The organism is Burkholderia sp. IT-111MI5 (genome assembly GCF_949752865.1).
Taxonomy (GTDB): Bacteria; Pseudomonadota; Gammaproteobacteria; order Burkholderiales; family Burkholderiaceae; genus Burkholderia; species Burkholderia pyrrocinia_C.
On the sequence record NZ_CATKIF010000055.1, the window covers coordinates 225,367 to 279,711 of the forward strand.

General features: G+C 68.3%; 56 protein-coding genes (2 of these 56 cut by a window edge). 21 read left to right on the forward strand and 35 right to left on the reverse strand.

Annotated elements, in window-relative coordinates; translation table 11 throughout:
* Positions 1-762 carry the 5' portion of a kynureninase gene (gene kynU, locus ACM6JT_RS28205; RefSeq protein WP_414857712.1) on the reverse strand. It extends 492 nt beyond the left edge of the window, so the window shows 762 of its 1,254 coding nt (coding positions 1-762); it begins with the start codon at positions 760-762; the stop codon falls past the left edge of the window.
* Between the two features lie 25 nt (positions 763-787).
* Entirely contained in the window at positions 788-1,429 is a 642-nt protein-coding gene (gene kynB / locus ACM6JT_RS28210) for an arylformamidase (protein WP_175919191.1), read from the reverse strand.
* A gap of 130 nt (positions 1,430-1,559) precedes the next feature.
* Here kynB and ACM6JT_RS28215 point away from each other — a divergent pair, with 130 nt between their 5' ends.
* Complete coding sequence (locus tag ACM6JT_RS28215; RefSeq protein WP_006477992.1) at positions 1,560-2,060, forward strand: Lrp/AsnC family transcriptional regulator; 501 nt, start codon at positions 1,560-1,562, stop codon at positions 2,058-2,060.
* Here the strand turns inward: ACM6JT_RS28215 and ACM6JT_RS28220 are convergent.
* The 4 genes from ACM6JT_RS28220 to ACM6JT_RS28235 form a co-directional block, all read right to left on the reverse strand.
* Positions 2,047-2,556: a flavin reductase family protein gene (locus tag ACM6JT_RS28220; RefSeq protein WP_034178871.1), complete on the reverse strand. Its 510-nt coding sequence runs from the start codon at positions 2,554-2,556 to the stop codon at positions 2,047-2,049. The genes ACM6JT_RS28215 and ACM6JT_RS28220 overlap by 14 nt on opposite strands.
* Positions 2,557-2,858: 302 nt before the next feature.
* On the reverse strand, positions 2,859-3,524 hold the full coding sequence (locus tag ACM6JT_RS28225) for a hypothetical protein (RefSeq protein ID WP_034178870.1): 666 nt from the start codon (positions 3,522-3,524) through the stop codon (positions 2,859-2,861).
* Complete coding sequence (locus tag ACM6JT_RS28230; RefSeq protein ID WP_414857713.1) at positions 3,521-4,927, reverse strand: selenium-binding protein SBP56-related protein; 1,407 nt, start codon at positions 4,925-4,927, stop codon at positions 3,521-3,523. Before ACM6JT_RS28230 ends, ACM6JT_RS28225 begins: the two co-directional genes overlap by 4 nt.
* Positions 4,928-5,320: 393 nt before the next feature.
* Positions 5,321-5,491 (reverse strand): hypothetical protein, encoded by a 171-nt coding sequence (locus ACM6JT_RS28235; RefSeq protein ID WP_161785043.1) that lies wholly within the window; start codon positions 5,489-5,491, stop codon positions 5,321-5,323.
* Between the two features lie 15 nt (positions 5,492-5,506).
* Between ACM6JT_RS28235 and msrA the strand changes: the two genes are divergently transcribed.
* Positions 5,507-6,067 carry a peptide-methionine (S)-S-oxide reductase MsrA gene (gene msrA / locus ACM6JT_RS28240; RefSeq protein ID WP_034178868.1) on the forward strand — a complete coding sequence of 187 codons (561 nt, stop codon included), beginning with the start codon at positions 5,507-5,509 and terminating at the stop codon, positions 6,065-6,067.
* Positions 6,068-6,100: 33 nt separating this feature from the next.
* Here the strand turns inward: msrA and ACM6JT_RS28245 are convergent, their stop codons facing one another.
* From ACM6JT_RS28245 to pdxH, 3 genes are all read right to left on the reverse strand, one after another.
* Positions 6,101-7,402 carry a DUF72 domain-containing protein gene (locus ACM6JT_RS28245; RefSeq protein WP_034178867.1) on the reverse strand — a complete coding sequence of 434 codons (1,302 nt, stop codon included), beginning with the start codon at positions 7,400-7,402 and terminating at the stop codon, positions 6,101-6,103.
* A 23-nt stretch (positions 7,403-7,425) separates the two neighbouring features.
* A complete protein-coding gene (locus tag ACM6JT_RS28250; RefSeq protein ID WP_034178866.1) occupies positions 7,426-8,646 on the reverse strand; it encodes an SAM-dependent methyltransferase in 1,221 nt (406 codons plus the stop codon).
* Positions 8,647-8,766: 120 nt separating this feature from the next.
* Positions 8,767-9,411 carry a pyridoxamine 5'-phosphate oxidase gene (pdxH, locus tag ACM6JT_RS28255; protein WP_034178865.1) on the reverse strand — a complete coding sequence of 215 codons (645 nt, stop codon included), beginning with the start codon at positions 9,409-9,411 and terminating at the stop codon, positions 8,767-8,769.
* A gap of 128 nt (positions 9,412-9,539) precedes the next feature.
* On the opposite strand from pdxH, the gene tcdA reads away from it, so the two are divergent.
* On the forward strand, positions 9,540-10,397 hold the full coding sequence (gene tcdA / locus ACM6JT_RS28260; RefSeq protein ID WP_034178864.1) for a tRNA cyclic N6-threonylcarbamoyladenosine(37) synthase TcdA: 858 nt from the start codon (positions 9,540-9,542) through the stop codon (positions 10,395-10,397).
* A gap of 107 nt (positions 10,398-10,504) precedes the next feature.
* Here the strand turns inward: tcdA and trxA are convergent, their stop codons facing one another.
* Together trxA and ACM6JT_RS28270 are read right to left on the reverse strand one after the other, a co-directional pair.
* Positions 10,505-11,353 (reverse strand): thioredoxin, encoded by an 849-nt coding sequence (gene trxA, locus ACM6JT_RS28265; RefSeq protein WP_034178863.1) that lies wholly within the window; start codon positions 11,351-11,353, stop codon positions 10,505-10,507.
* 52 nt (positions 11,354-11,405) lie between these two features.
* Positions 11,406-12,287, reverse strand: coding sequence for a pirin family protein (locus tag ACM6JT_RS28270; protein ID WP_414857714.1), 882 nt, complete (start codon positions 12,285-12,287; stop codon positions 11,406-11,408).
* A 232-nt stretch (positions 12,288-12,519) separates the two neighbouring features.
* Between ACM6JT_RS28270 and ACM6JT_RS28275 the strand changes: the two genes are divergently transcribed.
* Positions 12,520-13,398 carry an EamA family transporter gene (locus tag ACM6JT_RS28275; protein ID WP_175749070.1) on the forward strand — a complete coding sequence of 293 codons (879 nt, stop codon included), beginning with the start codon at positions 12,520-12,522 and terminating at the stop codon, positions 13,396-13,398.
* Positions 13,399-13,452: 54 nt separating this feature from the next.
* Here the strand turns inward: ACM6JT_RS28275 and ACM6JT_RS28280 are convergent, their stop codons facing one another.
* Together ACM6JT_RS28280 and tsaE are read right to left on the reverse strand one after the other, a co-directional pair.
* Positions 13,453-14,979 (reverse strand): N-acetylmuramoyl-L-alanine amidase, encoded by a 1,527-nt coding sequence (locus tag ACM6JT_RS28280; protein WP_105390063.1) that lies wholly within the window; start codon positions 14,977-14,979, stop codon positions 13,453-13,455.
* Positions 14,961-15,512, reverse strand: a complete 552-nt coding sequence (gene tsaE, locus ACM6JT_RS28285) for a tRNA (adenosine(37)-N6)-threonylcarbamoyltransferase complex ATPase subunit type 1 TsaE (RefSeq protein ID WP_034178860.1) — start codon at positions 15,510-15,512, stop codon at positions 14,961-14,963. Before tsaE ends, ACM6JT_RS28280 begins: the two co-directional genes overlap by 19 nt.
* 17 nt (positions 15,513-15,529) lie before the next feature.
* On the opposite strand from tsaE, the gene queG reads away from it, so the two are divergent.
* The 3 genes from queG to xerD all read left to right on the forward strand — a co-directional run bounded on the left by queG (position 15,530) and on the right by xerD (position 18,246).
* Complete coding sequence (queG, locus tag ACM6JT_RS28290) at positions 15,530-16,765, forward strand: tRNA epoxyqueuosine(34) reductase QueG (protein ID WP_217590012.1); 1,236 nt, start codon at positions 15,530-15,532, stop codon at positions 16,763-16,765.
* Positions 16,766-16,828: 63 nt separating this feature from the next.
* Positions 16,829-17,296: a methylated-DNA--[protein]-cysteine S-methyltransferase gene (locus tag ACM6JT_RS28295; RefSeq protein WP_111016246.1), complete on the forward strand. Its 468-nt coding sequence runs from the start codon at positions 16,829-16,831 to the stop codon at positions 17,294-17,296.
* Positions 17,296-18,246, forward strand: a complete 951-nt coding sequence (gene xerD / locus ACM6JT_RS28300) for a site-specific tyrosine recombinase XerD (RefSeq protein WP_034178857.1) — start codon at positions 17,296-17,298, stop codon at positions 18,244-18,246. Before ACM6JT_RS28295 ends, xerD begins: the two co-directional genes overlap by 1 nt.
* A 66-nt stretch (positions 18,247-18,312) precedes the next feature.
* Here xerD and ACM6JT_RS28305 read toward each other — a convergent pair whose 3' ends face one another.
* Positions 18,313-19,875, reverse strand: coding sequence for a class I adenylate-forming enzyme family protein (locus ACM6JT_RS28305; protein ID WP_217590013.1), 1,563 nt, complete (start codon positions 19,873-19,875; stop codon positions 18,313-18,315).
* A gap of 238 nt (positions 19,876-20,113) precedes the next feature.
* Between ACM6JT_RS28305 and ybaK the strand changes: the two genes are divergently transcribed.
* Together ybaK and plsY are read left to right on the forward strand one after the other, a co-directional pair.
* Positions 20,114-20,605, forward strand: coding sequence for a Cys-tRNA(Pro) deacylase (gene ybaK / locus ACM6JT_RS28310; protein ID WP_012329097.1), 492 nt, complete (start codon positions 20,114-20,116; stop codon positions 20,603-20,605).
* A 110-nt stretch (positions 20,606-20,715) separates the two neighbouring features.
* On the forward strand, positions 20,716-21,354 hold the full coding sequence (gene plsY / locus ACM6JT_RS28315) for a glycerol-3-phosphate 1-O-acyltransferase PlsY (protein WP_034178855.1): 639 nt from the start codon (positions 20,716-20,718) through the stop codon (positions 21,352-21,354).
* A gap of 77 nt (positions 21,355-21,431) precedes the next feature.
* On the opposite strand, the gene ACM6JT_RS28320 is transcribed toward plsY, so the two are convergent.
* The gene (locus ACM6JT_RS28320; protein WP_011885818.1) at positions 21,432-21,917 is read right to left on the reverse strand and encodes a YajQ family cyclic di-GMP-binding protein; all 486 of its coding nucleotides are present in this window, start codon (positions 21,915-21,917) and stop codon (positions 21,432-21,434) included.
* A gap of 137 nt (positions 21,918-22,054) precedes the next feature.
* On the opposite strand from ACM6JT_RS28320, the gene murB reads away from it, so the two are divergent.
* On the forward strand, positions 22,055-23,104 hold the full coding sequence (gene murB / locus ACM6JT_RS28325) for a UDP-N-acetylmuramate dehydrogenase (RefSeq protein ID WP_175748900.1): 1,050 nt from the start codon (positions 22,055-22,057) through the stop codon (positions 23,102-23,104).
* Between the two features lie 92 nt (positions 23,105-23,196).
* On the opposite strand, the gene argF is transcribed toward murB, so the two are convergent.
* On the reverse strand, positions 23,197-24,126 hold the full coding sequence (gene argF, locus ACM6JT_RS28330; RefSeq protein ID WP_034178853.1) for an ornithine carbamoyltransferase: 930 nt from the start codon (positions 24,124-24,126) through the stop codon (positions 23,197-23,199).
* 412 nt (positions 24,127-24,538) lie between these two features.
* On the opposite strand from argF, the gene ACM6JT_RS28335 reads away from it, so the two are divergent.
* Positions 24,539-24,859 (forward strand): DUF3579 domain-containing protein, encoded by a 321-nt coding sequence (locus tag ACM6JT_RS28335; protein WP_034178852.1) that lies wholly within the window; start codon positions 24,539-24,541, stop codon positions 24,857-24,859.
* A 170-nt stretch (positions 24,860-25,029) separates the two neighbouring features.
* Here the strand turns inward: ACM6JT_RS28335 and rpsT are convergent, their stop codons facing one another.
* On the reverse strand, positions 25,030-25,302 hold the full coding sequence (rpsT, locus tag ACM6JT_RS28340) for a 30S ribosomal protein S20 (RefSeq protein ID WP_006482211.1): 273 nt from the start codon (positions 25,300-25,302) through the stop codon (positions 25,030-25,032).
* A 304-nt stretch (positions 25,303-25,606) separates the two neighbouring features.
* Here rpsT and murJ point away from each other — a divergent pair, with 304 nt between their 5' ends.
* Complete coding sequence (gene murJ, locus ACM6JT_RS28345) at positions 25,607-27,157, forward strand: murein biosynthesis integral membrane protein MurJ (protein WP_034178851.1); 1,551 nt, start codon at positions 25,607-25,609, stop codon at positions 27,155-27,157.
* Positions 27,158-27,165: 8 nt separating this feature from the next.
* Positions 27,166-28,008: a SirB1 family protein gene (locus ACM6JT_RS28350; RefSeq protein ID WP_034178850.1), complete on the forward strand. Its 843-nt coding sequence runs from the start codon at positions 27,166-27,168 to the stop codon at positions 28,006-28,008.
* 67 nt (positions 28,009-28,075) lie between these two features.
* On the opposite strand, the gene ACM6JT_RS28355 is transcribed toward ACM6JT_RS28350, so the two are convergent.
* From ACM6JT_RS28355 to lpxK, 5 genes are all read right to left on the reverse strand, one after another.
* Positions 28,076-28,834, reverse strand: coding sequence for an SDR family NAD(P)-dependent oxidoreductase (locus tag ACM6JT_RS28355; protein ID WP_407970810.1), 759 nt, complete (start codon positions 28,832-28,834; stop codon positions 28,076-28,078).
* A gap of 293 nt (positions 28,835-29,127) precedes the next feature.
* A complete protein-coding gene (gene adk, locus ACM6JT_RS28360; protein ID WP_034178848.1) occupies positions 29,128-29,790 on the reverse strand; it encodes an adenylate kinase in 663 nt (220 codons plus the stop codon).
* 208 nt (positions 29,791-29,998) lie between these two features.
* Entirely contained in the window at positions 29,999-30,790 is a 792-nt protein-coding gene (gene kdsB / locus ACM6JT_RS28365; protein ID WP_175748895.1) for a 3-deoxy-manno-octulosonate cytidylyltransferase, read from the reverse strand.
* Positions 30,791-30,914: 124 nt separating this feature from the next.
* Positions 30,915-31,109, reverse strand: coding sequence for a Trm112 family protein (locus tag ACM6JT_RS28370; RefSeq protein WP_010090898.1), 195 nt, complete (start codon positions 31,107-31,109; stop codon positions 30,915-30,917).
* Positions 31,090-32,118: a tetraacyldisaccharide 4'-kinase gene (gene lpxK / locus ACM6JT_RS28375; RefSeq protein ID WP_414857715.1), complete on the reverse strand. Its 1,029-nt coding sequence runs from the start codon at positions 32,116-32,118 to the stop codon at positions 31,090-31,092. Before lpxK ends, ACM6JT_RS28370 begins: the two co-directional genes overlap by 20 nt.
* 450 nt (positions 32,119-32,568) lie before the next feature.
* Here lpxK and xseA point away from each other — a divergent pair, with 450 nt between their 5' ends.
* Positions 32,569-33,951: an exodeoxyribonuclease VII large subunit gene (xseA, locus tag ACM6JT_RS28380; protein WP_034178845.1), complete on the forward strand. Its 1,383-nt coding sequence runs from the start codon at positions 32,569-32,571 to the stop codon at positions 33,949-33,951.
* A 226-nt stretch (positions 33,952-34,177) separates the two neighbouring features.
* On the forward strand, positions 34,178-34,756 hold the full coding sequence (gene sodB, locus ACM6JT_RS28385; protein WP_011352986.1) for a superoxide dismutase [Fe]: 579 nt from the start codon (positions 34,178-34,180) through the stop codon (positions 34,754-34,756).
* Between the two features lie 106 nt (positions 34,757-34,862).
* Here the strand turns inward: sodB and chrA are convergent, their stop codons facing one another.
* Both chrA and ACM6JT_RS28395 read right to left on the reverse strand, forming a co-directional pair.
* Positions 34,863-36,074, reverse strand: a complete 1,212-nt coding sequence (chrA, locus tag ACM6JT_RS28390; RefSeq protein WP_414857716.1) for a chromate efflux transporter — start codon at positions 36,072-36,074, stop codon at positions 34,863-34,865.
* Between the two features lie 87 nt (positions 36,075-36,161).
* Positions 36,162-36,869 (reverse strand): Crp/Fnr family transcriptional regulator, encoded by a 708-nt coding sequence (locus ACM6JT_RS28395; RefSeq protein WP_034178843.1) that lies wholly within the window; start codon positions 36,867-36,869, stop codon positions 36,162-36,164.
* Between the two features lie 81 nt (positions 36,870-36,950).
* Here ACM6JT_RS28395 and ACM6JT_RS28400 point away from each other — a divergent pair, with 81 nt between their 5' ends.
* Both ACM6JT_RS28400 and ACM6JT_RS28405 read left to right on the forward strand, forming a co-directional pair.
* Entirely contained in the window at positions 36,951-37,475 is a 525-nt protein-coding gene (locus ACM6JT_RS28400) for a DUF962 domain-containing protein (RefSeq protein WP_034178842.1), read from the forward strand.
* Between the two features lie 142 nt (positions 37,476-37,617).
* On the forward strand, positions 37,618-38,223 hold the full coding sequence (locus tag ACM6JT_RS28405; protein WP_175748891.1) for a class I SAM-dependent methyltransferase: 606 nt from the start codon (positions 37,618-37,620) through the stop codon (positions 38,221-38,223).
* 19 nt (positions 38,224-38,242) lie between these two features.
* Here the strand turns inward: ACM6JT_RS28405 and ACM6JT_RS28410 are convergent, their stop codons facing one another.
* Positions 38,243-39,517 (reverse strand): EAL domain-containing protein, encoded by a 1,275-nt coding sequence (locus ACM6JT_RS28410; RefSeq protein ID WP_034178840.1) that lies wholly within the window; start codon positions 39,515-39,517, stop codon positions 38,243-38,245.
* Between the two features lie 184 nt (positions 39,518-39,701).
* On the reverse strand, positions 39,702-41,138 hold the full coding sequence (gene mdtD, locus ACM6JT_RS28415; protein WP_034179410.1) for a multidrug transporter subunit MdtD: 1,437 nt from the start codon (positions 41,136-41,138) through the stop codon (positions 39,702-39,704).
* A 218-nt stretch (positions 41,139-41,356) separates the two neighbouring features.
* On the opposite strand from mdtD, the gene ACM6JT_RS28420 reads away from it, so the two are divergent.
* Positions 41,357-41,680, forward strand: a complete 324-nt coding sequence (locus ACM6JT_RS28420) for a DUF2917 domain-containing protein (protein WP_034178839.1) — start codon at positions 41,357-41,359, stop codon at positions 41,678-41,680.
* On the opposite strand, the gene ACM6JT_RS28425 is transcribed toward ACM6JT_RS28420, so the two are convergent.
* Positions 41,653-42,885 (reverse strand): citrate/2-methylcitrate synthase, encoded by a 1,233-nt coding sequence (locus tag ACM6JT_RS28425; protein ID WP_414857717.1) that lies wholly within the window; start codon positions 42,883-42,885, stop codon positions 41,653-41,655. The two genes, ACM6JT_RS28420 and ACM6JT_RS28425, sit on opposite strands and share 28 nt — an antisense overlap.
* 148 nt (positions 42,886-43,033) lie before the next feature.
* Here ACM6JT_RS28425 and ACM6JT_RS28430 point away from each other — a divergent pair, with 148 nt between their 5' ends.
* Positions 43,034-44,425, forward strand: a complete 1,392-nt coding sequence (locus ACM6JT_RS28430; RefSeq protein WP_414857718.1) for a CoA transferase — start codon at positions 43,034-43,036, stop codon at positions 44,423-44,425.
* Between the two features lie 21 nt (positions 44,426-44,446).
* Here ACM6JT_RS28430 and ACM6JT_RS28435 read toward each other — a convergent pair whose 3' ends face one another.
* Positions 44,447-45,193: a GntR family transcriptional regulator gene (locus ACM6JT_RS28435; RefSeq protein ID WP_105390077.1), complete on the reverse strand. Its 747-nt coding sequence runs from the start codon at positions 45,191-45,193 to the stop codon at positions 44,447-44,449.
* 166 nt (positions 45,194-45,359) lie between these two features.
* On the opposite strand from ACM6JT_RS28435, the gene ACM6JT_RS28440 reads away from it, so the two are divergent.
* The gene (locus ACM6JT_RS28440; RefSeq protein WP_414857719.1) at positions 45,360-46,205 is read left to right on the forward strand and encodes an aldo/keto reductase; all 846 of its coding nucleotides are present in this window, start codon (positions 45,360-45,362) and stop codon (positions 46,203-46,205) included.
* A 27-nt stretch (positions 46,206-46,232) separates the two neighbouring features.
* Here the strand turns inward: ACM6JT_RS28440 and ACM6JT_RS28445 are convergent, their stop codons facing one another.
* The 7 genes from ACM6JT_RS28445 to ACM6JT_RS28475 all read right to left on the reverse strand — a co-directional run bounded on the left by ACM6JT_RS28445 (position 46,233) and on the right by ACM6JT_RS28475 (position 53,522).
* Positions 46,233-47,708 carry a hypothetical protein gene (locus ACM6JT_RS28445; protein WP_414857720.1) on the reverse strand — a complete coding sequence of 492 codons (1,476 nt, stop codon included), beginning with the start codon at positions 47,706-47,708 and terminating at the stop codon, positions 46,233-46,235.
* Positions 47,709-47,997: 289 nt separating this feature from the next.
* Positions 47,998-49,011: a HoxN/HupN/NixA family nickel/cobalt transporter gene (locus ACM6JT_RS28450; protein WP_243564830.1), complete on the reverse strand. Its 1,014-nt coding sequence runs from the start codon at positions 49,009-49,011 to the stop codon at positions 47,998-48,000.
* 165 nt (positions 49,012-49,176) lie between these two features.
* Entirely contained in the window at positions 49,177-51,288 is a 2,112-nt protein-coding gene (gene fusA / locus ACM6JT_RS28455; RefSeq protein WP_034178833.1) for an elongation factor G, read from the reverse strand.
* 219 nt (positions 51,289-51,507) lie between these two features.
* Positions 51,508-52,008 carry a DUF192 domain-containing protein gene (locus ACM6JT_RS28460; protein ID WP_034178832.1) on the reverse strand — a complete coding sequence of 167 codons (501 nt, stop codon included), beginning with the start codon at positions 52,006-52,008 and terminating at the stop codon, positions 51,508-51,510.
* A 159-nt stretch (positions 52,009-52,167) separates the two neighbouring features.
* On the reverse strand, positions 52,168-52,386 hold the full coding sequence (locus tag ACM6JT_RS28465) for a hypothetical protein (protein WP_072444916.1): 219 nt from the start codon (positions 52,384-52,386) through the stop codon (positions 52,168-52,170).
* Between the two features lie 279 nt (positions 52,387-52,665).
* Positions 52,666-53,244 (reverse strand): pseudouridine synthase, encoded by a 579-nt coding sequence (locus ACM6JT_RS28470; protein WP_414857721.1) that lies wholly within the window; start codon positions 53,242-53,244, stop codon positions 52,666-52,668.
* A gap of 65 nt (positions 53,245-53,309) precedes the next feature.
* Positions 53,310-53,522, reverse strand: coding sequence for a hypothetical protein (locus tag ACM6JT_RS28475; RefSeq protein ID WP_034178830.1), 213 nt, complete (start codon positions 53,520-53,522; stop codon positions 53,310-53,312).
* Here ACM6JT_RS28475 and icd point away from each other — a divergent pair.
* Positions 53,521-54,345: the 5' portion of an NADP-dependent isocitrate dehydrogenase gene (icd, locus tag ACM6JT_RS28480; RefSeq protein WP_034178829.1), read on the forward strand. Its footprint extends 432 nt past the window's final position; the window shows 825 of its 1,257 coding nt (coding positions 1-825); the start codon lies at positions 53,521-53,523; its stop codon lies beyond the right edge, outside the window. The genes ACM6JT_RS28475 and icd overlap by 2 nt on opposite strands.

The window sequence follows — 54,345 nt, forward strand, 5'->3', positions numbered from 1 at the left end:
CAGCGGCTGCGAGAAATGCGCGTGATGGCGCTGCGGCACCCACACGAACGCGGGCGAACCGGGGCCGCCGTTCAGGTACTTGTACGTGCAGCCGACCGCGCCGTCCGCGCGCGCGCCGTTCAGGTCGACCGGCACCGCGCCGGCCGAGTGCGCGAGATCCCACAGCATCAGCGCGCCTGCGTCGTGCACGAGCTGCGTGACGGCCGGCATGTCGTGCATGTAGCCGGTGCGGTAGTTCACGTGCGTGATCATCGCGACGGCCGTGTCCGCGCCGAGCGCGTCGGGCAGGTCGGCCGGATCGTCGATCAGGCGCAGCTCGTAGCCGCCGCCGAGCTGCTCGATCAGCCCCTGCGCGATATACAGGTCGGTCGGGAAGTTCGAACGCTCCGACACGATCACGCGGCGCTCGGGCGCGCGCTCGGCCTGGTGGCGCAGCATCGCCGACAGCAGCTTGAACAGGTTGATCGAGATGGTGTCGGTCACGACCGTTTCACCGGATGCACCGCCGATCAGCGTCGCGAGCTTGTCGCCGAGACGGCGCGGCAGCGCGAACCAGCCGGCCGTGTTCCAGCTGCGGATCAACCCTTCGCCCCATTCGGCGCTAATCACCTGCTGCGCGCGGGCGGCCGATGCGCGCGGCTGCGCGCCGAGCGAGTTGCCGTCGAGGTAGATCACGCCGTCGGGCAGCGCGAACTGGTCGCGCAGCGGGGCGAGCGGGTCGTCGCGGTCGAGGGCGAGCGCGTCTTCACGGGTCTTGATCATGATGTGGGGTCGTAGGTCGGGGTAATCAGGAAGCACGCGCGGGCAGCGCGCGCAGCACCGCGCGCACGGGGCTCGCATCGAGCGTCGCGAACTTCAGCGGCAGTGCGATCAGTTCGTAGTCGCCGGGCGGCACGTCGTCGAGCACGATGCCTTCGAGGATCGCCATCCGGTGCGCACGCACGCGGTGATGCGCGTCCATCGTCTTCGATTCCTGCGGGTCGAGCGACGGCGTGTCGATGCCGATCAGCTTCACGCCATGCGCGGCGAGCAGGTCGATCGTTTCAGGCGCGACTGCGCAGAAGCCGGGGTCCCATTGCGCGACCGGCGCTTGCGCACAGGTGCGCAGCAGCACGCGCGGCGGCACGCCGTCGAGCGCGGCCGCGATATCGGCCGGCTGCACGACGGGCGATGCGCCGATGCAATGGATCACGCGGCACGGGCCGAGATAGGTGTCGAGCGGCACGGCGCCGATCGGTGCGCCGTCGGCGTCGTAGTGCAGCGGCGCGTCGCAGTGCGCGCCCGTATGCGGCGACAGCGTCAGGCGCGCGACGTTGACCGGCGAGCCGGCCTCCATCCGCCACACGCGTTCGACGGAAACCGGCGTATCACCCGGCCATACGGGAGTGGCGGGGCTGACAGGCGGCGAGATGTCCCAGAGTGTGTCCATGGCATGACGAAGCGGTGAGTCGATGCTTCGAATGATAGGTGGACGCTCGCAGAAAGTGCTTGCGAAATAAACATGGACAATCCGCCGGATTGGCAGATAATTCGACTCAGAGGGAAAACGGGGACCAAAAATGCACGCGATCACGCTCGATGCCACCGACTGCCGGATTCTGGCGGTATTGCAGGAGGAGGGCAGAATCAGCAATCTCGACCTGGCGGAGCGGATTTCGCTTTCGCCGTCCGCCTGCCTGCGCCGCATGCGCCTGCTCGAGGAGCAGGGCGTGATCGAGCACTATCGCGCGTGCCTGAGCCGCGAGAAGCTCGGCTTCGAGCTCGAGGCGTTCGTGCAGGTATCGATGCGCAACGAAGAGAATCAATGGCACGAGCGCTTCGCGGAAGCGCTGCGCGAATGGCCCGAGGTGGTCGGCGCGTTCGTCGTGACGGGCGAGAGCCACTATCTGCTGCGCGTGCTCGCGCACAACCTCAAGCACTATTCGGATTTCGTGCTGAACCGGCTCTACAAGGCGCCCGGCGTGATGGACATCCGTTCGAACATCGTGCTGCAGACGTTGAAGGACGAAGCCGGCGCGCCGGTCGGGCTGGCGCGCACGGGCGCGATCAAAGCGGTGTAAGGCCGTGGAAGCCGCCGCCGTGGAACACGAGCGGCGGTGTCTCGTCCGAAGCGGCGCGCACGCCGCAGCGTTCCACTTCGCCGACGAAGATCACGTGGTCGCCTTCGTCGTAGCGGCTGCGGTTATGGCATTCGAACCACGCGAGCGCGCCGTCGAGCACGGGCATCCCCGAGTTGCCGGCCACATGCGCGATTCCTTCGAAGCGGTCGCCCTTGTAGGTCGAGAAGCGCTTGCACAGGTCGAGTTGCGACGCCGCAAGCACGTTCACCACGTAATGACTGTTGCCGCGAAACACGGGCGTCGACGCCGATTTGTGCGCGAGGCTCCACAGCACGAGCGGCGGATCGAGCGATACCGAGTTGAACGAGCTGGCGGTGATGCCGATCAGTTGCCCGGACGGTGCGCGCGTCGTGATCACCGTCACGCCCGTCGCGAACTGGCCGAGTGCCTGGCGGAAGGCGGCCGCATCGAAATCCGGCGGGTTGGCGCGGCTCATCGGGCGGCCATCCGGAACGAAACGGGCGGGCGCGGCGCGACGCGGGTGCGACGGGCGCGGCGGACGAAAGGCGACAAGGCGGTCGATTGGGAAGTGGTGCGCATGGCCCGATTTTAGCGGAATCGGGGCCGCCGGACCCGGCCGGACGGCACATCGCGGGGATAGCGTGACGTAACGAACACTGCAACGCGCTGCCGGGTTCACGATGGCGCGCGGTCGGCATGGCCGTTCTGTCGCGTTTTTGTGCGGTGCCGCCGGCCTGTCCACCTGCCGATCCGCCATGCGCGCCATCGACGCCCGCGCTATTGCGTCGCCGCCAGCCCGAGCGACAGCGCACCCGTCACGATCAGGCTCGATGCCCACACCGCATCGAGATTGAACCAGCTCCGCGACACGAACTTCAGCCCGAGATAGCGGTACACGAGCCACGCGAGCCCGCCGCCGGCGGCGATCATCGCGGCCGCATGCACGGCCGCGACGACGAGCGCCATCCCGAGATGCGCATCGACGAGCGTGGCCGCCGCGCGGTGGCCGGCATCCATGTCGAGCCCGCAAAGCCCGAGGTAGATCGGCACCAGCATCAGCCCCGCGCCGTGCGCGATCGCGACCGCGAACGACCACAGGCCGAGCCGCGCCGGCGGGATCCGCGCGAGCGCACGCGGATGCCGGCGCCGGATCAGCAGCACGGCGCCGAAGCCGATCACGAGCGCGCTCGCGCCGATCCGGATCGCCGACTGCCACGCGAGCAGCGCCGCGAGCAGCCCGAACGGCAGCATCACCGCGAATACCGCGAGCGCATGGCCGAGCGCGAGATAGCCGAGCGCCGCGACGAGCGCGCCGCCGCGGCGCGTCATCAATGCGTTCGACACCGCGAGCGGCCAGCCCATCGCGGGATTGAGCCCGTGATACACGCCGCTCGCGAGCACGGCCGCCCACAGCGCGAACTGCGCGTGAAGTCCGGCGTTCAACGCTTGACCGACGGGTAGCAGAACGAGTCGGTCGAGCAGTCGCCGCCTTCGAGCCGGATCTGGTGCGCGCGATAGCCGTCGGGGAACTCGACCCAGTAATCATCGGCGAGCGTCAGCCCGCCGTCCGGCCCCGCATGTGCGAGCACCTGCGCGGCGGGCACGCCGTCCGGATAGAACTGGTCGTCCCATGTCGAATAAAGCGAGTTGGTCCAGTACACGCGCCGGCCGTCGCGGCTGATCTCGACCATCTGCGGGCCGCCCGCGAACGCGCGGCCGTTCGTGTGCGGCGCGCGGCGCACGATGCCGCCGATCCGCACCGACCCCGCGAGCACCGGGTTATGCGGATCCGACACGTCGTACTGGCGCATCTCGCCGGTGCCCCAGCACGACACGTAGAGGAAGCGGTCGTCGAGCGATAGGTCGATGTCGGTCACGAGCGGCGGCACCGCGCCGAACGCTTTCAGCAGCGGCGGCAGTTCGTCGGCCGCGGCCGGTTCGGGCGGGATCGTCGCGGTCTTCTTCACATGGAACTTGCCGTCCTCGCGCCACCAGGTCCAGATCGAGCCTTCGAGGTTCGTCGTATCGACCACCACGCCGACGAATCCGTATTCGCGCACCGGGTCGTGCGCGGGACGCACTTCGAGCGCCATCTGGTGCTGCGCGCCGAGATCGATCGTCTGCACGTTGCGCCGCGCGCGCAGGTCCCAGAAATGCAGCCGGTGCCCGTATTTGTTCGCGAGCAGGTCCTCGGGCACGATGCCGTTCTCGAATTGCGGCGGCAGCGCCCATTCGCTCGACACCATGTAGTCGCGCGGCAGGTTCCACCAGAAATCGTAGTGCTTGTCCTGCGGGCCGCGATCGATCTCCCAGCGGCCGAGCACGTCGAAGGTTTCGCAATCCATGATGAAGATGCCGGGCGCGCCGTCGGTGCCGTCCTTGCCCGCGCCGCCGAGCGTGCTCACGTAGATGCCCTCGGGGCCGCAGTGAACGGTGTGCGGCCGCGAATAACCGGTCTTCGCGAAGATCTCCTCGGGCTCGATGATCTTGTGGATCCGTGCCTGCGTCGGATGCGGCTTCGTGTCGATCACGTAGATGCGCGACGAGCGCAGGCCGGGGATGATCAGGAAGCGGCGTTCGAGGAACGCATGGCCGGTCAGCGGCGACAGCGCCGACGAGCACGCATTCCAGCCGAAGTGGTGAAACTCGTCGCCGGTGTTCGGCATCGTCACCGTGTGCACGATCTTTCCGTAGGTCGGCGAGCCGGGTTTCACGTCGATCACGGCGAGCGCGTCGGGTCTGGAAAAATCGGGGCTCAGCAACAACGTATAGGCAAACTCTTCCGCCGGCGCCTGCATCGCAAGCTCGGGCGAAGCGTGAAACGTCGGGTCAGGCCGCATGCTCATGGTGATGCCCTCTCGGTGGTATCGGACTACTGACGCACGGCCGTGCGCTGCGGGCGTGCGGGTCGAGGTGGCCGCGCGGCGCGCATCTCGCCGGCGGGCGCGATCGGCAGGCGGACGCACGCGTCGGCGACACGCGCGGCGCCGTGCATCAGATCGTGAAAGCGGGTGAAGACGATGAACCGGATCGCGACGCCCTGAGTGACACGCGCGCACGATATCGCGAAGGTGAAGTTGAAGCGTCGGCTCGCGACGTGGCGGCGACCGGGCCCGCGACGCGGGCGATGTCTGTCAAGACGTGCATATCGATGTTCCGGCAGATGATGGGTGCATCAGGGTCGGGCGTGCATCGGACGCTTTGCGAGGCCGGACGGTTTGCGCCGCGGTTACGCGTGCCTAAGTGTAGTCGAGAAACGTGTGGCCGGTCGCGCGCGGCACCTGTGCGATCTGCCAGGTTCGCGCGCGAGTGAGATACTTGCCGAAGTGCCGCTGCGTCCCGTACCACGGACGCGCAGCGGCGAGATGCAACGGTGGCGCCGGCACCTGCGTGCCGGCTGCTGTCATCAACGAGGGTCTGATTTCATGGGGAACGAAATGCTTGAAACCGCGACGTTGGGAGGCGGGTGTTTCTGGTGCACGGAGGCCGTGTTTCTCGACGTCGACGGCGTGACGGCCGTCCAGTCGGGCTATGCGGGCGGCCATACGCGCAATCCCGGTTATCGCGACATCTGCGAAGGCGACACGGGCCACGCGGAAGTCGTCAACGTGACGTTCGATCCGGCGCGCATCGGCTATCGCGAGATTCTCGAGATCTTCTTCGCGACGCACGATCCGACCCAGTTGAACCGGCAGGGCAACGACGTCGGCACGCAGTACCGGTCGGTCGTGTTCACGCATTCCGATGCGCAGCGCGACACCGCGCTGGACGTGATCAGCGAGCTGGAGCGCGAGCAGGTGTTCGGGCAGCCGATCGTCACGCAGGTCGTGCCGCTCGACGGCAACTACTGGCCGGCCGAGGACTATCACCAGAACTATTACGCGCGTAACCCGGGGCAGGGCTACTGCTCGGTCGTGATCGGGCCGAAGCTCGCGAAATTCCGGCAGAAGTTCTCGCACCGGCTGAAGTCGCTGCGCGGCGCGTAAGCGCGCGACCGGCGGAAACCGGCGAACCCGACGTCAAGCCGCCTCGTTGCGCCACTGCGCGCACGCGGCGGCGATTTCGCGCGCGAGCGCGATGCACGACAGCGGCGCGGAGCCTTCCGCCTTGTTGTTGATCGTGATGATCACCGGCTGCCCGGCCAGCGCGTAGCGCGCGGCCAGTTCGGCGAGCGCCGAGCGCGTGGCCGGATCCTCGTCGACGAGCTTGTCGAACGGTTCGTACTTCGCTTTCGCCTGTTCGTACTTGAAGCCGCCGTGCAGGCTCCAGCGCACGATCAGCGGGCCCGGCGCGTCGCCGTCGAGCAGCGCGAGGGCGGCGGCCTGGCGCAGCGGGTCGGGCATCCGCGCGTGCAGGCCGACGCAGTAGCGCACGCCGAGCGCGGCGAGCGCGCGGATGAAGCGCGGCGTGAGCAGGCTCGCGTCGCGGATCTCGATCGCGTAGCGCGGGCCGTCGGCTTCCGGCGGCAGCGGCGGCAGCGCCGCGAAGAACGCGGCGAGCCGGTCGATCAGCGCGGCCGGTTCGGCGAGCAGATGATCGGGCAGCGGCGAGAACTGGAACACGAGCACGCCGGCCTTCCGGCCGAGCCCTTCGACGCAAGGCTGCACGAATTCCCGGGTGGCGAGTTGCGCGTCGAGGAAGGTCGGGTTCGGTCCCGACGGCTCGCCGCGCCGGCCGCGCACGACCGCGTCGGTCACGGCGGCCGGCGCCTTCACGACGAAACGGAAATCGTCGGGCACCTGCTGCGCGTAGCGCAGGTAGTCGGCCACCGACAGCGGGCCGTAGAACGACCGGTCGAGGCTCACGCTCTTCAATAGCGGATGCGCGCCGTATGCTTCGAGCCCTTCGCGCGACAGCTTCGTCTGCGCGAAATCGCCGTCGTAGACGATGCCGTTCCAGCCGGGGAAGTACCACGACGACGTGCCGAGCCGGACGTTAGGCGGCAGGCCGGCCGCTGCATCGGCGACGTCCGCTGCGATCGGCGCGGGCGGCACGCCGCGCTGGCGCCGGCCTTTTTTCGTCGGCGCGGCCGGTGGCGATGGTTCGTCCCACAGCAGGCCGGAGGCGGGCGGCGGTTCGTCGGAGTCGGAACGGCGGGAGGCTGCGCGGGCGGGTGGCGCCTGCCGCGCATCGTCATGCGGGTTCGACGTCACGCGGTCATTGGCGTTTGCAGCGGGCGGGTCGCCTGCGGGAGGCGACGCGCGTGCAGCGTCCGCCGGCACGCCGAACAGGTCGAATTGTCCGTCGGCGTGCGACTCGTCCGTGTCGTCGCGCTGCTGTCGTTCCGGCGGCGCCTTGCGCCGCGTCCTGCCGTCACCCATGCATGCCCAGCGTGAAGCGCCGCCTAGCGCGGCAGCGCATGTTCGTACATATAGCGCCGCGACCACGGCAGCGTTTTCGCGCTGCGTCCGGCCTTGCGGCACACGATCTGGAAGATCGACACGTCGTCGTGTTCGAACGCATACGCGCAGCCGGCGAGATACACGCGCCAGATGCGGAATTTTTCGTCGTCGACGAGTTTTCGCGCTTCCTCGGCCTTCGCCTCGAAGTTTTCCGTCCAGATGTCGAGCGTGCGCGCATAGTGCCGCCGCAGGCTTTCGACGTCAACCGCTTCCAGCCCGCCGCGCTGCGCCGCTTCGAGCGCGAGGCTGATGTGCGGCAGCTCGCCGTCCGGGAACACGTAGCGGTCGATGAACTCGCCGCCGCCGAGCGCCGTTTCGCCGCTTTCCGCGTCGGTCGACGTGATGCCGTGGTTCATCGCGATGCCGTCGTCGGCGAGCAGTTCGCGCACCCGCGAGAAGTACAGCGGCAGGTTCTTGCGGCCGACGTGCTCGAACATCCCGACGCTCGTGATGCGGTCGAACTGGCCGTCGATTTCGCGGTAGTCCTGCAGGCGGATCTCGATCTTGTCTTCCAGTCCCGCGGCCTTCACGCGCGCGGTCGCGAGGTCGAACTGGTTCTGCGACAGCGTCACGCCGAGACACGTCGCGCCGAACTTCTGCGCGGCGCGCAGCACGAGCGCGCCCCAGCCGCAGCCGATGTCGAGCAGGCGCTGGCCCGGCTGCAACTGGATTTTCGTGAGGATGTGGTCGATCTTCTTGATCTGCGCGGTGGCAAGATCCTCGTCGCCGTTCTCGAAGTACGCGCACGAGTACACCATGTTCTCGTCGAGCCACAGCCTGTAGAACTCGTTCGAGACGTCGTAGTGGTACTGGATCGCCTTCTTGTCGGTGTTCTTCGTGTGATTGAAGTAGCGCTTCACGCGCGCGAGCTTGCTCGCGCTCGTCACCGTGTTGCGCGCGAGCGAGTAGCCGATGTTGATGATGTCCGACAGCTTGCCCTCGATGTCGATCTTGCCCTTCACGTACGCCTCGCCGAGATTGTCGAGGCTCGGTTCGAGCAACAGCGGCAACGCCGACGCGCTGTTCACCTTCAGCGTGACCTGCGGCGCGCTGAAGGTGCCGAAATCGAGTTGCTCGCCGTTCCACAGCACGAGGCGCGCCGGTATGTTCGCTTTCGCCCGTACTTCGTCCGCCCACTGTGCCAGCTTCTTTTCCCAGAACATTTGGATTCTCCGTTTGTTCGTTGAATCGAATACAGCCAAGTATCTTGACGGCGCCCGCCGCTTGCGGCGCGGGCGCCCGGATGCAATACGAGACACGACCGGCGTGCGCCGGCGCCGCGCTTACGGCGACAGGCGCGAAATCGTCCAGCCCGGCGACGTGTCGGCGTCGCGCGTATAGAGCAGACGGTCGTGCAGCCGCGACGGGCGCCCCTGCCAGAACTCGATCGCGTCGGGCACGAGGCGGTAGCCGCCCCAGTGCGGCGGGCGCGGCGGGGCGTCGCCGTAGCGTTCGCTGACGGCCTTCTCGCGCGCTTCGAGCGTCGCGCGGCTGTCGATCACCGCGCTCTGGTCGGACGCCCATGCGCCGATGCGCGAACCGAGCGGGCGCGACGCGAAATAGCGGTCGCTTTCTTCGGCGCTGGTTTTCTCGATCCGGCCTTCGATGCGCACCTGGCGCTCGAGCTCGATCCAGTAGAACAGCAGCGCCGCTTGCGGATGCGCGGCGAGGTCGTGCCCCTTGCGGCTTTCGTAATTGGTGAAAAAGACGAACCCGCGTTCGTCGACGCCCTTGATGAGCACGATCCGGGCCGACGGCCGTCCGTCGGCGCCGACGGTCGCGAGCGTCATCGTGTTCGGCTCGGGCAGTTTGGCGGCGAGCGCCTCCTTGAACCAGCGGTCGAACTGGACGAAGGGGTCGGGGGCGGCATCGGCTTCGTCGAGCGAAGCACGCGAATAGTTGATGCGGAGATCGGCGAGAGTCGTCATGTTATGCAAACGCTTCAATCTGGGGCCAGTATAGCGAACGCGCAAGAATCGTGCGTGCACAGTGGGACGTGGGAGCGGGGAGTTCAGGCAAAATAGAGGGCTGCTCGACTTACGTTTTCCTTGCTGCCATGTCCGCTGCCGACACTGCCCCGCCCAGTTCTTCTGATCTTACCCCGACCCCGACAATCCAGCTTGACGTGGATCGCGAACGGCGTTTCGGCGGCGTCGCGCGGCTGTATGGCGCGCCGGCGGCCGCCGCTTTCGAGCGTGCGCACGTCGCGGTGATCGGGATCGGCGGCGTCGGGTCGTGGACGGCCGAGGCGCTCGCGCGCAGCGCGGTCGGCACGCTGACGCTGATCGATCTCGACAACGTCGCGGAAAGCAATACGAACCGGCAGATCCATGCGCTCGACGGCAATTACGGCAAGCCGAAGGTCGACGCGATGGCCGAGCGGATCGCGCTGATCGATCCCGCGTGCCGCGTGAACCGGATCGAGGATTTCGCGGAACCCGACAACTTCGACGCGCTGCTCGGCGGCGGCTTCGACTACGTGATCGATGCGATCGACAGCGTGCGCACGAAGGTCGCGCTGATCGCGTGGTGCGTCGCGAAGCGGCAGCCGCTCGTCACGGTCGGCGGCGCGGGCGGGCAGCTCGACCCGACGCGCATCCGGATCGACGATCTCGCGCTGACGATCCAGGATCCATTGCTGTCGAAGGTGCGCGCGCAGTTGCGCAAGCAGCACGGCTTTCCGCGCGGGCCGAAGGCGCGTTTCAAGGTCAGCGCCGTGTATTCGGACGAGCCGCTGATCTACCCGGAAGCGGCTGCATGCGACATCGAGGACGGCGCGGAGCCGTCCACGGCCGCGCACGTCGCGGGGCTCAACTGTGCGGGATTCGGTTCGAGCGTGTGCGTGACCGCGAGCTTCGGCTTCGCGGCCGCCGCGCATGCGCTGCGCGCGATCGCGGCGCAGGCCGCCGGCTGAGCTGCTGATCGGCGACGCGCGGGCGTTGCTTCATGCTGCGGCGCGGGACACGCGCTGCCGGCGATACGGTGCCCCAGCCGGGCCATTGCGGCCCGGCCGGTCGTTCGTCAGTTGAGCGCCATGCTCAGCTTGCGCCGCCATCCGGCGACGATATCGGGGCGGTCGCCCGCCAGCTCGAACACCGAAATCATCGTCTTGCGGCCGAGATCGTCGCCGTACGCGCGGTCGCGCAGCACGATTTCCAGCAACTGCTCCAGCGCGCCTTCATACTCGCGCCGCGCGATCAGGCTCTGCGCGAGGTCGAAGCGCGCGTCGAGATCGCCGGGGTTCGCCGCAATGCGCGCTTCGAGCGCGTCGGTCGGCGGCAGGTCGGCCGTTGCGTCGAGCGCGTCGAAACGGGTCTTGATCGCCTGGTAGCGCGGATCGCCGTCCTGCACGATCTGCGGCGACAGGCGCTCGGCCTCGGCGCGCGCGACTTCGACCTGGTTGTTCGCGAGCAGCAGTTCGATCAGGTCGAGGCGCGCGTCGTCGAAACCGGGGTTCAGCGCGAGCGCCGCTTCGAGGTGCGTGAGCGCGTCGTCGTAGCGCGATTCTGCCATCGCGTACTGCGCGGCGCGGCGTTCGGCTTCCTCGGGCGCCGGCAGCAGCCGGTCGAGGAACGCGCGCAACTGGCCTTCGGGCAGCACGCCGACGAACTGGTCGACCGGGCGCCCGTCCGCGAACGCGATCACGTGCGGGATGCTGCGCGTCTGGAAGTGCGCGGCGAGTTCCTGGTTCTCGTCGACGTTGACCTTCACGAGCTTCCAGCGGCCGTCGTAATCGGCTTCGAGTTTTTCGAGCAGCGGGCCGAGCGTCTTGCAGGGGCCGCACCACGGCGCCCAGAAGTCGACCAGCACGGGCGTGTCCAGCGACGCCTCGATGACGTCTTTCTCGAATGTGGCAAGCGTGGTGTCCATGTCGTTCTCTTCCGTTCGAATATCGTCAGGATGGGGGCGGCGCGCCCGTTTTTCAACGCGGCTTCGACTCGGGCAGCGGAATCCACTCGGTCTCGCCCGGCACCTTGCCCATTTCCTGGCGCGTCCAGGCTTCCTTCGCGCGCGCGATCGCGTCGCGGCTGCTGGCGACGAAATTCCATTCGATGAAGCGCTCGCCGTCGATCCTGTCGCCGCCGAGCAGCATCGCGCGCGCGCCGCCGGCGCTCGTCAGCGCGACCGCCGCGCCCGGCGCGAGCACGGCCATCTGCTCGGCCGGAACCGGCGTGCCGTCGATCGCGAGATCGCCGTCGACCACGTAGACCGCGCGCTCCTCGTGCGATGCGTCGAGTTCGATGCGGCCGCCGGCCGCGAATTCGGCCGCGACGTACAGCGTGCGCGAGAACGTCGTGACCGGCGAGCGCAGCCCGAACGCATCGCCGGCGATCACCGTCAGCGACACGCCGTCTTCGTCGCGCTTCGGCAGCGTGTCGGCCGCATGGTGCTCGAACGACGGCTCGGTGGTTTCGTGCGCGCGCGGCAGCGCGACCCAGGTCTGGATCCCGTGCACCATGTGGCCGTTTGCGCGCTGCGCATCGGGCGTGCGTTCGGAGTGGACGATCCCGCGGCCGGCCGTCATCCAGTTCACGTCGCCCGGCACGATTTCCTGCCGCGAGCCGAGGCTGTCGCGGTGCAGGATCGCGCCGTCGAACAGGTAGGTGACGGTCGCGAGCCCGATATGCGGATGCGGGCGCACGTCGAGCCCGGTGCCGGCCGGCAGCGTGGCGGGCCCCATGTGATCGAAGAAGATGAACGGGCCGACGAGGCGCGCGGCGAGCGCGGGCAGCGTGCGGCGCACCTGCAGATTGCCGATGTCGCGCACGTGCGGCTTCAGCAGGGCTTTGATCGAGTCGGTCATGGCGGGTCCGGTGATGCGATGGGGATGCAGGTCATTGTAATAGCCGTCCGCCGACGATTCCATGCGCGCCGCGCGGGTATCGGGCCGGGCGGCGAAACCCGGTAGACTGACGCGCTTCTCAAGAAAACGCCGGGCCACCCCAAGTTTTCCTGACCCCCTCAGGGGGCCTGGCGCGAAGCGACAGGGTTGGGGTACTTTGCACAACGATTCGACAATCGAGGAGACGCCGATGATGGCCCCGAAGGACTTGCTGCTCGCGCTGGTCGTGATCCTGGCGTGGGGCGTGAACTTCGTCGTGATCAAGGTCGGCCTGCACGGGATGCCGCCGATGCTGCTCGGCGCGCTGCGCTTCACGCTCGCGGCCGTGCCCGCGGTGTTCTTCGTGCGCCGGCCGCAGATTCCGTGGCGCCTGCTGCTGCTGTACGGCGCGACGATCCAGCTCGGCCAGTTCGTGTTCCTGTTCACCGGCATGTACGTCGGCATGCCGGCCGGCCTCGCGTCGCTCGTGCTGCAGTCGCAGGCGTTCTTCACGCTGGTGTTCGCGATGCTGTTCCTCGGTGAGCGGCTGCGCGTGCAGAACCTGGTCGGGCTCGCGATCGCCGCGGGCGGGCTCGTCGTGATCGCGGCGCAGGGCGGCCGCGCGATGACGCTCGCGGGCTTCCTGCTGACGATCTGTTCGGCCGCGATGTGGGCGTTCGGCAACATCGTCACGAAGAAGGTCGGGAAAGCGAACCTCGTGTCGCTCGTCGTGTGGGCGAGCCTCGTGCCGCCCGTGCCGTTCTTCCTGCTGTCGCTGTGGTTCGAGGGGCCGCAGCGGATCGCGACCGCGCTCGCCGGGCTCGACGGTGCGTCGATCTTCGCGGTCGTCTATCTCGCGTTCGTCGCGACGCTGCTCGGCTACGGGCTGTGGAGCCGCCTGATGTCGCGCTACCCGGCCGCGCAGGTCGCGCAATTTTCGCTGCTGGTGCCGATCGTCGGGCTCGCGTCGTCGGCGCTGCTGCTCGACGAGCACCTGACGCGCGCGCAACTGATCGGCGCGGCGCTCGTGATGGGCGGGCTCGCGGTGAACGTGTTCGGCGGGAAACTGATGCGCCGCTTCGCGGCGTCGTGACGCGCCGGCACGCGCTGCGTGCCGGCGGCGGGGCGGGGTGGCCGGGTACGGCCGTCAGGCCATCCGGTTCTTCGCGAGCGGCGGATTCGCGGCGAAATAACGCTTGATGCCGCGGAAGATCGCGTCGGCCATCTCGTCGCGATAGCTGTCGTCGTTGAGCCTGCGCTCTTCGTCCGGGTTGCTGATGAACGCGGTCTCGACGAGGATCGACGGAATGTCGGGCGCCTTCAGCACCGCGAACCCGGCCTGCTCGACCGAGCCCTTGTGCAGCTTGTTGATGCCGCCGACTTCCTTCAGCACGTAGTTGCCGTAGCGCATCGAATCGCGGATCTGAGCGGTCGTCGACATGTCGAACAGCGCGCGGCTCACGGCCGCGTCCTGTGTCTTGATGTTGATGCCGCCGATCAGGTCCGACGAATTCTCCTTGTTCGCGAGCCAGCGCGCCGCGGCGCTCGACGCGCCGTGATCGGATAGCGCGAACACCGACGAGCCGCGCGCGGACGGCGTCGTGAACGCGTCCGCGTGGATCGACACGAAGAGATCGGCGCCGACGCGGCGCGCCTTCTGCACGCGCACGTTCAGCGGCACGAAGAAGTCGGCGTCGCGCGTCATCATCGCGCGCATGTTCGGCGCGCCGTCGATCTTCGCGCGCAGCTTCTTCGCGATGTCGAGCGCGATGTGCTTCTCGTACGTGCCGCCGCCGCCGATCGCGCCCGGATCCTCGCCGCCGTGGCCCGGATCGATCGCGACCGTCAGCAGGCGCACGGTGCCGCCCTTGCCGGATTTCGGTGCGGTGAACTTGTAGGTGTCGCCGTCGTCGTCGCTGTCGTCGCGGCGCGCGATGACGGGCGGCGGCTTGACGGCCGGCTTCGCGGGCGTCGCGGGCGTGCCGGCAGCCGGCGGCGTGTGCGGTGTGCCCGGCGTGTTCTGCGCGAAGCGCTGGAAGAACGCGTCGCTGTTGTCGTTGCCCGCGACGGGCGGCGTGGCCGGCCCGTTCAGCGCGCTCGGCGGCTGCATCTGCTGCGCGCGCGCCGTGTCGTTGAGCGCCTGTTCCTTGCGTTCCGTCTGCGCGATCAGGTCGGTCAGCGGATCGGGCGCGACGGCCGGATACAGGTCGAACACGAGCCGGTACTTGTAGGTGCCGACCGGCGGCAGCGTGAACACCTGCGGCTTCACCGAGCCTTTCAGGTCGAACACCATCCGCACGACGTGCGGCTGATACTGGCCGACGCGCACCGACTGGATCTGCGGATCGTTCGGCGCGATCTTCGACACGAGGTCGCGCAGCGCCTGGTCGAGATCGAGGCCGTTCAGGTCGACGACGAGACGGTCGGGACCCTGCAGCAGTTGTTGGCTATTCTGCAGCGGCTGGTCGGATTCGATCGTGACGCGCGTGTAATCGCGCGCGGGCCACACGCGCACGCCGAGCACCGACGACGCGTGCGCGAGCCGCGGCGCGACGAGGCCGAGCACCAGCGTCGACGCGCCCGCGCGCAGGATCTGGCGGCGCCGCCAGTTATGCGTCGCGGTGGCCGCCGATTCGATCGAGCGGAACGGTTTGATCAACATCTTTCGAGACATGCCTTTCCTGAAGCGCTGTACGCCCGGACGGTGAGGGCGCGGCCGTCGCCATCCACGTCGAGCGAGAAAACCAGGTCGGGCACGCCGAGCAGCACGCCCGCCTGTTGCGGCCATTCGACGAGGCAGATCGCGCTGGAATTGAAATATTCGCGAAAGCCTGCGTCGGACCATTCGGCCGGATCGTTGAATCGATACAGATCGAAGTGATAGACCTCAAGTTCCCCATCGCTGCGTTCGAGCGCGTACGGCTCGACGAGCGTATAGGTCGGGCTGCGCACGCGGCCCTGGTGGCCGAGGCCGCGCAGGATCGCGCGCACGAGGGTCGTCTTGCCCGCGCCGAGATCGCCGACCAGCTGGATCTGCAGCCCGTCGAACGCATGCGCGCGGGCGAGATCGAGGCGCGCCGCGTCGAGCGCATGCGCGAAGCGGGTGCCGAAGGCCTCGGTCGCCGCTTCGTCGGCGAGCGCGATCACGCGCTCCGCGAGCGGGGCGGGCAGCGTGGCGGCATGAGGCGTATGGGACGTGGCTGGCATTCTCGTAAAATAGTGCGATGAACCGATTACCGGAACTCGCCGCATCCGACAGGCCTTCGACTCATGCCGAAGGCGCGGCGCCGTGCGCGCTCGACGATGCGGCCTTGACTGCGCTCGCCGCGCGCATCAGGGCGTGGGGGCGCGAATTGGGTTTCGGGGCGATCGGCATCAGCGATACCGATCTCTCGGATGCCGAAGCAGGCCTCGCCGCCTGGCTGGAAGCCGGATACCACGGCGAAATGGATTATATGGCGAAACATGGGATGAAACGCGCGCGGCCGGCCGAACTTGTGGCCGGTACGCGACGCGTGATTTCCGTGCGACTCGCCTACCTGCCGGCCGAAACGCTCGCCCCTGGCGCGCCCGGCGATGTGCCCGGTGCGCTCGCGCCGCACGACTGGCGCGCACGCGAACGGGCGCGGCTCGACGATCCGCAGGCGGCCGTCGTGTCGATCTATGCGCGCGGCCGCGACTATCACAAGGTGCTGCGCAACCGGCTGCAGACGCTCGCGGAGCGCATCGAGCACGAGATCGGCGCGTTCGGCTACCGCGTGTTCACCGACTCGGCGCCCGTGCTCGAGGTCGAGCTCGCGCAGAAGGCCGGCGTCGGCTGGCGCGGCAAGCACACGCTGCTGCTGCAGCGCGATGCGGGTTCGCTGTTCTTCCTCGGCGAGATCTACGTCGATATTCCGCTGCCGACCGACGCGCACACGTCGCCCGATACCGCACCCGAGACCCCGGGCGCGCATTGCGGCAGTTGCACGCGCTGCATCGACGCGTGCCCGACCGGCGCGATCGTCGAGCCGTACCGCGTCGATGCGCGCCGCTGCATCTCGTACCTGACGATCGAGCTGAAAGGCAGCATTCCCGAGCCGCTACGGCCGATGATCGGCAATCGCGTGTACGGCTGCGACGACTGCCAGCTCGTGTGCCCGTGGAACAAGTTCGCGCAGGCCGCGCCGGTGGCCGATTTCGACGTGCGGCACGGCCTCGACCGCGCGACGCTCGTCGAGCTGTTCGGGTGGGATGCGGAAGCGTTCGATACGCGGATGCAGGGCAGCGCGATCCGGCGCATCGGTTACGAAAGCTGGCTGCGCAATCTCGCGGTCGGGCTCGGCAATGCGCTGCGCGCGAGCGCCGACCGGCTTTCGCCGCAGGCGCGCGACGCGATCGTCGCCGCGTTGCGCGCGCGGGCCGACGATCCGTCGCCGGTCGTGCGCGAGCATGTCGAATGGGCGCTGCGCGCCGCGTGAAGGCGGCGTAAAGTGTCGTCGGCGCGCGGCGGTGCCGCGCCATCCATCGCTCAGGAGAGGGCAATGTTCAATGCAGTCATCGACGCGCCGTTCGGCAAGGTCGGCATCCGCACGGACGCCGCGGTGGTGCGCGAGATCGTCTATCTGCCCGAATCGGTGAAGTCGGTCGAGCCGGATTCGCCGCTCGCGAAGCGCGCGGTCAAGCAGATCGAACGTTATTTCGAGCGTGCGTCGGCGCGCTTCGACCTGCCGCTCGCCGAAGTCGGCAGCGCGTTCCAGCACCGCGTGTGGGACGTGATCAGCGATATCCCGCCCGGCACGGTGCTGACCTACGGGCAGGTCGCGAAGCGGATCGGCAGCGCGCCGCGCGCGGTCGGCCAGGCGTGCGGCGCGAACTACTTCCCGCTCGTGATCCCGTGCCATCGCGTCGTCGCGGCAGGCGGCCTCGGCGGCTTCGCGAACCACGACGACAACGGTTATTACCAGAAAGTGAAGCGCTGGCTGCTGGCGCACGAAGGCGTGCCGTACTGATGAGCGAACCGCTGATTTCCCCCGAAGCCGACGACGATGCCGCCGCGGCATCGCCCGCGCTGCTTGCGAGCCGCGCGTCGATCGACGTGTTCTGCGATGCGCTGTGGCTCGAGCACGGGCTGTCGCGCAACACGCTCGACGCGTACCGGCGCGATCTGGTGCTGTTTTCCCGATGGCTGGCCGCGACGCACGACGCGCCGCTCGATTCGGCCGACGAGGCGATGGTGACGGGCTACATTGCCGCGCGCAGCGACGGCAAGGCGACGTCGTCGAACCGGCGGCTGTCGGTGTTCCGTCGCTATTACGGCTGGGCCGTGCGCGAGCATCGCGCGAGCGCGGACCCGACGCTGCGGATCACGTCCGCGAAACAGGCGGCCCGGTTCCCGTCGACATTGTCCGAGGCGCAGGTCGAGGCGCTGCTCGGTGCGCCCGACATCGACACGCCGCTTGGCCTGCGCGATCGCACGATGCTCGAGCTGATGTACGCGAGCGGGCTGCGCGTGAGCGAGCTCGTGACGCTGAAGACCGTCGAGGTCGGCCTCAACGAGGGCGTCGTGCGCGTGATGGGCAAGGGCTCGAAGGAGCGGCTCGTGCCGTTCGGCGAAGTCGCGCACGGCTGGATCGAGCGCTATCTGCGCAATGCGCGGCCGGCGCTGCTCGGCGCACGCGCGGCCGACGCGCTGTTCGTGACCGCGCGCGGCGACGGAATGACGCGCCAGCAGTTCTGGAACATCATCAAGCGCCACGCGCAGCAGGCCGACGTGCGCGCGCACCTGTCGCCGCACACGCTGCGGCATGCGTTCGCGACGCACCTGCTGAACCACGGCGCCGACCTGCGCGTCGTGCAGTTGCTGCTCGGCCACAGCGACATCTCGACCACGCAGATCTATACGCACGTCGCGCGCGAGCGGCTGAGGACGCTGCACGCGCAACACCATCCGCGCGGCTAGCGCACGGGGGCGCGCGATTCCGGCACGGCGCGTTCTTCGCTGCGCGCGCCTGCCGGCCGGCTGGCGTCAGGCCAGGTCGCGCAGCTTGTGCTTCAGCACCTTGCCGGTCGATGCGGCCGGTAACGCGTCGAGCACGCGGATGTGAGCAGGGCGTTTGTAAGGCGCCAATCGCTCCGCGCACCATGCATGCAACGCCGCTTCGTTGGCCGCCGCACCCGGCACCAGCTCGACGAATGCGAGCACTTCCTCGTTGCCTTCGACCGCGCGGCCGATGACGGCCGCCTGCACGACGTCCGGATGCGCGTTCAGCACCTGCTCGACTTCGACCGGATACACGTTGAAGCCGGACCGGATGATCAGTTCCTTGCTGCGGCCCGCGATCGTCACCGCGCCGTCCGCGTCCTGCCGCGCGAGATCGCCGGTGCTCAGCCAGCCGTCCGGCGACACGGCCGCGCGCGTGGCGTCCGCGTTGCGGTAGTAGCCGAGCATCACGTTCGGCCCGCGCACGCGGATCTCGCCGACTTCGCCTTGCGGCACGTCGGTGCCGTCCGGCGCGACGATCCGCATGTCGACGCCCGGAATCGGCACGCCGACCGAGCTGTCGGCGCGCGGCGCGTCGAGCGGCGTCTGCGTGATGGTCGGGCTGCTTTCGGTCATCCCGTAGCCGTTGTGCAGCGGCACGCCATACACGCGCTCGACGCGCGCCTTCAGGTTCGCATCGAGCGGCGAGCCGCCCGAATACGCGAAGCGCAGGCGCGGCGCGTGCCACGCGTGGCCGTGCGTGTGCAGGTGTTCGAGCAGCTTTGCGTGCATCGCGGGCACGCCCTGGAAGATCGTGACGCCTTCGTCGGCGAGCGCGATGCGCACGGCCTCCGGCGCAAAGCGCGGTGCGAGCCGCAGCGTCGCGCCTGCGTACAGGCTGCCGAGGCAGACCGACGCGAGCCCGTACACGTGCGACACGGGCAGCACCGTATAGACGACGTCGTCCGGCGACACGCGGCGCAGCGTGCTCGACGTCGCCGCGATGAACAGCAGGTTGCGGTGCGACAGCATCACGCCTTTCGGCGTGCCGGTCGTGCCGGTCGTGTAGATCAGCGCCGCGCATTGCGCGGCACCGTCGGCGGCCACCGGTTCGGCAGGCGCGCTCGCATCGACGCGATACGACCATGTGCCGATGTCGACCGGCAGCGCGCCGGCGGGCGTCGCGCCGAGCCGCGCCGCGTGGGCACGTGCGTCGGGCGACGCGTCCGTCGCGAACGCGATCAGCTTCGGACGCGCGTGCGCGGCGATCGCATCGAGTTCGCCGGCAGACAGCCGCGCGTTCGACACGAGCGCCCACGCATCGACGCGGGCGACCGCGAACAGCAGCACGATCTGCGCGACGCAGTTTTCCGCGACGATCATCACGCGGTCGCCGCCTTGCACGCCGAGGCTCGCGAGCCGTGCGGCGGCCGCATCGACGGCCTGCGACAAGTCGCCGTACGACAGGCGGCGCGCGTCCTCGATTAGCGCCGGATGCGCGGGCGCCCGCGTGGCCCAGCGCGCGGGCACGTCGGCGATGCGGTTAGGCAGCGCGGCGAGCAGCGCATCGACGTCGAGCGACTCGGAAGAGCGGATGGGCGAGGGCATGGCGTCTCCAGAAAAGGGGCGGGCGGCGGCGTGACGATGTTTGCGAACGATCGTGCCATGACGATGCACGCGCCACAATCGGCCAAACGGGCAATAGCGTTTCGCGATGTCTGCAATGATGATGGGCGGAATCGCCACGGCGACGCCGCGGGCCGCCCGGCAGAAAACGGGCCGCGAGTATACCGCCGGCGCGGGCGCGCCATCGCGCGCGCCGGTCGTTCGCCATTAGAATGCCGCCATGAGTAAATCCAGACACGTGTCCGAAACCCCTGCGACCCAGCTGTTGCGCCGCCACGGCGTCGCGTTCGGCGAGCATCCGTACGAATACGTCGAACACGGCGGCACCGGCGAATCGGCGCGCCAGCTCGGCGTCGACGAGCACAGCGTCGTGAAGACGCTCGTGATGGAAGACGAGCACGCGAAGCCGCTGATCGTGTTGATGCACGGCGACCGCACCGTGTCGACGAAGAACCTCGCGCGGCAGATCGGCGCGAAGCGCGTCGAGCCGTGCAAGCCCGAGGTCGCGAACCGCCATTCGGGTTATCTCGTCGGCGGCACGTCGCCGTTCGGCACGCGCAAGACGATGCCCGTCTACGTCGAGGCGACGATCCTCGAATTGCCGACGATCTACCTGAACGGCGGCCGTCGCGGCTACCTCGTCAGCCTCGCGCCGGCGGTGCTCACGTCGCTGCTCGGCGCGCAGCCCGTGCAGTGCGCGAGCGTCGACTGAGGGTTTCACCTTCGTGGCAGGCCGCGCTCGTTCGGTAGAATGGGCGCCGTTTCGGCTTGCCGCGCACCGAGCCGTCCCTTTACCGATACGTTGAAAGAAGAGTCCTCCGCATGCAGATCCTGCTCGCCGCCCTCGTTGCCTACCTGATCGGTTCGGTGTCGTTCGCCGTCGTCGTCAGCGCCGCGATGGGCCTGGCCGACCCGCGTTCATACGGGTCGAAGAATCCCGGCGCGACCAACGTGCTGCGCAGCGGCAACAAGAAAGCCGCGATCCTGACGCTCGTCGGCGACGCATTCAAGGGCTGGATTGCCGTCTGGCTCGCGCGGCGCTTCGGCCTGCCCGACGTCGCGGTCGCATGGGTCGCGATTGCCGTGTTCATCGGCCACCTGTATCCGGTGTTCTTCCGCTTCCAGGGCGGCAAGGGCGTCGCGACCGCGGCCGGCGTGCTGCTCGCCGTGCACCCGGTGCTCGGGCTCGCGACCGCGCTGACCTGGCTGATCGTCGCATTCTTCTTCCGCTATTCGTCGCTCGCGGCGCTGGTGGCGGCGGTGTTCGCGCCGGTGTTCGACGTATTCCTGTTCGGCACGAGCCACAACCCGGTCGCATGGGCCGTGCTCGCGATGAGCGTGCTGCTCGTGTGGCGTCACCGCGGCAACATTTCGAAGCTGCTCGCAGGGCAGGAGAGCCGGATCGGCGACAAGAAGAAGGCGGCCGCGGACGGCGGCGCGCAGGACGGCGGGAAAGCCTGACGACGCGGCGCTTGCCGCGCGCCGGGCGCGCCGCGTGTGCGGGGCCCGGCGGAATGACGGGACGGATCGGCCGGCGATCAGTCGCGGAAGTTGTTGAAGTCGAGCGGCGTGTCGGTCACGTCCTTGCGCAGCATCGCGATCACGCTCTGCAGGTCGTCGCGCTTCGTGCCCGCCACGCGCACCGCGTCGCCCTGGATGCTCGCCTGCACCTTGATCTTGCTATCCTTCACGAGCCGCACGATCTTCTTCGCGAGATCGCCCGTCACGCCTTTCTTCACGGTGACGATCTGCTTGACCTTGTCGCCGCCGATCTTCTCGACCTTGCCGTAGTCGAGGAAGCGCACGTCGACGTTGCGCTTGGCCAGCTTGCCGATCAGCACGTCCTTGACCTGGCCGAGCTTGAAATCGTCGTCGGCGAACAGCGTCAGCTCGCGTTCCTTCTGCTCGACGCGCGCGTCGGAGCCCTTGAAGTCGAAGCGCGTCGAAATTTCCTTGTTCGACTGCTCGATGGCGTTCTTCACTTCGATCATGTTCGCTTCGGAAACGACGTCGAACGATGGCATGGCATTCTCCCTTGAGATGCGGGCACCCGGCTCGCGCGCGGGCACTCGCTATAATTGCGGACTGTTTGCCATTTTACCGATGCCCCTCCGTTTGCCCAAGACCGGCCTTCCGCCGGCCCGGGCCGACGTGACCGCGAATGCCGATGCCTCCTGACGATTCCGCCCTGTCGCTGCTTCCCGACCATCCGCTCGCCGCGCACAACACGTTCGGCATCGACGCGAACGCGCGCTTCGCCGCGCGCATCACGCACGCGTCGCAGTTCGAGGCGCTGCATCGCGACCCGCGCGTCGCGAACCTGCCGCAGCTCGTGCTCGGCGGCGGCAGCAATGTCGTGTTCACACGCGATTTCGACGGCGTCGTGCTGCTCGACGAAATCGCGGGCCGCCGCGTCGTGCGCGAGGACGACGACGCGTGGTACGTCGAGGCCGGCGGCGGCGAGAACTGGCACGACTTCGTCGCGTGGACGCTCGAGCACGGGATGCCGGGCCTCGAGAATCTCGCGCTGATCCCGGGCACGGTCGGCGCCGCGCCGATCCAGAACATCGGCGCGTACGGCCTCGAGATGAAGGTGTATTTCGATTCGCTGGTCGCCGTCGAGCTATCTACGGGGCGCAGCGAGCGCTTCGACGCCGCGCGCTGCGCGTTCGGCTATCGCGACAGCTTCTTCAAGCGGGAAGGGCGCGGCCGGTTCGCGATCGTGTCGGTGACGTTCCGGCTGCCCAGGCGATGGGCGCCGCGGCTCGGCTACGCGGACGTCACGCGCGAGCTCGACGCGCGCGGCATCGCGCCCGATGCGGCGACGCCGCGCGACGTGTTCGACGCGGTCGTCGCGATCCGCCGCGCGAAGCTGCCCGATCCGCTCGTTCTCGGCAACGCGGGCAGTTTCTTCAAGAATCCGGTGATCGACGCCGCGCAGTTCGCTGCGCTGCGCGCCCGCGCGCCCGATGTCGTGTCGTATCCGCAGCCGGACGGGCAGGTGAAGCTCGCGGCCGGCTGGCTGATCGACCGCTGTGGCTGGAAGGGGCGCGCGCTGGGCGCGGCGGCCGTGCACGACCGCCAGGCGCTCGTGCTCGTCAATCGCGGCGGCGCGACGGGCGCCGACGTGCTCGCGCTGGCACGGGCGATCCAGGCCGACGTGCGCGAGCAATTCGGCGTCGAGCTCGAGGCCGAGCCGGTCTGCCTGTAGCGCGGGTCCGCGCCGGTTTTCACGTACCCAAACAAAAAGCGCCGATCGTCGATCGGCGCTTTTTGCGTCTGCTGCCGGATTCCGGCGGCGCGTCAGTGTTTGAGGCGGCCGAGCAGCAGGAACTCCATCAGCGCCTTCTGCACGTGCAGGCGGTTTTCCGCCTCGTCCCACACGACGCTCTGCGGGCCGTCGATCACGCCGGCCGTCACTTCCTCGCCGCGGTGCGCGGGCAGGCAGTGCATGAACAGCGCGTCCGGGTTCGCGTGCCCCATCATTTCCTCGTCGACGCACCAGTCGGCGAACGCCTTCATCCGCGCTTCGTTCTCGGCTTCGAAACCCATGCTCGTCCATACGTCGGTCGTCACGAGATCGGCGCCCTTGCATGCTTCGTTCGGATCGTCGAACACCTCGTAGAACGGTGCGCTGTCGGGCGACACGAGCTTCATGTCGAGCGCATAGCCGGGCGGCGTCGACAGGCGCAGCTTGAAGCCGAGGATCTGCGCGGCTTCGATCCACGTGTAGAGCATGTTGTTCGCATCGCCGACCCATGCGACGGTCTTGCCGGCGATCGGGCCGCGGTGCTCGTAGTACGTGAAGATGTCGGCGAGCACCTGGCACGGGTGGTATTCGTTGGTCAGGCCGTTGATCACCGGCACGCGGGAGTTTTCCGCGAAGCGCTGGATGACCTCCTGCTCGAACGTGCGGATCATGATGATGTCGACCATCCGCGAGATGACCTGCGCGGAATCCTCGACGGGCTCGCCGCGGCCGAGCTGCGTGTCGCGCGTGCTCATGAAGACGGCGTGGCCGCCGAGCTGGAAGATCCCGGCCTCGAACGACAGGCGCGTGCGCGTCGAGCTCTTCTCGAAGATCATCGCGAGCGTGCGGTCGTGCAGCGGGTGATAGGTCTCGTAGTTCTTGAACTTGCGCTTCAGGATACCCGTGCGTTCGAGCACGTACTCGTAGTCTTCCAGCGAGAAATCCTTGAACTGCAGGTAGTGACGAATGGTTTTGGCGGTCATGAAGCGAAATACGGCGGGTTTCACCCGGCAGCGAGGCCGGACGGCGCCGCCGTCGGGTGTGGATAACTCAAAGCAGCATAAAGGATTTTCTGTGCTTTGACGAGCCGCGAAGAGAAGCGGGGCGCGATCTCCGCGCGCGGCCGGCGGTACGGGAAGGGGGCGTCGGGACGACGCGCGATGGCGCGCTGCGGTATAATCCAAAAGTTTTCTCCAGCCCGGCAGGCAAGCCTCTTCGCGCTCTGCCGGACACAAGCTGTGCGCTGCACAAATCCGGTGCGGCACACCGGCAGCACGCGTCGGCGTCCTGTTTTCGGGATATCGGAATGCTTGTGCCGCCGTCCATTCCAGCTTTGTGTTCGCGTATCCAGGCGCCGTCGCCTGGGCATCGCCGGGCCGTCACTTGGGTAACCACATGGCTGAAACCCCTCCGACCGAATTCTTTATCCAGGGCATTACGAAAGACGGGAAAAAGTTTCGCCCGAGCGACTGGTCGGAACGTCTGGCCGGTGTGATGGCCTGCTTCGGGCCGGGGGCGAGCGGGCCGAATGCACGTCTCAAGTATTCGCTGTACGTGCGTCCGACGATGCTCGGCGACCTGAAATGCGTGATCCTCGATTCGCGGCTGCGCGACATCGAGCCGATGGCTTTCGATTTCGTGCTGAATTTCGCGAAGGACAACAACCTCGTCGTCACCGAGGCGTGCGAGCTGCCGGACTACGGCGCGAAGAAGTGATGCGGTGATGCCGAAGGGCGAGGGCGCCTGGTGCGCCCGCCCTGGCTGTCGTCGGTCGGCACGATCGCCGTACGACAGGCAACAAAAAAACCCGCCTAGGCGGGTTTTTTTGCGATCGCAGGAAACAGGAACGCCCGCGTGAGCGGGCGCCCTTGCCGGTCACACCGGATTTACGCTGCTGCCTGCAGGCCCTTGACGGCTGCGGCGAGGCGGCTCTTGCTGCGAGCGGCCTTGTTCTTGTGAACGATCTTCTTGTCGGCGATCGTGTCGATCGTCTTCACGGCAGCCTTGAACAGCTCGGCAGCCTTTGCCTGGTCGCCGGCTTCAACAGCCTTGCGAACCGACTTGATCGCGGTACGGAATTTCGAGCGCAGCGCCGAGTTGTGCGAGTTTGCCTTCGCGGCCTGGCGGGCGCGCTTGCGTGCTTGTGCGGAGTTAGCCATGACGGTTCCTTATCCTGTCCTGTTTCCAGAGCTTGGAGCCTGACGGCCAAGCGCTGCTTTTCGATCCGTCCCCTGAGAACGATTGCCCAGGGGCGCATAAAAAAACGGTGATTTTAACCGAGGCCGGAACATGGAAACGGCAGTTGCCGTACATGTACAGGCCTAGAAACGGGCGATTATAGCAACAAAATCAAGCGAGTGGCAAGATCGATGTGACACCCGCCGGGCGGGGCGCCGGCAGCGGGCGCGCTTTTCGGCATCGGGCGGTGGCCGGGTCACGCAACGTCCGTATAATAAGCGCCCCATGAATCTATTCCGAGCCCTGCTGACGGTCAGCGGCTTCACGCTGCTGTCGCGCGTGACCGGACTGGCCCGCGAGACGCTGATCGCCCGTGCGTTCGGCGCCAGTCAATACACCGACGCGTTCTACGTCGCCTTCCGCATTCCGAACCTGCTGCGCCGCCTTTCCGCGGAAGGTGCGTTCTCGCAGGCGTTCGTGCCGATCCTCGCCGAGTTCAAGAACCAGCAGGGGCACGATGCGACGAAGGCGCTCGTCGACGCGATGTCGACCGTGCTTGCGTGGGCGCTTGCCGTGCTGTCGGTCCTCGGGATCGCCGGCGCGTCGTGGGTCGTGTTCGCGGTCGCGTCTGGCCTGCACACCGACGGCCAGGCGTTCCCGCTCGCGGTCACGATGACGCAGATCATGTTCCCGTACATCGTGTTCATCTCGCTGACGACGCTCGCGTCCGGCGTGCTGAACACGTACAAGAGCTTCTCGCTGCCCGCGTTCGCGCCGGTGCTGCTCAACGTCGCATTCATCGCCGCGGCCGTGTTCGTCGCGCCGCACCTGAAGGTGCCGGTGTTCGCGCTCGCGTGGGCCGTCATCGTGGGCGGCGTGCTGCAGTTCCTCGTGCAGCTGCCGGGCCTGAAGAAGATCGACATGGTGCCGCTGATCGGCCTCAACCCGCTGCGCGCGCTGCGGCACCCCGGCGTGAAGCGCGTGCTCGCGAAGATGGTGCCCGCGACGTTCGCGGTGTCGGTCGCGCAGCTGTCGCTGATCATCAACACCAACATCGCGTCGCGGCTCGGGCAGGGCGCCGTGTCGTGGATCAACTACGCCGATCGTCTGATGGAATTCCCGACGGCGCTGCTCGGCGTCGCGCTCGGCACGATCCTGCTGCCGAGCCTGTCGAAGGCGCACGTCGACGCCGATTCGACCGAATATTCGGCGCTGCTCGACTGGGGGCTGCGCGTCACGTTCCTGCTCGCGGCGCCGAGCGCGCTCGCGCTGTTCTTCTTCGCGACGCCGCTCACCGCGACGCTCTTCAACTACGGCAAGTTCGACGCGCATACCGTCACGATGGTCGCGCGTGCGCTCGCGACCTACGGGATCGGCCTCGTCGGCATCATCCTGATCAAGATCCTCGCGCCGGGCTTCTATGCGAAGCAGGACATCAAGACGCCCGTGAAGATCGCGATCGGCGTGCTGATCGTCACGCAGATCTCGAACTACGTGTTCGTGCCGCTGATCGGCCATGCGGGCCTCACGCTGAGCATCGGCGTCGGCGCGTGCCTGAACTCGCTGCTGCTGTTCCTCGGGCTGCGCAAGCGCGGCATCTACCAGCCGTCGTCGGGCTGGCCGCGCTTCTTCATGCAGCTGGTCGGTGCGACGCTCGTGCTCGCGGGCGTGATGCACTGGTTCTCGATCAGCTTCGACTGGACCGGGATGCGCACGCAGCCGCTCGATCGCATCGCGTTGATGGCCGCGTGCCTGGTGCTGTTCGCTGCACTATATTTCGGTATGTTGTGGGTGATGGGCTTCAAATACGCTTACTTCAGAAGGCGCGCCAAGTGACGACCGCTATGACCCGCGTCCTCGACTACTTCAGCACGCTCGTGGCGGACGACGACAGCCTGCCCGTCACGGAGACCGCGCTGTCGCTGGCGCAGGACGCGTATCCCGACCTCGACCTGCAGGGCACGCTGGCCGAACTCGACATGCTGGCGGCGCGGCTGCGCCGGCGGCTCGCCGACGATGCGGACCTGAAAGGCCGCGTCGCCGCGCTGAACGACTTCTTCTTCCGCGAACTCGGCTTCGCGTGCAATCACAACGATTACTACGACCCCGATAACAGCCACCTGAACGCCGTGCTGAAACGGCGGCGCGGGATTCCGATCTCGCTGTCGGTGCTGTATCTGGAGCTCGCCGAGCAGGTCGGCGTGCCGGCGCGCGGCGTATCGTTCCCCGGCCATTTCCTGCTGCGCGTCACGCTGCCGGACGGCGACCTGATCATCGATCCGACCAACGGCCATTCGCTGTCCGAAGCCGAGATGGTCGAGATGCTCGAGCCGTACGTCGCGCGCGCGGCCGGCGCGGTCGACAGCGCGTTGCGCGCGCTGCTGCAGCCCGCGACGAGCCGCGAGATCATCGCGCGGATGCTGCGCAACCTGAAGACGATCTATCTGCAGACGGAACGCTGGCAGCGGCTGCTCGCGGTGCAGCAGCGGCTCGTGATCCTGTTGCCCGAGCAGCTCGACGAGGTGCGCGATCGCGGTTTCGCGTATGCGCGGCTCGACTACCTGCGCCCCGCGCTCGAGGATCTCGAGCAGTATCTCGGCGAGCGGCCGGAGGCGGACGATGCGACCGTCGTCGAGTCGCAGGTGACCGAATTGCGGCAGCGGATGCAGCGCGACGACGAGGACTGAGCCGGTCGCGCGACGGCCGGAACCCGGAATGAAGAACGCCCGCATCGCGGGCGTTTTGCATGCGCGCTTACTTCGGCTGCATCCGGATCGCGCCGTCGAGGCGGATCACTTCGCCGTTGAGCATCGGATTCTCGACGATCTGGCGCACCAGCATCGCGTATTCGGCCGGTTTGCCGAGCCGCGGCGGGAACGGCACCATTGCGCCGAGCGCGTCCTGCACGTCCTGCGGCATGCCGAGCAGCATCGGCGTCTCGAACAGGCCGGGCGCGATCGTCATCACGCGGATGCCGCTGCGCGACAGGTCGCGCGCGATCGGCAGCGTCATGCCGGCGACGCCGGCCTTCGAGGCCGCGTACGCGGCCTGGCCGATCTGCCCGTCGAATGCGGCGACCGATGCGGTACTGACGATCACGCCGCGCTCGCCGTCCGCGGTCGGCTCGGTTGCGGCCATCGCGGCCGCCGCGAGCCGGATCATGTTGAACGTGCCGACGAGGTTCACGTTGATCGTCTTCGCGAACACGTCGAGCGGATGCGCGCCGTCCTTGCCGACGGTCTTCGCGGCGGGCGCGATGCCCGCGCAGTTCACGAGGCCGCGCAGTGTGCCCGCGTGCGTCGCCGCGTCGACGGCTGCCTGCGCGTCGGCTTCGCTCGACACGTCGCAGCGCACGAATTCGCCGCCCAGCTCGGTCGCGAGCGCGACGCCCGCCGCGTCGTTCAAGTCGGCGAGCACGACCTTGCCGCCGGCCTGCGCGAGCATCCGCGCCGTTCCGGCGCCGAGGCCCGACGCGCCGCCTGTGATCAGAAAGACGTTGCCGCGAATCTCCATGACTGTCTCCTTTGTCGACCGCCCTTAGCGCTTTAGCGCTTAGGGAGGTCCCATGCAAAGCGGTCGACCGCCCTTGGCGCTTTGGCGCTTGGGGAGATCCCATGCAAGGCGGTTGTACTGTCCGATGCCAAGCGATCGGTTGAAAAACCGTGCGCCGGTTGGCAGCGCGCACGTATCCGACCGATTGTACGGGGCGCCATCGCGCGGCGGCGAGACAGGCACGGTCGTGCGAATCTCGGCCGGGCGAAAAAAAACCGCCCGGAAAGGGCGGCTTGCGGTGCGCGATGCGGTGCTTACTTCAGTGCGTCGAACGCGCGCTCGCGGATTTCCTCGACGCTGCCGAGGCCCGAGATCTTGCGATACTGCGGCGCCTTCAGGCCGTTTTCCTCGCCGCGCTGCGCCCAGTCGCCGTAGTACTTGATCAGCGGCTTGGTCTGCGCTTCGTACACTTCGAGACGTTTCTTGACGGTTTCTTCCTTGTCGTCGTCGCGCTGGATCAGCGGTTCGCCCGTCACGTCGTCGTGGCCTTCGACCTTCGGCGGGTTGAACTTGACGTGATACGTGCGGCCCGATGCCGGGTGCGTGCGGCGGCCGCTCATGCGCTCGATGATTTCCGAGAACGGCACGTCGATTTCGAGTACGTAGTCGATCGCGACACCGGCGTCCTTCATCGCGTCGGCCTGCGCGATCGTGCGCGGGAAGCCGTCGAACAGATAGCCGTTCGCGCAATCGGATTCCTTCAGACGCTCCTTGACGAGGCCGATGATCAGGTCGTCCGTCACGAGCTTGCCTTCATCCATGAAGCGCTTCGCTTCGATGCCGAGCGGCGTGCCGGCCTTCACGGCCGCGCGCAGCATGTCGCCCGTCGAGATTTGCGGGATGCCGAATTTTTCCTTGATGAAGTTTGCCTGGGTGCCCTTTCCCGCGCCGGGCGCGCCCAACAGGATCAAACGCATGGTGATATCTCCAAGTATGTAGATTCGTGTGGCGAGACGCTAAGGCGCCGGCGACAACGTGCGCGGGGCTTGCCTGGCGCGCGGCGGACCGGTCTGATGCGGCGCGTCGGCTTCGGCGACGCGCGGCTGCCGGCAGGGCCGCGGGCGGGGTCAAGCGAGGACGCGCTGGTCGCGGACGGCTCGCACAATCGCCTGATTATGCCACGGGTTATTTTGAACCCGGCTGAAAAAGGGCCTGCACGCGCGCGAGATCGGCCGGCGTGTCGATGCCGGCTTCGGGTGCGGACTCGGTGATCAGCACTGCGATGCGCTCGCCGTGCCACAGCGCGCGCAGCTGTTCGAGCTGCTCGGCTTGTTCGATCGGTGCCTGCGCGAGCGTCGGATACGTGCGCAGGAAACGCGCGCGATACGCATAGAGACCGATGTGCCGATAGACCGGAAATGCAGGGGCCGGCATCGCCGCGACGTCTGGCCAGTGCGGCTGGTATGCGTCGCGGCTCCACGGAATCGGCGCGCGCGAGAAGTACAGCGCGACGCTCTGCGCGTCGAGCGCGACCTTCACGACGTTCGGGTTGAACACGTCGGCTGCATCGTGGATCGGGTGGGCCGCGGTCGCGATCGCGCAGGCCGGATGCGCGGCCAGGTGCGACGCTACGTCGCGCACGAGCACGGGGTCGATCAGCGGCTCGTCGCCCTGCACGTTGACGACGACGGTGTCGTCGCTCCACCCGAACGTCGCCGCGACTTCCGCGAGCCGGTCGGTGCCGGACGGATGGTCGGCACGCGTCAGCACCGCCTCGAAGCCGTGATCGCGCGCCGCATCGAGCACGCTTTGCGCGTCGGATGCGACGAGCACCTGCTGCGCGCCCGCTTCGCGGGCGCGCTCGGCGACGCGCACGACCATCGGCTTGCCGCCGAGATCGGCGAGCGGCTTGTTCGGGAGGCGCGTCGACGCGAGCCGGGCGGGAATGACGGCGATGAAGGGTTGCGGGTAAGTCATCGGAGGGAACGGTGAGAGGGACGGGGCGGGTGGCGCGTCCGGCGCCGGTCGCCCGGCGGCGTTCGGCGACCGGCCGGGGCCGGGTCGCCTTCAAGCGATTGCGCCGGTCGAGCGGCCTGGCGGTTTATCGGCCGGCCGGGTCGACCGGCGTGCCTTCGACGGTCTGGCGCGCTTCGTCGACGAGCATCACGGGGATGCCGTCGCGGATCGGGTAGGCGAGCTTGTCCGCGTTGCAGATCAGCTCCTGCGCGGCGCGGTCATAGTGGAGCGGGCCTTTGCAGATAGGGCACACAAGGATTTCAAGCAGGCGAGCGTCCACGGAGTTTCTCCACAACGAGGGCAATGAGGCGAGGGTCGAGCGCGGCTTCGACAGGGACGACCCAGAGTCGAGCGTCGCGCCAGGAAGCGCCCAATTTTACTGCATCCTTCTCGGTGATCAGGATCGCATCGACGGCGTCGTCGACGAACGGATTGTCGGCGAACGCGTAGTGGTCGGGCAGCGCGCGCGTCGCCGGCGCGAGACCGGCCGCGCGCAGCGTCGCGAAGAAGCGTTCCGGCGCACCGATGCCGGCTGCGGCGAGCACGCGCTCGTGCGCGAATTGCGACAGCGGGCGGCGCATTGCGGGCTGGTCGAGGTGCCATGCGGCGCCCGGCGTGAGCGCGAGCGCGTAGGTGTCGGGCCACGGCGGCAGCGCGCCGCTGTACGGGTCGTTGACGAGCGTGGCGTCGCGGTGCCGCGACAGCGGCTCGCGCAGCGGGCCGGCCGGCAGCAGGAAGCCGTTGCCGCCGAGCCGGTGGTCGAACACGACGAGCTCGACCGTGCGCGCGAGGCGGTAGTGCTGCAGGCCGTCGTCGCTGACGATCACGTCGACGTCCGGATGCGCGGCGCGCAGCGCCTGCGCGGCCGCCACGCGGTCGGGGCACACCCAGACGGGCGCGCCGGTGCGGCGCGCGATCAGCAGCGGCTCGTCGCCGCCCACGCTCGCGCGCGACGCGGGCGTGACGGCGGTCGGCGCTTTCACGTTCGCGCCGTAGCCGCGCGACACGACGCCGGGCGTGAAGCCGGCCGCGCGCAACGCGTCGACGAGCGCGATCACGGTCGGCGTCTTGCCGGTGCCGCCGACGGTCACGTTGCCGACCACGACGACGGGCACGCCGACGTCGACCGGTTTCTTCCAGCCCTGTGCGTAAGCGGTGCGCCGCAGCGCCGCGCACAGGCCGAACACGCATGCGAACGGCGTGAGCGCCCACGCGAGCGCGCCGCGCCGCTGCCATTCGCGTGTCAGGCGCGCTTCGAGCCGGGCGAGCGGGCCGCCGGGCGCGCTCATCGGACCGGGCGCGGCGCGTCGTGCGCCGCGGCGTGGGACGGATTCGTCAAGGCGGATTCTCCGTTGGGCGGCGCATGCCGCGGGGTCTGCGGAAGGCGGCACTCTAGCGCGCCGCATGCGGACGCGGCAAGCGCGACCGGCCGACGCAGCCCGCGGGGCCGGATCGCGGCGGGCTGTGGATAACTCTGTGAAGAACTCCCCGGTCGATGGCCTCAAACGCCCGCCCGGTGGGCATCGAATCGGATGAGAATCATTCCGAAAGGTTTAAAAATATATAAAAATCAATGTGTTATCGGGAATTGTCTGGTTTTTTTCGCGGTTTCCAAGCGTTTTAGGCGGACGATTGCCAGAATGTGGACACCTTTCGAGCGCCGCGACGCATGCGCTCGGTGCTGGACGCCGCGCGTGTGTCGGACTATCGTGTCGCCGCCAGCATTCATCCGACCGTCCATGCCTTCCGACTCCTCTTTTGCTGCACCCGGCGCGACCCGCGGCGGCGACGAAGTGATTCCCGTTTCGGCGCTCAATCGCGCGATTTCGACGATGCTCGAGCGCTCGTTTCCGCTGCTGTGGATTTCGGGCGAAGTATCGAATTTCACGCGCGCCGCGAGCGGCCACTGGTATTTCTCGATCAAGGACCAGCAGGCGCAGATGCGCTGCGTGATGTTCCGCGGCCGCGCCCAATACGCGGAATTCACGCCGCGCGAAGGCGACCGGATCGAGGTCCGCGCGGTCGTCACGATGTACGAGCCGCGCGGCGAAGTGCAGCTCAACGTCGAGGCCGTGCGGCGCACCGGGCAGGGGCGCCTGTACGAGGCATTCCTGCGGCTGAAGGCGCAGCTCGAAGGCGAAGGGCTCTTCGCGCCCGAGCGCAAGCGGCCGCTGCCGGCCCACCCGCGCGCGATCGGCATCGTCACGTCGCTGCAGGCCGCCGCGCTGCGCGACGTGCTGACTACGCTCGCACGCCGTGCGCCGCACATTCCGGTGATCGTCTATCCGGCGCCCGTGCAGGGTGCCGGTTCCGCCGAAAAGCTCGTCGCGGCCGTCGAGGCCGCGAATGCGCGCCGCGAGGTCGACGTGCTGCTGGTCTGCCGCGGCGGCGGCTCGATCGAGGATCTGTGGTCGTTCAACGACGAGGCGTTGGCGCGTGCGATCGCGGCGAGCGAGCTGCCGGTCGTCAGCGGCGTCGGGCACGAAACCGATTTCACGATCGCGGACTTCGCGGCCGACGTGCGCGCGCCGACGCCGACCGGCGCGGCCGAACTCGCGAGCCCGCAGCGCGCGCTGCTGCTGCGCGAGGTCGGCGACCGCCAGCGTGCGCTCGCGCGCGGCATGGAACGCCGGCTCGAACAGCGTGCGCAGCAACTCGACTGGCTCGCGCGCCGGCTCGTGAGCCCGGCCGAGCGGCTGCAGCGGCAGCGCACGCACGTCGAGCAGCTCGCGGCGCGGCTCGCGTCGGCGGCGTCGCGGCCGGTGCGCGACGCACGCGCGCGCTTCGCGCTCGCGCAATTGCGCTGGCAGCGCGCGCGGCCCGATCCGTCACAGGCGCGCCAGGCGCTCGCGGGGCTGTCGCAACGTCTCGCGCTCGCATTGCAGCGCCGTCACGAACGCGACACGGCGCGTGTGTCAGCCTGTGCGGCGCGGCTCGAGGTGCTGAGCCCGAAGCGCACGCTCGAGCGCGGCTATGCGGCGCTCATCGATGCGCAGACGGGCCGCGCGGTGCGCGCGCCGAGCGCGCTGAAGCCGCAGCGGCGCCTGACCGTGCATCTCGCCGAAGGCTCGGCCGACGTGTCGCTCGCCGACGTGCAGCCGAGGTTGACCGATACGATCTGACGTAACCGGCGCAAGCGAAACGAAGGTCCCGCAACGGACGCGTCCCATGCGGGAACGGATACTGCGCATCGCCGGTTGGTCCTGCCGGACGTTGCGCAAACAGCGCTTTTCCGCATACCGCGGATAAATTGCCCGTGAGTTTGCGGGGTTATTCGTCCTCGCCTACAATCGGACGCTCGGCAGCATTCAACACAAGCCCCCCTACATACTCAACGAAGGAATCGCCATGGCTCATACGCTCCCGCCGCTCCCGTACGCTGAAGACGCACTCGCGCCGACCATCTCGCTCGAGACGATCCAGTACCACTACGGCAAGCACCATCAGGCTTATGTGACGAACCTGAACAATCTGATCCCGGGCACGGAATTCGAAAACCTGTCGCTGGAAGAGATCGTGAAGAAGTCGTCGGGCGGCATCTTCAACAACGCCGCGCAAATCTGGAACCACACGTTCTTCTGGAACAGCCTGTCGCCGAACGGCGGCGGCGCACCGACGGGCGCGCTGGGCGATGCGATCAACGCGAAGTGGGGTTCGTACGACGCATTCAAGGAAGCGTTCACGAAGGCTGCAGTGGGCACGTTCGGTTCGGGCTGGGCATGGCTGGTGAAGAAGGCCGACGGTTCGCTCGACATCGTGTCGACGAGCAACGCAGCCACGCCGCTGACGACCGCCGACAAGGCACTGCTGACGATCGACGTGTGGGAACACGCGTACTACATCGACTACCGCAACGCACGTCCGAAGTTCGTCGAAGCGTTCTGGAACATCGTGAACTGGGACTTCGCAGCGAAGAACTTCGCGTAAGGTCCGGCGCCTGCGCGCCGCTGCGGCGCGCGGCACCCACGAAAAAGCCCTCGTAACGAGGGCTTTTTTTGTTTTGGTCCGGCAGGATCGTGCCGCGCTTGCCGGCTCAGCCGACCATGCCGAGCACCCAACCGAGCGCCGCGCTCGCGATCACGACGGCCCACGGCGGCACGCGCCAGAACACCAGCGCAACGAACGCGACGAGCGCGGCGGCCAGGTCGCGCGGCGCCACGATCGTGTCGGTCCAGACTGGGTGATAGAGCGCGGCGAGCAGCAGCCCGACGACGGCCGCGTTCACGCCCGCGAGCGCGGCCTGCATGCGCGTGCTGCGGCGCAGGCGTTCCCAGAACGGCGCGGTGCCGGCAACGAGCAGGAACGACGGCGCGAAGATCGAGACGAGCGCGATCGTGCCGCCGAGCCAGTCGTTCGGCGCATCGCGCAGCGAAGCGCCGAGGAATGCCGCAAACGTGAACAGCGGCCCCGGCACGGCCTGCGCGAGCCCGTAGCCGGCGAGGAACGCCGAATCGCCGACCCAGCCGGGCGCGACCACGGCCGCCTGCAGCAGCGGCAGCACCACGTGCCCGCCACCGAACACGAGCGCGCCGGTGCGGAAGAACGCATCGACGACGGCAAGCGTATCGGAGCGGAGCACGCGTGCCGCGAACGGCAGCGCGACGAGCAGCGCCGCGAACAGCGCGAGCCACAGCACGCCCGCGCGGTGCGATACGTGCAGCGGCAACGGCTCGTGGGCGTCGCGCGCCGGCTGCGGCAGCAGGACGAGACCGGCCGCACCGGCCGCGACGATCACCGCAATCTGCGTCCACGCGGCCGGCGCGAGCAGCGCGATGCACGCGGCCGCGGCCATCAGCGTGACGCGGCGCGCATCCGGGCACAGCGTGCGCGCCATGCCCCAGACGGCTTGCGCGATCACCGCGACCGACACGATGCGCAGCCCGTGCAGCGCGCCGGCTTCGATCGGCGCGCCCGTCGCGTGAACGCCGAGCGCAAACAGCATCATCAGCAGCGCCGACGGCAGCGTGAAGCCGAGCCACGCGGCGAACATTCCCGCATAGCCGGCGCGCGCGAGGCCGATCGCCATCCCGACCTGGCTGCTCGCGGGCCCCGGCAGGAACTGGCACAGCCCGACCAGATCCGCATACGTGCGCTCGGTGAGCCAGCCGCGCCGCGTGACGAATTCGGCGCGGAAGTAGCCAAGATGCGCGACCGGGCCGCCGAACGACGTAAGGCCGAGCCGCAGGAATGCGACGAACACGGGCCACGGATGACGGGAAGGGACGGGGACGGTCGATGTGTTCAAGACGGGGCACGCGATGGGCGGAGCGAGCCGACACGATAGCGCAACGCGGCGACGGCGGGGTGTCGCGTGGCGGGCATTGCGCGACGTTCAGGGCGTATCGCCGGCCAGCCCGCTCGCGCGGCGCAGCGCGTCGATGTCGACGAGCTCGATCTCGCCGACATGCAGTCGCACGACGCCGTCGGCCTGCAGCGCCTTCAGCAACTGGTTGGTGGTCTGCCGCGTCAGCGACAGCATCGACGCGAGCGTTTCCTGCGACAGCCGCACGCGCGTGCGCCCGGCGCTGATGCCGCCGTAGCCTTCGGCGATCATCAGCAGGCGCGCGGCGAGCCGTTGCGCGGCCGGCATCACGCTCATCGATTCGACGGTCAGGAAGCTCAGGCGCAGCTTCTGCGCCATCAGCAGCGCGAACTGCCGCCAGTATTGCGGCGTCGCGTCGAGCAGCGCGAGCAGCGCGGCCTGCGGCACGTGCAGCAGCAGCGCGTCGTCGAGCGCGATCGCGTCGTGCGTGCGCGGCTGGCCGTCGAACAGCGCGATTTCGCCGAACCACGTGACGGGCTCGGCGACCGTCAGCAGCGCTTCCTTGCCCTGCGGATCGACCGCACCTATCGTGAGTGAACCGGCCAGTACCGCGTACAGCCCGCACGGCGGGTCGCCGCGCCGGAACAGCGGCTGGCCGGCCGGCAGGCGGCGCAGCGCCGCACGGTCGAGCAGGTCCGCGCGCAACGCGGGCGGCAGCGCGGCGAACCACGGGTTCGCCTCGATCTGCGGCAGGTAGGGGGCGAGCGACGAGGGCATGGGTACGCGATGTCGGGTAGCTGACAGAGGTTCTCGGGCGTGACGCGCATCATAGCGCTCGACGACCGACCAGGAGACGCGATGAAGACGCTCGAAGACCATCTTTCCCAGTATGCGGCCTACCATCGCGACGCGCGCAACATCGCGACGCATCTGGTCGGCATTCCGATGATCGTGTTCGCGGTCGAGGTGCTGCTGTCGCGGCCGGCAATCGGCATGCTGGCCGGCATAGCACTGTCGCCGGCGCTGCTGCTCGCCGTCGCGTTCGCGGTGTTCTACCTGCGTCTCGACCTGCGGTTCGGGATCGTGATGACCGCGCTGTTCGCGCTCGGCCTGTGGGCCGCGCAGGCGCTCGCGCTGCTGCCGACCGCGCAATGGCTCGGCATCGGCATCGGTGCGTTCGTCGTCGGCTGGATCGTGCAGTTCGTCGGGCACTGGTTCGAAGGGCGCAAGCCCGCATTCGTCGACGATCTGGTCGGCCTGATGGTCGGGCCGCTGTTCGTCGTCGCCGAAGTCGCGTTCTTCGCGGGGCTGCGCGGCGACGTGCGTCGCGAAGTCGAGCGGCGGGCCGGGCCCGTGCACGGCGGCGCACACTCGCATGTCTGACGCGATCCGCGCGCGGCCGAAGTGCGGGCCGCGTAGGGCCGGCTTTGCGCCAGCGTTGCGTGGGCCGCGCGCGATGCCACAGGCGGGGCGCAACGGCTAAGATGCGGGATGCGTCATACGACGCCTATGCGGAGCAATCGCCATGGTGGATCGCCCGACTCTCGACGCCTACGATGCCCATGCCGCGCAATATGCGCAGGACTGGCTCGACCAGGCCGCGCCCGACGACATGTACGCGCTGCTCGAACAGCATTTCTCGCCGGGGCCGACCGCCGACGTCGGTTGCGGAGCAGGGCGCGACACCGCCTGGCTCGCTTCGCGTGGCTTCGACGCGCGCGGCTACGACGCGAGCGCCGCGCTGCTCGACGAGGCGCGACGGCGCCACCCCGACCTGATCTTTGAATTGGCCGCACTGCCGGCGCTGGCCGGCGTGCCATCGGGCGCGTTTCGCAACGTGCTGTGCGAGACGGTCGTCATGCACCTCGAACAGGCGGACGCGGCGGCCGCCGCCGCGCGGCTGGCCGATCTCCTGATGCCGGGCGGCACGTTGTACCTGAGCTGGCGGGTGGCCGGAAACGGTGCGCTGCGCGACGAGCGCGGCCGCCTCTATACGCCGCTCGACTCCGCGCGGATGCATGCGGCGCTCGGCGCCGGCATGCACGTGATCGACGAGCACGAGGTCGTCAGCGCGTCGTCCGGCAAGCGCGTGCATCGGCTGATCGTGCGCAAGGCGGCCGCCGCCGCGTGAAGGCGCCACGCCGTCGCGTTCACTCGCGGTTGAGCGCCGCTTCCCAGTTGATGTCGACGCAGAGCACCTGCATGCCGGCCGCGGCGGGCGCGGCGACCGATGCGGTCACGCACAGGTGCGCCTCGTTGATCGACAGGTAGGGCGGCGTCAGATGCACGCGGCCCGGCGCGCGCATCGCGTCGATGAAGTACGGGCGGCGCTCCCAGCTCGCACCTTCGGAATGCAGCAGCGGCCGGAAGCGCTTGGCGCGCTGCGACACGCTGCCGCGTGCGAGCACGTTGTCGCCGATCTGGCGCCCCGATGCGTCGAGCAGGAAGCAGCGCGCGGTCTCGGGCAGCCCGAGCACGGCGGCGGCCGCATCGGTGAGCGATTCGCCCGCAGCGAGCTTCCGGCTCGCTTCCTCGAGCGCGGCGACATACGGTGCGAGCCGTTGCGCCTGCGTGCGCTCGCGTTGCGCGACGCGCAGCCGCAGCGCGGCCGACAGCGTATCCATGCAGCCCGCCGCAGCCTGCGGTTGCACGGGGTCGACGCTCGGCCCCGCGAAATACTGGCCCTGCACGAAATCGACGTTGCACTCGAGTGCGATCAGCGCATCGCGCTCGGTCGACAGGCCGCCCATCAGCACGAGCTGGCCGGATTCGTGCAGCAGCGACACGAGCCCCGGCAGCACGCGTTCGAGGTGCGAGTGCTCGCTCGCCTGCGCGAGGATGCCGCGGTCGAGCGTGACGATGTCGGGATGCAGGTGCCACACGCGGTCGATGTTCGAATGCTTCGCGCCGAACCCGCCGAGCGCGATCAGGAAGCCGGCCTTGCGCAGCCCGTCGACGATCGCCGCATAGCGCGGCGTCTCGCCGCCCGCCTGCTCGGGCACCTCGAGCACCACGCGGTGCGGCGGCAGCCCGAGCGCCTTCAGGTTCGCGAGCAGCGCGTCGCCGTAGACGGTGTCCATCAGCGCGGCCGGATGCAGGCTCAGGAAGAGCCATTCGTCGTGACTGTCGAACGCGTGGAAATTGCCGAGATGCAGCGATTCGGCGAGCCGGCCGAGTTCGAGCAGGTCGCCGCGCCGTGCCGCCTGCGTGAACACCTCGTGCGACGCCACCTGACGGCTTTCCTCGTCGTGCGCGCGCAGCGATGCGTGATAGCCGATCGCGCGGCGGTGCGACACCGAGAAAACGGGCTGGAACACGCTGAACACGGTGTAGCCGCCGTACAGCACGGTGCGCCGGTTCCCGTCGTCGCCGGCGACGGGGCGGGGCGGCTGAAAGCCGGGGGGATCGATTTCGATCATGCTCATGATGTCGGCCGAAGGAAGACTGCCAGTTTACCTAGAGAATAGGCGAGCAAGAAGCGTGCACGGCATCGTGCCTCATGCGGCGGCCCGTCGCGGCCGGTGGACGGGATATCGCAGCGCGCATCGCAGGGGCGGGCTGCACCGCGATGGTGCGCGCGGTGGCGGTGCGGTGCCCGAAACGCGCGCGTTATGCGCGCTCGGACGGGTCGGTCTTGCGCGCGGTGCTGCGAATTTCGGGCGCGAGCTGCGCGAAGATCCAAGCGGACGCGGCGGTGATGATCCCGACGCAGATGAACGTCGCGTGGAACGCCGGCAGCGTGTTGCTCGGCGTCACGGTGCGCAGCATGCCGGTGAACGTTGCGAGCAACGCGCCGGCGACCGTGACGCCGAGGCTCATCGACAGCATCTGCACGAGCGAGAACAGGCTGTTGCCGCTGCTCGCGCCGCCCGTGCCGAGATCCTTCAGCGTCAGCGTGTTCATCGCGGTGAACTGCATCGAGTTGAAGCCGCCGAACAGCGCGAGATGCACGACCTTCACCCAGACGGGCACCGTGTCGCGCATCAGCGCGAAGCTCGCCATCATCACGCCGACCATGATCGTGTTCGCAAGCAGCACCTTGCGGTAGCCGTGCTGCGTGATCAGCCGCGTGATGATCCGCTTCGAGAACATCCCGGCCGCCGCGACCGGCAGCATCATCAGCCCGGCCTCGAACGCCGAGTAGCCGAGGCTCACCTGCAGCAGCAGCGGGATCAGGTACGGCATCGCGCCGCTGCCGATCCGCGCGAACAGGTTGCCGAGCAGCCCGACGCTGAACGTGTGGATCCTGAACAGTTCGAGCGAGAAGATTGGTTGCGGCGCGCGCACCGCGTACAGCCCGTACGCGACGAAGCACGCGAGGCTCAGGATCAGCAGCACGAGCACGGCTGCGTGCTGCATGCCGAGATCGGCGAGCCCGTCGAGCGACAGCGAGATCGCGACCATGCCGATCGTCAGCAGCAGATAGCCCTTCAGGTCGAAGCGGCCGACGGCCGGGTTGCGCGAATCGGGCATCGAATAGAAGGTCGCGATGCAGCCCGCGACGCCGACCGGCACGTTGATCAGGAAGATCCAGTGCCACGACGCGATCTTCACGAGCCAGCCGCCGAGCGTCGGCCCGATCAGCGGGCCGATCAGGCCGGGAATCGCAACGAACGACAGCGCGGACAGGTAGCGTTCGGCCGGGAAGGTGCGCAGCACCGCGAGCCGCCCGACCGGCAGCAGCATCGCGCCGCCGACCCCCTGCACGACGCGGAACGCGACGAGTTGCGTCAGCGTATGCGCGTTCGCGCACAGCAGCGAGCCGAGCGAGAACACCAGGATCGCGCTGAAGAACACGCGCCGCGTGCCGAACGTATCGGCGAGCCAGCCCGACACGGGGATCATCACCGCCATCGTCAGCGAGTACGCGATCACGACCGACTGCATCCGCAGCGGCGATTCGCCGAGGCTCGCGGCCATCGACGGCAGCGCCGTGTTGACGATCGTCGCATCGAGCGTCTGCATGAAGAAGCCCGTCGCAACGAGCCAGAGCATCACGGTGAGGTTCTTTTCGCCGGGAGCGGCGGCGGGCGGGCTTTGGAACATGAAGGCGTGGCGGTGGCGCGGGACAGCCGACATTGTAGGGAAAGCCGCCGTGCCGTGCAGGTTCGGTGCAGGTGCAACGCGAAGTCCGGCCGGCGGATCCCCGTCTCCGTCGATTGACCAGTACAGTTCAGCCGAAAGTGTCTGTAGCCGTATCTGTCCGTGTGCTGCCACTGTCCGAAATACTGGAGGCATCGAACCCGTGCGACCAGGAGGCTGCCATGCGCGAACTGCGACTCTACGTGATGGACGGTGACGAGCCGGCAGGACGGTGGCGGATCGTCGATCGCACCGTACTCGAGGTGGCCGAAGGCGACGTCTGGGTGACCGTCGAGGGCCGTCCCGACGACCACTGGCTCGCTGCCGGCGATTCGCTGACGTTGCTGTCAGGCATGCGCGTATGGGTCAGCGCGGGGCCGCACGGCGCGACGTTCGCGTTCGGCCCGCTCGCGGTGCCGGCCGTGCGCGCCGCGCAGGCGTGGTGGCGGCCGCTCGTCGCGTGGCGCGACGGCCGTCGTCACGCGGCCGCGTCGCTGCCGACGTAGCGCGCCCGGGGCCGGATCAGCTTGCCGTCCGCGTATTGCTCGAGCGCATGCGCGATCCAGCCGGCCGTGCGGCCGGCCGCGAACAGCGTGAACGCCGCGCCGTCCGGCAGCGCGAGCGTGCGCTCCAGCACCGCGAGCGCGAAATCGATCGCCGGCCGCAGGCCCGTTGCCGCTTCGACGCGCGCGGCGAGCGCGCGCGCCAGGTGCAGCGCCGGGCGGGCGGGCACCGCCGCGTGCAGTGCGTCGAGCAGCGCCAGCGCGCGCGGATCGCCGTCGGGATAGAGCGGGTGCGCGAAACCGGACAGTGCCGTGCGGCCGCCGTCCGCGCGTTCGTCATGCGCCAGCCGCAGCGCGAGGTAGCGATCGAGGTCGGCGGCGCGGGCCGCTTCGTCGAGCAACGTGCCCGCGCGGAACGTCTCGCCGCCGTGGCGCGGCCCGGACAGTGCAGCCAGCCCGCCCGCGATCGCGCCGAACAGGTGAGTGCCGGTCGACGCGATGCAGCGCACCGCAAAGGTCGACGGATTCAGTTCGTGATCGGCGCACAGCACGAGCGCGCGGCGCAGCAGGTCGGCTTCGTCGCGCCGTCGCAGGTGCCAGGCGGCAGCGAGCTGCCGGTGCACGGGCGCGTCGCCCGGCGCGATGCCGGCGAGCGCGGCCGTCGCGACGCGCAGCAGCAGCGCGGCCGAGTCGAGCTGCGCGTCGCGCCCCTGCGCCCACAGGCGCGGCAGCGCCGCGGCCGCGGCGGGCAGCAGCACCAGCGTGCGTTCGAGTGGCGCGAGATGCACCCAGCGGCGCGCCCAGTCGTCCCACTGCGCGGCGTCGAAACCGGTCGACGCGAGCGATGCTGCGGCAAGCCGCGCGGGCGAACACTCCCAGAGCCTGGCGGCCGTCTGTTCCAGCGTCGCCTCGTCGGCAAGCGCGATTGCATCGGCGCCGCGGTAGCGCAGGCGGCCGTCGGCGATCTGCGTGATCCGCGATTCGAGCACCGGCACGCCCCAGTCGAGCGACCGCTCCGCGACGCCGCCCGCGCGTTTCGCGTCGGCGCGGCGGCGCGCGAGCAGGCGCACCTCGTCCGCGTCGTAGCGGCGGCGCTTGGTCGCGCCGTCGGGCAGCGAGCGCAGCAGGCCGCGGCTCACATACGCATAGAGCGTGCTCACGCTGACACCGAGGGTGCCGGCGGCTTCCTGCGCGCTGAGGGATGTCATGCCGGTCGCTCCTGTCGGGGCGCATGAAGCGCGGCCCCGCTACAACTATTCGTTATGTATTGATTCTCGCAATCAAGATTGATCGCGCCTGTCGCGAATTCTAGACTCGATTCCGTCTCCCCTCCGACGCTGAGGCGCTCACTTCACCATGACACCCGAACTCGCATTGACACATCTGTGGCAACTCGCGCACGGCGACCGCGACGCGCTGGCCCGTGCGACCGTGACGGGCCGGGACCCGACGCTGCCGTCGACGTTCCATGTCGGCACGCTCGCCGCGGCGACGATCGCGGCCGCCGGGCTCGCGGCGGCCGAATGCCACCGGCTTCGCACGGGCGTCGCGCAATCCGTCGACGTGTCGGTGCGCGACGCGCTCGTCGCGTTCCGCAGCGAACGCTACCTGCGCGTGGACGATGGCCCGCCGCCGGAGTTGCGTCACCCGGTGACGGGCTTCTTCGAGACGCGCGACGGGCGCTGGATCCAGTTGCACGCGAATTTTCCGCATCACCTGCGCGGGATCCTCGACGTGCTCGGTTGCGATGCGCATCCGGCCGACGTCGCCGCGGCGATCCGTACGTGGGATGGCGCGGCGCTCGATACCGCGCTGGCCGAGGCCGGCCTGTGCGCGGCATTGATCAGAACACCTGATGAATGGGCGGCGCACGAGCAGGCGCGCGCGATTGCGTCGCTGCCGCTGTTCGAGATCGAGCGGATCGGTGACGCGCCGGTCGAGCCGATCGGCCGCGGCGAAGCCGGCCATCCGCTCGCCGGCGTGCGCGTGCTCGATCTCACGCGCATCATCGCGGGGCCGGTCGCGGGCCGCACGCTGGCGTCGCACGGCGCGCAGACGCTGCTCGTCAATGGCCCGCACCTGCCGAACATCGCGCCGCTCGTGATCGACAACGGGCGCGGCAAGCGTTCGACGTGGATCGACCTGCGCGATGCGGCTGGCGTCGATGCGCTGCACGCACTCGCGCGCGGCGCGGATGTGTTCCTGCAGTCGTACCGGCCCGGCGCGCTCGCGGCGCGCGGTTTCGCACCGCAGGCGCTGGCGGAGTTGCGGCCGGGCATCGTGTGCGTGTCGGTGTCCGCATACGGGCACGCGGGGCCATGGGCGAAGCGGCGCGGCTTCGACAGCCTCGTGCAGTCGGCGAGCGGGATCGCATGGCAGGAGCAGCAGGCCGCGCACGCGAACCAACCGCGCCATCTGCCGTGCCAGGCGCTCGATCATGCGACGGGTTATCTCGCGGCGTTCGGCGCGATGATTGCGCTTGCGCGCCGGGCGCGCGAAGGGGGAAGCTGGCACGTGCGGCTGTCGCTCGCGCAGACGGGGCGCTGGCTGCAGTCGTTCGGCGCCGTGCCGGACGGCCTGCAGGCGCTCGATCTCGCGGCTGCCGACGTGCGCGACCGGATCGATCGCATCGCATCGCCGTTCGGCACGATCGATGCCGTGCGGCCGGCCGAGCGGTTGTCGGCGACGCCGCCGTCGTTCGCGCGGCCGCCCGTGCCGCTCGGCACCGACGATGCGCGCTGGCTGTGAGCGCCGGCGGCGCGGCTTGCGTTACTTGCGCAGCTCGACGACGAAGTCGTAGTAGTCGTTGCGGCAGTAGGTATCGGTCAGCTCGATCGCGCGCTGGTCCGACGTATAGCCGATCCGCGTGATCAGCAGCAGCGCGTCGTGCGGCGCGATGCCCATCTGTTCGGCGATCTCGTCGGTCGCGTTGACCGCGCGGAAATGCTGCAGCGCGCGCACGATCGGCGTGCCGCGCGCTTCGAGATAGCTGTACAGCGAACCGCCGATCGCCTGCGGATCGGGAATCAGCGTCGCGGGGAACGTCGAGTTCTCGACGGCCATCACGATGCCGTCGGCGAGGCGCAGGCGTTTCAGGCGCGTAACCGACGCGGCCGGCGACAGTCCGAGCTGGATCACCTCGTCGCGGTTCGCGGGCTGGATCTCGCGCGCGATCCATTGCGAACTCGGCTTGAAGCCGCGGCGCTCGAGCATTTCGCTGAAGCTCGACAGCCGCGACAGCGGATCCTCGTAGCGCGGCTGGATGAAGTTGCCGGCGCCTTGCGTGCGGCGGATCAGGCCCTGCTCGACGAGCAGCGCGATCGCCTTGCGTGCGGTGATGCGCGACACGCCGAGCGCATCGGACAGCACGCGCTCGGACGGCAGCGCCTCGCCGGCCGTCCAGCGGTTCTCGTGGATCGCGTCGCCGAGCTTGCGGGCGAGCTGCAGGTAGAGCGGCGTGTCGTTGTCGGGGTCGGGGCGCAGGTCCTGCCAGCGGTCGTCCGTGGGTGACTTCATGGAATGGGTATCGATCAGGTTGCGGCCATTCTAAGTCATCATGCGGCGCCGTTATAGCCGGTTTTTGCCTTGCAATAGGCCGGTGCCGCGCCGATTGACTACACTGATGCGTCGTATTCCATGCTTCGGCCGCGGTGCGCGGCCACGAATCCGCAGCGAGGAGCGCATGACAGACACGATCGCCACGGTCGTCCTGCCGGACGGCGAGACGATTCCGAAGCTCGGCCAGGGCACCTGGGAAATGGGCGAGCGGCCGGCCCGCCGCGCGGACGAGATCGCTGCGCTGCGCGAAGGCGTCGAACTCGGGATGACGCTGGTCGACACCGCCGAGATGTACGGCGAAGGCGCGACCGAGGCGCTCGTCGGCGAGGCGCTCGCCGGCCTGCGCGACGACGTGTTCCTCGTCAGCAAGGTCTACCCGCACCATGCGAGCCGGCGCGGCGTCGTCGCCGCGTGCGACGCGAGCCTCAAGCGCCTGCGTACCGATCGGCTCGACCTGTACCTGCTGCACTGGCGCGGCTCGGTACCGCTCGAGGAGACGGTCGAGGGCTTCGAGGCGCTGCGACGCGCGGGCAAGATCCGTCACTGGGGCGTGAGCAACTTCGATACCGCCGACATGGCCGAGCTCGTCGACGACGCGGGCGGCGACGCGTGCGTGACCAACCAGATCCTCTACAACATCGCGCGGCGCGGCCCGGAATTCGACCTGCTGCCGTGGCTTGCCGAACACCGGATGCCGGCGATGGCGTACAGCCCGGTCGATCACGGACGGCTGCCGAAGCGCTCGCCGCTCGACGAGATCGCGCGGCAGCGCGGCGTGTCGGTGATGCGCGTCGCGCTGGCATGGGTGCTCGCGCAGCCGGGCGTATTCGCGATTCCGAAGGCGTCGCGGATCGAACATGTGCGCGACAACCGTGCCGCGCTCGATTTCGTGTTGAGCGATGACGAGCGCGCGCAGCTTGACGCGTACTTCCGTGCGCCGCGCAGCAAGCGCGCGCTCGAGATGCTCTGACGTCACCCGGCCGGGCAACGCTTCCGGTCAGTGGTTGCCTCCGGACGATCCGCCGCCGCCGTGACCGCCGCCGTTGCCGACACCGTTGGCACCGCCATTGCCGGCGCCACCACTGCCGTTGCCGTTGCCATTGCCACCGCCATTACCATGGCCGCCGTTGCCGCCGTTGCCGCCGTTGCCGCCGTTGCCGCCGTTGCCGCCGGCGCCACTGCCGTTACCCGTGCCGCCACTGCCGTTACCACCGCCATTGCCGTGGCCGCCATTGCCGCCGGCGCCGCTGCCGTTACCGCCGCCGTTACCCGTGCCGCCACTGCCGTTACCACCGCCATTGCCGTGGCCGCCGTTACCGCCGGCGCCGCTGCCGTTACCGCCGCCGTTACCCGTGCCGCCACTGCCGTTACCACCACCATTGCCGTGGCCACCGTTGCCGCCGCCGCTGCCGTTACCGCCGCCGTTACCCGCGCCGCCACTGCCGTTACCACCATTGCCGTGGCCGCCGTTGCCGCCGGCGCCACCGCCGTTACCCGCGCCGCCTCCGTTGCCACCGCCATTGCCGTGGCCGCCGTTGCCGCCGGCACCGCCGCCGTTACCCGCGCCGCCTCCGTTGCCACCGCCATTGCCGTGGCCGCCGTTGCCGCCGGCGCCACCGCCGTTACCCGCGCCGCCTCCGTTGCCACCGCCATTACCGTGGCCACCGTTGCCGCCACCGTCGCCATGGCCACCACCGTTGCCGTGGCCACCGCCATTGCCTTGGCCGCCTCCGTCACCGCCGCCATGGCCACCATGGCCTCCGCTACCGGAGGTACCGCCACCCGAAGTGCCGCCGCCCGAAGTACCGCCACCCGAAGTGCCGCCGCCCGAAGTGCCGCCGCCCGAAGTGCCGCCGCCCGAAGTGCCGCCGCCCGAAGTGCCGCCGCCCGAAGTGCCGCCGCCCGAAGTGCCGCCACCCGAAGTGCCGCCACCCGAAGTGCCGCCACCCGAAGTGCCGCCGCCCGAAGTGCCGCCACCCGAAGTGCCGCCGCCCGAAGTGCCGCCACCTGAAGTGCCGCCACCTGAAGTGCCGCCACCCGAACCGCCGGTGCCGGACGCATTGCCCCCGCGGCCCGTGCCGCCCGCGCCGCCGGACGTTGCGCCTGTCGCTCCGCCGACACCAGCTGGTCCGACAGCGCCGTTTCCGTTATTTCCGCCGCTCCCGCTCCCGCTCCCGCTCCCGCTGCCGCTGCCGGGGTTACCGCCACTGCCGCTCGCGCCGGCGCCGTGACCGCCGATGCCACCGCCGGCATAGACCTGCGCCGCGCACGCAGCTGGATTGGCTGCGCACGACGAAGCGTCGTCGACCAGCATCATGACGGTGTCGGCGTTGGCGATCGCATCGGGCGCGGAGTCAGGCACCGCGTTCTGCGCGACTGCATACGAGCAGCAGCACGCAAACGCGGCTGCGGCGATCAAGGTCGCGCGATAGCACCGTCCCGCCGCGCGGAACGGCTGTTTTGTCTTCAGCATTATGGCCTCCCAATGCGCGCGAAGCCTCGTAGCCGCGCGGCTATCTACGTGTGGTGCAGGGGGCCAGCAATGATTCGTTGTCCTTTCGGTTGCCGATTGCCTTCGGGCTGGCGCTTGAAGTCAGCCGCGAACGCGGATCGGCACGCGGGCCCGCCGTGCGAGGCCCTATCTGCGAGATTCGTGCCATCGGCCGCTTATGCCCGTGGCGCAAGGCGCACGCATGCGTGCGACGGCGCATGAAACGTCGTTGCGGGGGTTTTGTTTCCGAAATGAAACGTCTGAACGATGCTCAGCGCGCCGGCGCGTCGGCCGCGCGCTGCCAGCGGTGGAACAGGATCGATGCGATCCAGCAGACGAGGAACAGCGCGACGATGCCGTAGCCGATCGAGCCGAAGCGTTCGCCGAGCGCATCGAGCGCGTCGCGCACGGGGCCCGTCAGCGACAGCTTGTCGGCGAGCAGTCCGGCCGCCTCGATCCCGCCGATCGCAAGCGCGACGGCCGCCGACACGAACGTGATGCTCGCGTTGTAGAGCAGCTTGCGCTGCGGATCGTCCATCGCCCAGCCGTACGCATGAATCATCAGCACGTTGTCGGTCGAGTCGATCAGCGTCATGCCGGCGGTGAACAAGGCGGGAAACAGCATGACCGTATAGACCGGCAGGCCCTGGCTCGCCTGTGCGGCGGCAATCGCGAGCAGGCCGATTTCGGTTGCAGTATCGAAACCTAACCCGAACAACACGCCGACCGGATACATGTGCCAGCTTTTCGACACGAACCGGAACAGCGGGCGCAGCAGCCGCGACACGAGTCCGGCCGGGCGGTGCACGTGCGGCGCGCCGTGCGCGTGCTCCGGCGCGCCGCGATAACGCCGCCACACGTCGCGCAGGATCATCAGGTTCACGCACGCGAGCACGAGCAGGAAGGTGGCCGACACCGCCGTGCCGATCGTGCCGCCGATCTCGCGAAACGCATCGAACCGGTCGCGCAGCGCGAACGCGGTCAGCGCGATGCCGAGCGTCGCGGCGATCACGATCGTCGAATGGCCGAGCGAGAAGAACAGCCCGACGCTCACCGGACGCTGGCCGTCCTGCATCAGCTTGCGCGTCGCGACGTCGATCGCGGCGATGTGATCGGCGTCGACCGCATGACGCAGCCCGAGCCCGTACGCGATCGCCGCGGTGCCGAGCAGCAGCGGATGGTCGCGCAGCACCGCGAGCGCCCACAGCCAGACGGCGACGTTGGCGGCGATCAGGCCGGCGTAGAGCATCAGCAGACGGCGCAGGGCAGGGGTAGGCGGCGGCATCGGGACGGTTCCATCAGACGAATCGCATGGCATTGTGGCATGCGAAAAAAACGCGTGGCGGGCCGATCAAAAAGCCGCGAACGGGTGCGCATCGGACAAAAAAAGCCCGTCCGGCGGAACCGGACGGGCTTTGCATGATGCGGCAGGGCGCAAGCGCCCGGCGCCTTACTTCGTTTTCGCGTTGATCACGCCTTCCGATACGTTGGCCGGCGTTTCCGCGTAGTGCTTGAACTCCATCGAGTACGTCGCGCGGCCCTGCGTGGCCGAACGCAGCGACGTCGAATAGCCGAACATCTCCGCGAGCGGCACTTCGGCGCGCACGAGCTTGCCGCCGCCGCCCGCGATGTCCTCCATCCCCTGCACGATGCCGCGCCGGCTCGACAGGTCGCCCATCACGTTGCCCATGAAGTCCTCGGGCGTCTCGACCTCGACGGCCATCATCGGCTCGAGCAGCACGGGTTTCGCGCGGCGCATCGCTTCCTTGAACGCCATCGAGCCGGCCATCCGGAACGCGTTTTCGTTCGAGTCGACGTCGTGGTACGAGCCGAACGTCAGGTGCACCTTCACGTCGACGACCGGGTAGCCCGCGAGCACGCCGCTCTTCAGCGTTTCGGTGATGCCCTTGTCGACGGCCGGGATGAATTCGCGCGGAATCACGCCGCCCTTGATCTCGTCGAGGAACTCGTAGCCCTTGCCCGGGTTCGGCTCGAGCGTGATCACCGCATGGCCGTACTGGCCGCGGCCGCCCGACTGCTTGACGAACTTGCCCTCGACATCGGACGCCGTCGTGCGCACCGTCTCGCGATACGCGACCTGCGGCTTGCCGACCGTCGCTTCGACGCCGAACTCGCGCTTCATCCGGTCGACCAGGATTTCGAGGTGCAGCTCGCCCATCCCCGAAATGATCGTCTGGCCGGACTCTTCGTCCGTCTGCACGCGGAACGACGGGTCTTCCTGCGCGAGGCGGTTCAGCGCGAGGCCCATCTTTTCCTGGTCGGCCTTCGTCTTCGGCTCGACGGCCTGCGAGATCACCGGCTCCGGGAATTCCATCTTCTCGAGGATGATCGGCTTGGTCGGATCGCACAGCGTGTCGCCCGTCGTCGCTTCCTTCAGGCCGACGGCCGCCGCGATGTCGCCCGCGCGCACTTCCTTGATCTCCTTGCGTTCGTTCGCGTGCATCTGCAGGATCCGGCCGAGCCGTTCCTTCTTGTCCTTCGTCGCGTTGAGCACCGTGTCGCCGGATTCGACGACGCCCGAATACACGCGGAAGAAGATCAGCTGGCCGACGAACGGGTCGGTCATGATCTTGAACGCGAGCGACGAGAACGGCTCGTCGTCGCTCGGATGACGTTCCGCCGGCTTTTCCGGATCGGCGAAGTCGTGGCCGAGGATCGCCGGCACGTCGACCGGCGACGGCAGGTAGTCGATCACCGCGTCGAGCATCGCCTGCACGCCCTTGTTCTTGAACGCGCTGCCGCACAGCATCGGCACGATCTCGTTCGCGATCGTGCGCTTGCGCAGCGCGGCCTTGATCTCGTCCTCGGTCAGCGATTCGTGGTCGTGCAGGTACTTCTCGAGCAGTTCCTCGCTCGCCTCCGCCGCGGCCTCGACCATCTTCTCGCGCCATTCGTGCGCGAGCTCGACGAGATTCGCAGGGATCTCCTCGTACGAGAACTTCACGCCCTGGCTTTCGTCGTCCCAGACGATCGCCTTCATCTTCACGAGATCGACGACGCCCTGGAAATGATCTTCCGCGCCGACCGGAATCTGGATCGGCACGGCGACGCCCTTCAGGCGCTCGCCGATCTGCCGCTGCACGCGGAAGAAATCGGCGCCGACGCGGTCCATCTTGTTGACGAACGCGATGCGCGGCACCTTGTACTTGTTCGCCTGGCGCCACACGGTTTCGGACTGCGGCTGCACGCCGCCGACCGAGTCGTAGACCATGCACGCGCCGTCGAGCACGCGCATCGAGCGCTCGACCTCGATCGTGAAGTCGACGTGGCCCGGGGTATCGATGATGTTGATCCGGTGTTCCGGATAGTTGCCGGCCATGCCTTTCCAGAAGGCGGTGGTCGCCGCCGACGTGATCGTGATGCCGCGTTCCTGCTCCTGCTCCATCCAGTCCATCGTGGCCGCGCCGTCGTGCACTTCGCCGATCTTGTGGCTCACGCCGGTATAAAACAGGATGCGCTCGGTCGTCGTGGTCTTGCCGGCATCGATGTGAGCGCTGATCCCGATATTGCGATAGCGCTCGATGGGGGTTTTGCGGGGCACGTGAACCTCCTGGTGGTTCGGATCGTAAGCGGGCAGGCTGGACCGGCCCGGGTTTGGAACAAGCGAGACTTAAAGCATAGCGCTTGCGCGTGGCTTTTGCAGATGGGGCCGGCGCCGGCGGAGTCAAGCCGGGCGGCGGCGCCGGCTGGCGAAAAAAAAGCCGGCGCGCAACGGGCAGCCGGCTTCGGTCGGGGCGCGGCGCGAGGCCGCGGACCGCCGTTACTGGGCCTTCGGCAGGCCTTCGAGCTTCATGCCGGGCTTGATGCCCTTCGCGGCGAACCAGCCCTTGCTCATTTCGAGCGCATAGACGCCGTTGTTGCGCGGGCAGTGGTTGTCGGTCGTCTCTGCCTTCATTTCGTCGATGTCGGTGATCGTGCCGTCCGCGCGGATGAACGCGATCGACAGCGGGATCAGCGTGTTCTTCATCCAGAAGCAGTGCACGGCATTCTCGTTGAACACGAACAGCATGCCTTCGTTTGGCGCGAGCTGCGAACGGTACATCAGCCCCTGTTCGCGGTCGGCGTCGTTCGCGGCGACGGCCGCGTCGATCACGTACATGCCGGCGCGCAGCTTCACGTGCGGGAACTCGCTCGGCTGCTTGGCGCCGGGCGGCATCTGCGCGCTGGCGGCCTGCATGCCGAGCGCGAGGACGGCGAGCGCGGCGGGAAACACGGCGGCGCGCGCAAGGCGGCCGAGCGACGAGCGCAGGGAGAATTGCACAGCAAGGCTCCTATCTGGAAAACGAGACCCGCATGGTACGCGATGCGCGCCGGCGGGCACAAAAAGAAAAAGGCAGATCGCCTTGCGGTGATCTGCCTTTCAACGCCGTAAGAACGGCAAGACTGCGTGTTCTTGACTGCGTTATTACAACTTGCTTGCTTAGTTCGAAGCAGCTGCCGGGGCTTCGGCTTCGCTAGCTGCCTTCTTCGCAGCGTGGTGCTTCTTCGCTGCGTGGTGCTTCTTGTGCGTTGCCTTCTTAGCCGGTGCCGAAGCAGCTTCTGCCGGAGCAGCAGCAGCCGGAGCGGCCGGAGCCGAAGCTTGTGCGAAAGCAGCCGTTGCGAAGAGACCAGCGACCAGAGCGGCGATCAGTTTGTTCATGTTGTGTTCCTCAGCTTTAGTTAATTAACCAAATGACCCGGCATAGGAGTCATGACGTCTAACGGTGCCATCCACCTTTCGGTTGACAGACGCTTCGAGAAATTTCTCATTGCGCTGCGGGCGCCGAATCGTATTCGAAAAAGACGTCGCTTTCGTGACGCAAACACGTTCGGCTGCCGATACCGGATAGCTCAGAGTGGCATCTGCGTGGTTTAACGCGCGATCTTTGCAGGTGGTTGACGAAAAAGACGACGAAAAAAATCGTGCGCCCCGAATCCGTCATCCGGCGGGCGCGAAACCGTCCCACGGCGCGCGCGGCGGCAGTGTGATTGTTTCGCCTGGCGCAATGCCGAGCGCGAATATATCCAGCGCGCCGATGCCGACGCGCACCAGGCGCAACGTCGGGAAGCCGATGGCCGCCGTCATCCGGCGCACCTGTCGATTCTTGCCTTCGGTGATCGCGAGCTCGATCCACGTGGTCGGGATCGCGGCGCGGTAGCGGATCGGCGGGTTGCGCGGCCACAGCGCGTCGGGCGGCTCGATGAATTCGGCGCGGCACGGGCGCGTCACGTAGTCGCCAAGATCGACTCCGCGCGCGAGCGCTTTCAGGTCGGCGGGGCCGGGCGCACCTTCGACCTGCGCCCAGTAGCGCTTGACGAGCTTGTGGCGCGGCTCCGCGATGCGCGCCTGCAGCGCGCCGTCGTCGGTGAGCAGCAGCAAACCCTCGCTGTCCGCGTCGAGCCGGCCGGCCGCATAGACGCCGGGCGTTTTTACCCAGTCGCCGAGCGACGGCCGCGTCTCGTGCGCGGAAAACTGGCAAATCGTGCCGAACGGCTTGTTGAGGGCGATCAGGTTCATGGCGGGGCGCCCGCCCGGCGGGCCGCGGGAAGCGGGCAGGGCGGTCTATGGCAAATGGCGGAATCTTAATGCATAATACGGAACGGCAAGTCCTCTGTCTTATATAAGACATAAGTGAGGTCTTGATACGCAGTGCCGCGCTTCATGCCGAAGTGCCCGGTTGGGGCGCTAGAATAGCGGCTCGCTGTTGCCGTCACGGGGTGGCCATGCCGCGCCCCCGCCGCGCGCGCAGCTTCGACCAGCATCACCTGCTCAGCCACGTCACTGGAGTCGATCATGCCGTATCAGCACATCAAGGTTCCGGAAGGCGGTGACAAGATCACCGTCAACAAGGACTTCTCGCTCAACGTTTCCGATCAGCCGATCATTCCCTATATCGAAGGCGACGGTACGGGCTTCGATATCACGCCGGTCATGATCAAGGTCGTCGATGCGGCGGTCGCGCATGCCTACAAGGGCAAGCGCAAGATCCACTGGATGGAGATTTTCGCGGGCGAGAAGGCGACGAAGGTGTACGGGCCGGACGTGTGGCTCCCGGACGAAACGCTGCAGGTGCTGAAGGAATACGTGGTGTCGATCAAGGGGCCGCTCACGACCCCGGTCGGCGGCGGCATCCGTTCGCTGAACGTCGCGCTGCGCCAGGAACTCGACCTGTACGTGTGCCTGCGTCCGGTCCAGTATTTCAAGGGCGTGCCGTCGCCGGTGCGCGAGCCGCAAAAGATCGACATGGTGATCTTCCGCGAGAACTCGGAAGATATCTACGCGGGCATCGAATGGGCCGCGGGCTCCGAGCAGGCGAAGAAGGTGATCAAGTTCCTGCAGGACGAGATGGGCGTGAAGAAGATCCGCTTCCCGGAAACCTCGGGGATCGGCGTCAAGCCCGTGTCGACCGAAGGCACCGAGCGCCTCGTGCGCAAGGCGATCCAGTATGCGATCGACAACGATCGCAAGTCGGTCACGCTGGTGCACAAGGGCAACATCATGAAGTTCACGGAAGGCCTGTTCCGTGACGCCGGCTATGCGCTCGCACAGAAGGAATTCGGCGGCGAGCTGATCGACGGCGGCCCGTGGATGCGCGTGAAGAACCCGAAGACGGGCAAC

What these genes read in the sequence shown, in the direction of transcription:
- kynB (WP_175919191.1), bottom strand. Translation starts at nt 1,429, where the DNA reads ATGGACACACTCTGGGACATCTCGCCGCCTGTCAGCCCCGCCACTCCC.
- ACM6JT_RS28215 (WP_006477992.1), top strand. Translation starts at nt 1,560, where the DNA reads ATGCACGCGATCACGCTCGATGCCACCGACTGCCGGATTCTGGCGGTA.
- ACM6JT_RS28220 (WP_034178871.1), bottom strand. Translation starts at nt 2,556, where the DNA reads ATGAGCCGCGCCAACCCGCCGGATTTCGATGCGGCCGCCTTCCGCCAG.
- ACM6JT_RS28230 (WP_414857713.1), bottom strand. Translation starts at nt 4,927, where the DNA reads ATGAGCATGCGGCCTGACCCGACGTTTCACGCTTCGCCCGAGCTTGCG.
- msrA (WP_034178868.1), top strand. Translation starts at nt 5,507, where the DNA reads ATGGGGAACGAAATGCTTGAAACCGCGACGTTGGGAGGCGGGTGTTTC.
- ACM6JT_RS28245 (WP_034178867.1), bottom strand. Translation starts at nt 7,402, where the DNA reads ATGGGTGACGGCAGGACGCGGCGCAAGGCGCCGCCGGAACGACAGCAG.
- ACM6JT_RS28250 (WP_034178866.1), bottom strand. Translation starts at nt 8,646, where the DNA reads ATGTTCTGGGAAAAGAAGCTGGCACAGTGGGCGGACGAAGTACGGGCG.
- pdxH (WP_034178865.1), bottom strand. Translation starts at nt 9,411, where the DNA reads ATGACGACTCTCGCCGATCTCCGCATCAACTATTCGCGTGCTTCGCTC.
- tcdA (WP_034178864.1), top strand. Translation starts at nt 9,540, where the DNA reads ATGTCCGCTGCCGACACTGCCCCGCCCAGTTCTTCTGATCTTACCCCG.
- trxA (WP_034178863.1), bottom strand. Translation starts at nt 11,353, where the DNA reads ATGGACACCACGCTTGCCACATTCGAGAAAGACGTCATCGAGGCGTCG.
- ACM6JT_RS28270 (WP_414857714.1), bottom strand. Translation starts at nt 12,287, where the DNA reads ATGACCGACTCGATCAAAGCCCTGCTGAAGCCGCACGTGCGCGACATC.
- ACM6JT_RS28275 (WP_175749070.1), top strand. Translation starts at nt 12,520, where the DNA reads ATGGCCCCGAAGGACTTGCTGCTCGCGCTGGTCGTGATCCTGGCGTGG.
- ACM6JT_RS28280 (WP_105390063.1), bottom strand. Translation starts at nt 14,979, where the DNA reads ATGTCTCGAAAGATGTTGATCAAACCGTTCCGCTCGATCGAATCGGCG.
- tsaE (WP_034178860.1), bottom strand. Translation starts at nt 15,512, where the DNA reads ATGCCAGCCACGTCCCATACGCCTCATGCCGCCACGCTGCCCGCCCCG.
- queG (WP_217590012.1), top strand. Translation starts at nt 15,530, where the DNA reads ATGAACCGATTACCGGAACTCGCCGCATCCGACAGGCCTTCGACTCAT.
- ACM6JT_RS28295 (WP_111016246.1), top strand. Translation starts at nt 16,829, where the DNA reads ATGTTCAATGCAGTCATCGACGCGCCGTTCGGCAAGGTCGGCATCCGC.
- xerD (WP_034178857.1), top strand. Translation starts at nt 17,296, where the DNA reads ATGAGCGAACCGCTGATTTCCCCCGAAGCCGACGACGATGCCGCCGCG.
- ACM6JT_RS28305 (WP_217590013.1), bottom strand. Translation starts at nt 19,875, where the DNA reads ATGCCCTCGCCCATCCGCTCTTCCGAGTCGCTCGACGTCGATGCGCTG.
- ybaK (WP_012329097.1), top strand. Translation starts at nt 20,114, where the DNA reads ATGAGTAAATCCAGACACGTGTCCGAAACCCCTGCGACCCAGCTGTTG.
- plsY (WP_034178855.1), top strand. Translation starts at nt 20,716, where the DNA reads ATGCAGATCCTGCTCGCCGCCCTCGTTGCCTACCTGATCGGTTCGGTG.
- ACM6JT_RS28320 (WP_011885818.1), bottom strand. Translation starts at nt 21,917, where the DNA reads ATGCCATCGTTCGACGTCGTTTCCGAAGCGAACATGATCGAAGTGAAG.
- murB (WP_175748900.1), top strand. Translation starts at nt 22,055, where the DNA reads ATGCCGATGCCTCCTGACGATTCCGCCCTGTCGCTGCTTCCCGACCAT.
- argF (WP_034178853.1), bottom strand. Translation starts at nt 24,126, where the DNA reads ATGACCGCCAAAACCATTCGTCACTACCTGCAGTTCAAGGATTTCTCG.
- ACM6JT_RS28335 (WP_034178852.1), top strand. Translation starts at nt 24,539, where the DNA reads ATGGCTGAAACCCCTCCGACCGAATTCTTTATCCAGGGCATTACGAAA.
- rpsT (WP_006482211.1), bottom strand. Translation starts at nt 25,302, where the DNA reads ATGGCTAACTCCGCACAAGCACGCAAGCGCGCCCGCCAGGCCGCGAAG.
- murJ (WP_034178851.1), top strand. Translation starts at nt 25,607, where the DNA reads ATGAATCTATTCCGAGCCCTGCTGACGGTCAGCGGCTTCACGCTGCTG.
- ACM6JT_RS28350 (WP_034178850.1), top strand. Translation starts at nt 27,166, where the DNA reads ATGACCCGCGTCCTCGACTACTTCAGCACGCTCGTGGCGGACGACGAC.
- ACM6JT_RS28355 (WP_407970810.1), bottom strand. Translation starts at nt 28,834, where the DNA reads ATGGAGATTCGCGGCAACGTCTTTCTGATCACAGGCGGCGCGTCGGGC.
- adk (WP_034178848.1), bottom strand. Translation starts at nt 29,790, where the DNA reads ATGCGTTTGATCCTGTTGGGCGCGCCCGGCGCGGGAAAGGGCACCCAG.
- kdsB (WP_175748895.1), bottom strand. Translation starts at nt 30,790, where the DNA reads ATGACTTACCCGCAACCCTTCATCGCCGTCATTCCCGCCCGGCTCGCG.
- lpxK (WP_414857715.1), bottom strand. Translation starts at nt 32,118, where the DNA reads ATGAGCGCGCCCGGCGGCCCGCTCGCCCGGCTCGAAGCGCGCCTGACA.
- xseA (WP_034178845.1), top strand. Translation starts at nt 32,569, where the DNA reads ATGCCTTCCGACTCCTCTTTTGCTGCACCCGGCGCGACCCGCGGCGGC.
- sodB (WP_011352986.1), top strand. Translation starts at nt 34,178, where the DNA reads ATGGCTCATACGCTCCCGCCGCTCCCGTACGCTGAAGACGCACTCGCG.
- ACM6JT_RS28395 (WP_034178843.1), bottom strand. Translation starts at nt 36,869, where the DNA reads ATGCCCTCGTCGCTCGCCCCCTACCTGCCGCAGATCGAGGCGAACCCG.
- ACM6JT_RS28400 (WP_034178842.1), top strand. Translation starts at nt 36,951, where the DNA reads ATGAAGACGCTCGAAGACCATCTTTCCCAGTATGCGGCCTACCATCGC.
- ACM6JT_RS28405 (WP_175748891.1), top strand. Translation starts at nt 37,618, where the DNA reads ATGGTGGATCGCCCGACTCTCGACGCCTACGATGCCCATGCCGCGCAA.
- ACM6JT_RS28410 (WP_034178840.1), bottom strand. Translation starts at nt 39,517, where the DNA reads ATGAGCATGATCGAAATCGATCCCCCCGGCTTTCAGCCGCCCCGCCCC.
- mdtD (WP_034179410.1), bottom strand. Translation starts at nt 41,138, where the DNA reads ATGTTCCAAAGCCCGCCCGCCGCCGCTCCCGGCGAAAAGAACCTCACC.
- ACM6JT_RS28420 (WP_034178839.1), top strand. Translation starts at nt 41,357, where the DNA reads ATGCGCGAACTGCGACTCTACGTGATGGACGGTGACGAGCCGGCAGGA.
- ACM6JT_RS28425 (WP_414857717.1), bottom strand. Translation starts at nt 42,885, where the DNA reads ATGACATCCCTCAGCGCGCAGGAAGCCGCCGGCACCCTCGGTGTCAGC.
- ACM6JT_RS28430 (WP_414857718.1), top strand. Translation starts at nt 43,034, where the DNA reads ATGACACCCGAACTCGCATTGACACATCTGTGGCAACTCGCGCACGGC.
- ACM6JT_RS28435 (WP_105390077.1), bottom strand. Translation starts at nt 45,193, where the DNA reads ATGAAGTCACCCACGGACGACCGCTGGCAGGACCTGCGCCCCGACCCC.
- ACM6JT_RS28440 (WP_414857719.1), top strand. Translation starts at nt 45,360, where the DNA reads ATGACAGACACGATCGCCACGGTCGTCCTGCCGGACGGCGAGACGATT.
- ACM6JT_RS28445 (WP_414857720.1), bottom strand. Translation starts at nt 47,708, where the DNA reads ATGCTGAAGACAAAACAGCCGTTCCGCGCGGCGGGACGGTGCTATCGC.
- ACM6JT_RS28450 (WP_243564830.1), bottom strand. Translation starts at nt 49,011, where the DNA reads ATGCCGCCGCCTACCCCTGCCCTGCGCCGTCTGCTGATGCTCTACGCC.
- ACM6JT_RS28465 (WP_072444916.1), bottom strand. Translation starts at nt 52,386, where the DNA reads ATGAACAAACTGATCGCCGCTCTGGTCGCTGGTCTCTTCGCAACGGCT.
- ACM6JT_RS28470 (WP_414857721.1), bottom strand. Translation starts at nt 53,244, where the DNA reads ATGAACCTGATCGCCCTCAACAAGCCGTTCGGCACGATTTGCCAGTTT.
- ACM6JT_RS28475 (WP_034178830.1), bottom strand. Translation starts at nt 53,522, where the DNA reads ATGATCGACTCCAGTGACGTGGCTGAGCAGGTGATGCTGGTCGAAGCT.